The sequence below is a fragment of the Maribacter aquimaris genome, from assembly GCF_014596745.1.
Taxonomy (GTDB): Bacteria; Bacteroidota; Bacteroidia; order Flavobacteriales; family Flavobacteriaceae; genus Maribacter_A; species Maribacter_A aquimaris.
Window position 1 is genome coordinate 173,014 of record NZ_JABTCF010000005.1, and the last position, 57,671, is coordinate 230,684.

General features: G+C 40.6%; 61 protein-coding genes (2 of these 61 only partly in view). 12 read left to right on the top strand and 49 right to left on the bottom strand.

Going from position 1 to position 57,671, the window contains the following annotated elements; all coding sequences use genetic code 11:
- A protein-coding gene (locus tag HPE56_RS09985) for a VOC family protein (protein ID WP_188243634.1) crosses the window boundary here: on the top strand, positions 1-400 show its 3' portion. Its footprint begins 23 nt before the window's first position; only the last 400 of its 423 coding nucleotides appear in the window; its start codon lies beyond the left edge, outside the window; the stop codon is at positions 398-400.
- A 68-nt stretch (positions 401-468) separates the two neighbouring features.
- Here HPE56_RS09985 and HPE56_RS09990 read toward each other — a convergent pair whose 3' ends face one another.
- The 4 genes from HPE56_RS09990 to HPE56_RS10005 form a co-directional block, all read right to left on the bottom strand.
- On the bottom strand, positions 469-657 hold the full coding sequence (locus HPE56_RS09990) for a hypothetical protein (protein WP_188243635.1): 189 nt from the start codon (positions 655-657) through the stop codon (positions 469-471).
- Positions 658-666: 9 nt separating this feature from the next.
- Positions 667-1,536: an alpha/beta hydrolase gene (locus HPE56_RS09995; protein ID WP_223170268.1), complete on the bottom strand. Its 870-nt coding sequence runs from the start codon at positions 1,534-1,536 to the stop codon at positions 667-669.
- 104 nt (positions 1,537-1,640) lie between these two features.
- Entirely contained in the window at positions 1,641-2,264 is a 624-nt protein-coding gene (locus HPE56_RS10000) for a DUF2306 domain-containing protein (protein ID WP_188243636.1), read from the bottom strand.
- Positions 2,265-2,267: 3 nt separating this feature from the next.
- Positions 2,268-3,998: an alpha/beta hydrolase-fold protein gene (locus tag HPE56_RS10005; RefSeq protein ID WP_188243637.1), complete on the bottom strand. Its 1,731-nt coding sequence runs from the start codon at positions 3,996-3,998 to the stop codon at positions 2,268-2,270.
- Positions 3,999-4,140: 142 nt separating this feature from the next.
- Between HPE56_RS10005 and HPE56_RS10010 the strand changes: the two genes are divergently transcribed.
- On the top strand, positions 4,141-4,281 hold the full coding sequence (locus HPE56_RS10010; protein WP_188243638.1) for a hypothetical protein: 141 nt from the start codon (positions 4,141-4,143) through the stop codon (positions 4,279-4,281).
- Between the two features lie 65 nt (positions 4,282-4,346).
- Here HPE56_RS10010 and HPE56_RS10015 read toward each other — a convergent pair whose 3' ends face one another.
- From HPE56_RS10015 to HPE56_RS10030, 4 genes are all read right to left on the bottom strand, one after another.
- Positions 4,347-6,392: a M13 family metallopeptidase gene (locus HPE56_RS10015; protein ID WP_188243639.1), complete on the bottom strand. Its 2,046-nt coding sequence runs from the start codon at positions 6,390-6,392 to the stop codon at positions 4,347-4,349.
- Positions 6,393-6,508: 116 nt separating this feature from the next.
- Positions 6,509-7,393, bottom strand: coding sequence for a bifunctional 5,10-methylenetetrahydrofolate dehydrogenase/5,10-methenyltetrahydrofolate cyclohydrolase (locus tag HPE56_RS10020; protein WP_188243640.1), 885 nt, complete (start codon positions 7,391-7,393; stop codon positions 6,509-6,511).
- Positions 7,394-7,549: 156 nt separating this feature from the next.
- Entirely contained in the window at positions 7,550-8,890 is a 1,341-nt protein-coding gene (gene ffh / locus HPE56_RS10025) for a signal recognition particle protein (protein WP_188243641.1), read from the bottom strand.
- A gap of 333 nt (positions 8,891-9,223) precedes the next feature.
- Positions 9,224-10,987 carry a hypothetical protein gene (locus HPE56_RS10030; protein ID WP_223170269.1) on the bottom strand — a complete coding sequence of 588 codons (1,764 nt, stop codon included), beginning with the start codon at positions 10,985-10,987 and terminating at the stop codon, positions 9,224-9,226.
- A 106-nt stretch (positions 10,988-11,093) separates the two neighbouring features.
- On the opposite strand from HPE56_RS10030, the gene HPE56_RS10035 reads away from it, so the two are divergent.
- The 3 genes from HPE56_RS10035 to HPE56_RS10045 all read left to right on the top strand — a co-directional run bounded on the left by HPE56_RS10035 (position 11,094) and on the right by HPE56_RS10045 (position 15,226).
- Positions 11,094-11,606: an RNA polymerase sigma factor gene (locus tag HPE56_RS10035; protein WP_188243642.1), complete on the top strand. Its 513-nt coding sequence runs from the start codon at positions 11,094-11,096 to the stop codon at positions 11,604-11,606.
- A gap of 157 nt (positions 11,607-11,763) precedes the next feature.
- A complete protein-coding gene (locus HPE56_RS10040) occupies positions 11,764-12,675 on the top strand; it encodes a FecR family protein (RefSeq protein ID WP_188243643.1) in 912 nt (303 codons plus the stop codon).
- Positions 12,656-15,226 (top strand): TonB-dependent receptor, encoded by a 2,571-nt coding sequence (locus HPE56_RS10045; protein ID WP_188243644.1) that lies wholly within the window; start codon positions 12,656-12,658, stop codon positions 15,224-15,226. The genes HPE56_RS10040 and HPE56_RS10045 overlap by 20 nt, the downstream gene beginning before the upstream one ends.
- A 35-nt stretch (positions 15,227-15,261) precedes the next feature.
- On the opposite strand, the gene HPE56_RS10050 is transcribed toward HPE56_RS10045, so the two are convergent.
- Positions 15,262-15,939, bottom strand: coding sequence for a zinc-dependent peptidase (locus HPE56_RS10050; RefSeq protein ID WP_188243645.1), 678 nt, complete (start codon positions 15,937-15,939; stop codon positions 15,262-15,264).
- A gap of 144 nt (positions 15,940-16,083) precedes the next feature.
- Positions 16,084-17,871: an arginine--tRNA ligase gene (gene argS, locus HPE56_RS10055; RefSeq protein ID WP_188243646.1), complete on the bottom strand. Its 1,788-nt coding sequence runs from the start codon at positions 17,869-17,871 to the stop codon at positions 16,084-16,086.
- Positions 17,872-17,985: 114 nt separating this feature from the next.
- On the opposite strand from argS, the gene HPE56_RS10060 reads away from it, so the two are divergent.
- The 3 genes from HPE56_RS10060 (at position 17,986) to HPE56_RS10070 (ending at position 21,336) form a co-directional block, all read left to right on the top strand.
- Complete coding sequence (locus tag HPE56_RS10060; protein WP_188243647.1) at positions 17,986-18,411, top strand: hypothetical protein; 426 nt, start codon at positions 17,986-17,988, stop codon at positions 18,409-18,411.
- The gene (locus tag HPE56_RS10065; RefSeq protein ID WP_188243648.1) at positions 18,408-19,832 is read left to right on the top strand and encodes an SDR family oxidoreductase; all 1,425 of its coding nucleotides are present in this window, start codon (positions 18,408-18,410) and stop codon (positions 19,830-19,832) included. Before HPE56_RS10060 ends, HPE56_RS10065 begins: the two co-directional genes overlap by 4 nt.
- Positions 19,833-19,893: 61 nt before the next feature.
- Positions 19,894-21,336, top strand: coding sequence for a BCCT family transporter (locus tag HPE56_RS10070; RefSeq protein WP_223170270.1), 1,443 nt, complete (start codon positions 19,894-19,896; stop codon positions 21,334-21,336).
- A 16-nt stretch (positions 21,337-21,352) separates the two neighbouring features.
- Here HPE56_RS10070 and ctlX read toward each other — a convergent pair whose 3' ends face one another.
- From ctlX to rpsL, 39 genes are all read right to left on the bottom strand, one after another.
- The gene (gene ctlX, locus HPE56_RS10075) at positions 21,353-22,285 is read right to left on the bottom strand and encodes a citrulline utilization hydrolase CtlX (protein WP_188243649.1); all 933 of its coding nucleotides are present in this window, start codon (positions 22,283-22,285) and stop codon (positions 21,353-21,355) included.
- 89 nt (positions 22,286-22,374) lie between these two features.
- Positions 22,375-23,289, bottom strand: a complete 915-nt coding sequence (locus HPE56_RS10080; protein WP_188243650.1) for a dimethylarginine dimethylaminohydrolase family protein — start codon at positions 23,287-23,289, stop codon at positions 22,375-22,377.
- A 104-nt stretch (positions 23,290-23,393) separates the two neighbouring features.
- Entirely contained in the window at positions 23,394-24,677 is a 1,284-nt protein-coding gene (locus HPE56_RS10085; RefSeq protein ID WP_109649535.1) for a citrate synthase, read from the bottom strand.
- A 131-nt stretch (positions 24,678-24,808) separates the two neighbouring features.
- Complete coding sequence (locus tag HPE56_RS10090; protein ID WP_188243651.1) at positions 24,809-26,350, bottom strand: glycogen synthase; 1,542 nt, start codon at positions 26,348-26,350, stop codon at positions 24,809-24,811.
- Between the two features lie 111 nt (positions 26,351-26,461).
- Complete coding sequence (gene eno, locus HPE56_RS10095) at positions 26,462-27,754, bottom strand: phosphopyruvate hydratase (protein WP_109649537.1); 1,293 nt, start codon at positions 27,752-27,754, stop codon at positions 26,462-26,464.
- Between the two features lie 102 nt (positions 27,755-27,856).
- Positions 27,857-28,984 carry a glutamine-hydrolyzing carbamoyl-phosphate synthase small subunit gene (gene carA, locus HPE56_RS10100; protein WP_188243652.1) on the bottom strand — a complete coding sequence of 376 codons (1,128 nt, stop codon included), beginning with the start codon at positions 28,982-28,984 and terminating at the stop codon, positions 27,857-27,859.
- Positions 28,985-29,076: 92 nt separating this feature from the next.
- Positions 29,077-29,793, bottom strand: a complete 717-nt coding sequence (locus HPE56_RS10105) for a hypothetical protein (protein WP_188243653.1) — start codon at positions 29,791-29,793, stop codon at positions 29,077-29,079.
- A 207-nt stretch (positions 29,794-30,000) separates the two neighbouring features.
- Positions 30,001-30,504: a 50S ribosomal protein L17 gene (gene rplQ / locus HPE56_RS10110; RefSeq protein WP_188243654.1), complete on the bottom strand. Its 504-nt coding sequence runs from the start codon at positions 30,502-30,504 to the stop codon at positions 30,001-30,003.
- A gap of 64 nt (positions 30,505-30,568) precedes the next feature.
- Positions 30,569-31,561: a DNA-directed RNA polymerase subunit alpha gene (locus tag HPE56_RS10115; protein ID WP_188243655.1), complete on the bottom strand. Its 993-nt coding sequence runs from the start codon at positions 31,559-31,561 to the stop codon at positions 30,569-30,571.
- A gap of 18 nt (positions 31,562-31,579) precedes the next feature.
- Positions 31,580-32,185, bottom strand: coding sequence for a 30S ribosomal protein S4 (rpsD, locus tag HPE56_RS10120; RefSeq protein ID WP_109649543.1), 606 nt, complete (start codon positions 32,183-32,185; stop codon positions 31,580-31,582).
- Positions 32,186-32,269: 84 nt separating this feature from the next.
- Positions 32,270-32,662: a 30S ribosomal protein S11 gene (gene rpsK, locus HPE56_RS10125; protein ID WP_109649544.1), complete on the bottom strand. Its 393-nt coding sequence runs from the start codon at positions 32,660-32,662 to the stop codon at positions 32,270-32,272.
- Positions 32,663-32,675: 13 nt separating this feature from the next.
- Positions 32,676-33,050 (bottom strand): 30S ribosomal protein S13, encoded by a 375-nt coding sequence (rpsM, locus tag HPE56_RS10130; RefSeq protein WP_109649545.1) that lies wholly within the window; start codon positions 33,048-33,050, stop codon positions 32,676-32,678.
- 2 nt (positions 33,051-33,052) lie between these two features.
- Positions 33,053-33,169: a type B 50S ribosomal protein L36 gene (gene ykgO / locus HPE56_RS10135; protein WP_013305171.1), complete on the bottom strand. Its 117-nt coding sequence runs from the start codon at positions 33,167-33,169 to the stop codon at positions 33,053-33,055.
- A 9-nt stretch (positions 33,170-33,178) separates the two neighbouring features.
- Entirely contained in the window at positions 33,179-33,394 is a 216-nt protein-coding gene (gene infA, locus HPE56_RS10140; RefSeq protein WP_013305172.1) for a translation initiation factor IF-1, read from the bottom strand.
- A gap of 3 nt (positions 33,395-33,397) precedes the next feature.
- Positions 33,398-34,741, bottom strand: coding sequence for a preprotein translocase subunit SecY (gene secY / locus HPE56_RS10145; RefSeq protein WP_188243656.1), 1,344 nt, complete (start codon positions 34,739-34,741; stop codon positions 33,398-33,400).
- 18 nt (positions 34,742-34,759) lie between these two features.
- Positions 34,760-35,212: a 50S ribosomal protein L15 gene (gene rplO / locus HPE56_RS10150; RefSeq protein ID WP_188243657.1), complete on the bottom strand. Its 453-nt coding sequence runs from the start codon at positions 35,210-35,212 to the stop codon at positions 34,760-34,762.
- A gap of 15 nt (positions 35,213-35,227) precedes the next feature.
- Positions 35,228-35,407, bottom strand: coding sequence for a 50S ribosomal protein L30 (gene rpmD / locus HPE56_RS10155; RefSeq protein ID WP_109649548.1), 180 nt, complete (start codon positions 35,405-35,407; stop codon positions 35,228-35,230).
- Between the two features lie 80 nt (positions 35,408-35,487).
- Complete coding sequence (gene rpsE, locus HPE56_RS10160) at positions 35,488-36,012, bottom strand: 30S ribosomal protein S5 (protein WP_109649549.1); 525 nt, start codon at positions 36,010-36,012, stop codon at positions 35,488-35,490.
- A gap of 8 nt (positions 36,013-36,020) precedes the next feature.
- Positions 36,021-36,377, bottom strand: coding sequence for a 50S ribosomal protein L18 (rplR, locus tag HPE56_RS10165; RefSeq protein WP_188243658.1), 357 nt, complete (start codon positions 36,375-36,377; stop codon positions 36,021-36,023).
- Positions 36,378-36,388: 11 nt separating this feature from the next.
- On the bottom strand, positions 36,389-36,931 hold the full coding sequence (gene rplF / locus HPE56_RS10170) for a 50S ribosomal protein L6 (protein ID WP_188243659.1): 543 nt from the start codon (positions 36,929-36,931) through the stop codon (positions 36,389-36,391).
- 21 nt (positions 36,932-36,952) lie between these two features.
- On the bottom strand, positions 36,953-37,351 hold the full coding sequence (gene rpsH / locus HPE56_RS10175; RefSeq protein WP_188243660.1) for a 30S ribosomal protein S8: 399 nt from the start codon (positions 37,349-37,351) through the stop codon (positions 36,953-36,955).
- A gap of 67 nt (positions 37,352-37,418) precedes the next feature.
- Positions 37,419-37,688, bottom strand: a complete 270-nt coding sequence (gene rpsN, locus HPE56_RS10180; protein ID WP_188243661.1) for a 30S ribosomal protein S14 — start codon at positions 37,686-37,688, stop codon at positions 37,419-37,421.
- A 1-nt stretch (position 37,689) separates the two neighbouring features.
- A complete protein-coding gene (gene rplE / locus HPE56_RS10185) occupies positions 37,690-38,241 on the bottom strand; it encodes a 50S ribosomal protein L5 (RefSeq protein WP_188243662.1) in 552 nt (183 codons plus the stop codon).
- A gap of 2 nt (positions 38,242-38,243) precedes the next feature.
- Positions 38,244-38,558, bottom strand: coding sequence for a 50S ribosomal protein L24 (gene rplX / locus HPE56_RS10190; protein WP_188243663.1), 315 nt, complete (start codon positions 38,556-38,558; stop codon positions 38,244-38,246).
- Positions 38,559-38,572: 14 nt separating this feature from the next.
- Positions 38,573-38,941, bottom strand: a complete 369-nt coding sequence (gene rplN, locus HPE56_RS10195; RefSeq protein ID WP_149274837.1) for a 50S ribosomal protein L14 — start codon at positions 38,939-38,941, stop codon at positions 38,573-38,575.
- A gap of 1 nt (position 38,942) precedes the next feature.
- A complete protein-coding gene (gene rpsQ / locus HPE56_RS10200) occupies positions 38,943-39,200 on the bottom strand; it encodes a 30S ribosomal protein S17 (protein ID WP_079510393.1) in 258 nt (85 codons plus the stop codon).
- A gap of 13 nt (positions 39,201-39,213) precedes the next feature.
- Entirely contained in the window at positions 39,214-39,405 is a 192-nt protein-coding gene (gene rpmC / locus HPE56_RS10205; RefSeq protein ID WP_109649556.1) for a 50S ribosomal protein L29, read from the bottom strand.
- Positions 39,406-39,417: 12 nt separating this feature from the next.
- Positions 39,418-39,843 (bottom strand): 50S ribosomal protein L16, encoded by a 426-nt coding sequence (gene rplP / locus HPE56_RS10210; protein ID WP_188243664.1) that lies wholly within the window; start codon positions 39,841-39,843, stop codon positions 39,418-39,420.
- 20 nt (positions 39,844-39,863) lie between these two features.
- The gene (rpsC, locus tag HPE56_RS10215; protein WP_188243665.1) at positions 39,864-40,583 is read right to left on the bottom strand and encodes a 30S ribosomal protein S3; all 720 of its coding nucleotides are present in this window, start codon (positions 40,581-40,583) and stop codon (positions 39,864-39,866) included.
- Between the two features lies 1 nt (position 40,584).
- Positions 40,585-40,992 (bottom strand): 50S ribosomal protein L22, encoded by a 408-nt coding sequence (gene rplV / locus HPE56_RS10220; RefSeq protein ID WP_109649559.1) that lies wholly within the window; start codon positions 40,990-40,992, stop codon positions 40,585-40,587.
- Positions 40,993-40,995: 3 nt separating this feature from the next.
- Entirely contained in the window at positions 40,996-41,274 is a 279-nt protein-coding gene (gene rpsS, locus HPE56_RS10225; RefSeq protein WP_109649560.1) for a 30S ribosomal protein S19, read from the bottom strand.
- Between the two features lie 12 nt (positions 41,275-41,286).
- The gene (rplB, locus tag HPE56_RS10230) at positions 41,287-42,111 is read right to left on the bottom strand and encodes a 50S ribosomal protein L2 (protein ID WP_188243666.1); all 825 of its coding nucleotides are present in this window, start codon (positions 42,109-42,111) and stop codon (positions 41,287-41,289) included.
- Between the two features lie 9 nt (positions 42,112-42,120).
- Positions 42,121-42,411, bottom strand: a complete 291-nt coding sequence (gene rplW / locus HPE56_RS10235) for a 50S ribosomal protein L23 (protein WP_109649562.1) — start codon at positions 42,409-42,411, stop codon at positions 42,121-42,123.
- Between the two features lie 6 nt (positions 42,412-42,417).
- Entirely contained in the window at positions 42,418-43,047 is a 630-nt protein-coding gene (rplD, locus tag HPE56_RS10240) for a 50S ribosomal protein L4 (RefSeq protein ID WP_188243667.1), read from the bottom strand.
- A complete protein-coding gene (rplC, locus tag HPE56_RS10245; protein WP_188243668.1) occupies positions 43,047-43,670 on the bottom strand; it encodes a 50S ribosomal protein L3 in 624 nt (207 codons plus the stop codon). Before rplC ends, rplD begins: the two co-directional genes overlap by 1 nt.
- 149 nt (positions 43,671-43,819) lie before the next feature.
- Positions 43,820-44,125, bottom strand: a complete 306-nt coding sequence (gene rpsJ, locus HPE56_RS10250) for a 30S ribosomal protein S10 (protein WP_007094989.1) — start codon at positions 44,123-44,125, stop codon at positions 43,820-43,822.
- A 10-nt stretch (positions 44,126-44,135) separates the two neighbouring features.
- A complete protein-coding gene (fusA, locus tag HPE56_RS10255) occupies positions 44,136-46,268 on the bottom strand; it encodes an elongation factor G (RefSeq protein ID WP_188243669.1) in 2,133 nt (710 codons plus the stop codon).
- Positions 46,269-46,274: 6 nt separating this feature from the next.
- Entirely contained in the window at positions 46,275-46,751 is a 477-nt protein-coding gene (gene rpsG / locus HPE56_RS10260; protein WP_188243670.1) for a 30S ribosomal protein S7, read from the bottom strand.
- Positions 46,752-46,776: 25 nt separating this feature from the next.
- Positions 46,777-47,151, bottom strand: a complete 375-nt coding sequence (rpsL, locus tag HPE56_RS10265; RefSeq protein ID WP_013305196.1) for a 30S ribosomal protein S12 — start codon at positions 47,149-47,151, stop codon at positions 46,777-46,779.
- A 429-nt stretch (positions 47,152-47,580) separates the two neighbouring features.
- Here rpsL and HPE56_RS10270 point away from each other — a divergent pair, with 429 nt between their 5' ends.
- From HPE56_RS10270 to HPE56_RS10285, 4 genes are all read left to right on the top strand, one after another.
- A complete protein-coding gene (locus HPE56_RS10270; protein ID WP_188243671.1) occupies positions 47,581-50,802 on the top strand; it encodes a SusC/RagA family TonB-linked outer membrane protein in 3,222 nt (1,073 codons plus the stop codon).
- Between the two features lie 12 nt (positions 50,803-50,814).
- Positions 50,815-52,197, top strand: coding sequence for a SusD/RagB family nutrient-binding outer membrane lipoprotein (locus HPE56_RS10275; protein WP_188243672.1), 1,383 nt, complete (start codon positions 50,815-50,817; stop codon positions 52,195-52,197).
- 18 nt (positions 52,198-52,215) lie between these two features.
- On the top strand, positions 52,216-53,127 hold the full coding sequence (locus HPE56_RS10280; protein WP_188243673.1) for a DUF1735 domain-containing protein: 912 nt from the start codon (positions 52,216-52,218) through the stop codon (positions 53,125-53,127).
- 1,391 nt (positions 53,128-54,518) lie between these two features.
- Positions 54,519-57,671, top strand: partial view of a SusC/RagA family TonB-linked outer membrane protein gene (locus HPE56_RS10285; protein ID WP_188243674.1) — the 5' portion only. The gene runs 3 nt beyond the window's last position; the window shows 3,153 of its 3,156 coding nt (coding positions 1-3,153); its start codon is at positions 54,519-54,521; its stop codon lies beyond the right edge, outside the window.

Below are 57,671 nucleotides of genomic sequence, written 5' to 3' on the forward strand. Positions count from 1 at the left end.
CATTGCCATCCCCGTCCACAATTTGGCCGAATGCCGTAAATTTTACGGTGAAGTATTGAATTGTAAGGAAGGACGCAGCAGTGAACACTGGGTAGATTTCAATCTTTTTGGCCACCAATTGGTCATTCACTATAAACCTAAATCCGAAGCCGTATTACATACGAATGCCGTAGACGGGAAGAATGTCCCTGTCCCCCATTATGGCGTAGTCTTACCTTGGGAAACTTTTGAAAGCTTTGCCAAGGATTTAAAATCCAAAGGGGTGGAATTTGTTATTGAACCCTATATACGGTTTAAGGGACTTCCTGGGGAACAGGCCACCCTATTCTTTTTAGATCCGGCCGGAAATGCATTGGAATTCAAGGCCTTTAAGGATACGGGGCAATTGTTCGCTAAATAACCGAGTCTTATCCAATTACAAATGAGTCATTTACCCCTTATTTATCCCAGTATAAATACCCAAAGAAATCATTGTTTCTTTTTTTTCGATTTCTCCCTAAACCAAATAAATACCCCATATAAGAGACCAAAGACCATGCCCTCCAAGATTTCCCTAATAACAATGGCCTGTGAATAATCCTTTTCAAGGACCAGCGATATAACCACATAAAGCAAGATTGCCGCAAATACCTGTACCAATAATCTTTTCTTGTTCATAGTACCGAATTAATATTGATGGAATGCCTGTGATACAAACTCCAATACCGCGGGTAAGGATTCCCGCCAATACGTCCAACTATGATGCCCTTCCCTTACCCGATACTCATGGGGAATCTCTTTCTTTCGCATAGCGATATGCATCAAACTATTTCCTTCGTAGAGGAAATCATCATCCCCACAATCTATATACCAACGAACGGACTTTATATCCGCAACGGGGACACTTTCCATTAGGTTCAAGGCATTGTGTTTTTTGTAATACGCAACGACTTCCCCATCGGTGTATTCTTCTGAGATGACAGCATACCGTTTTCTTTGCTCCTCCATGGTCAAAGGACCGACATAAGCACTCAAGGGACAAGCCGAGGAAAACAGTTCTGGGTGATGCAGGGCATACATAAAAGAACCACCTCCCCCCATTGAAAGTCCGGCTACGGCCCGATATCTTTTCTCTCCCTTTATCCTATATTTCCCCTCAACGTAAGGCATGAGTTCCTCAAAAAAGAAATCCTCATAACGCCAATCCGCACCTTGGTTAAAATACCCCCTTTTACCGGTATTGGCATCTGGCATAACAATAATCATGGGCGTGGCCGTACCGTCTTTTATGGCGTTATCGGTAATACGCAATAGCTCACCGAACTGCACCCACCCCGTTTGATCGTCCCCTGCACCATGCAATAAGTACAATACCGGATAACTGCGTTCCGAGGTTTGATAGTCCGGAGGTAAATAAACGGCATATTTCCGTTCACTTTTTAAGATTTTACTGTCCATGGTAAGGTTGTCGTATACTTTTCCCGATTGCGCGTTACTACAGAGGATGCCCACCAAAATAAAAAAGGGTGCTATTAGATTTTTTTTGATTCCTAACATGGTATGGTTGTTTAAAATAAGCGCATACAAGATAAGGAAATGCAGTTAAAATGCACCCCTAAAACGCAACCAACAATGCACAAACGGATAAACGCCCCAGTACTTCAACCGATGATCAAACCCCGCCTTCTGATCCAAAGGTAGGCGAATACCATATTGGGCACCCAACACAACCAGGCCACCAACCGGTAGGCTACAACATAATCATCAAAAACGAAATGTAAAAGAGGCAACCAAATACGAAGGGTAACAGCAGCAAAGGTCGCTGCATAGCTATAGATCATAAGCCCTTTGTGTAGCTCCATATCCTTATTTCTAACGGCACGATATGCATTTACAGTCGTTAGCACCCAAATAATTGCCAAACCCATAAAACCCAAGGTACTTATCCACCCTCCCGTCGCATAAAGCGAAATATAACCAGCACATACCCCACTGACCAAAACAGAGACAACATAGAGCTTTCCAATACTCCTGTGCAACCTCATATAGGTGTTCCTGATCTTTTCACTGAATTGTATCCATCCTATCAACAGGGCCACCCCGCCAAAAACAATATGTCCATAGAATCCAATATTCCAAAAAGTATTGTTCAGTAATTGTTCGCCCTTAGCCGGCAAAAGTCCAAAATCCCTTCCTATGACAAAATACAATATGGGATACAACCCAATACTCACGGCCATAACCACGAAAACTCCCCATGCGACGCTATTCGACTTGTTTTTCATATGCTATTGATAACGCCAAGAAGTCAAATCAGCACCTTTGGGCGCACTTTCTGCAATGCGTTTCATGATTTTCGGAACATACATGGTATTATACCGCATACGACTTATGGCATTGGGTTGGCTAGGATCCCCATTCCAGCAATGTTCCGCCTTATCACCATAGGCTACTTCCCCACCATAATAAGGTTCCGTGGTGCTTTCCAGAAAATCTTCCATAAGATATACGGCGTTATTGAGATAGTAGTTATCCATGTCCCCACAATAAATATGGATCTTGCCTTTTAGGTGCTCTCCCAATTTGTCCCAATCGCGTTCCAAAATATGCCGCAGGTCATAATTCTGTTTCCAATATTCCGCTACCTGATGATCAATATCACCGGACATTTTATCCCAAAGGCGCACAGGATAACCATCTTCCCCTTGGGGTGAATAGGTAGCTTCCCAAATATCCCATTGTTGTCCCGATCGGGATTTATCCCCCAAGACCAATTCCAAGTGATTTCCTTGGCGTAATGTGGATTGGATTTGCCCTAGATAGTTCCGATGTGATGGCACCTCCAATTTTTTGTGTTCACTATCATAATAATACGCATTATCATCCTCATAGATATTGGTTAGGCAATAGGCCCTGAAATCAATAGGGTCAGGACAAGCCGCAAAACAACCATTATATTCATCCGGATATTTGACCTGTACGGCCAAGGCTTCCCAACCTCCCGTAGAGCCTCCATATAAAAAACGGGACCAACCTTCCCCCATACCGCGAAATTGCCTTTCGATCTCCGGTATCAACTCATAGGTAATCGCATCGCCATAAGGACCCTGACTTGCCGAATTTACGGCATAGGAATCATCATAATAAGGTGTTGGATGCTGTATCTCTACAATCAAGAAGCGTGGAAAATCAGGTTCGTTCCATCGTTTATAAAAATCATAGGACTCTTGGGCCTGTACAATATTATAACCTTCCATATCAAAGCGTGCTGAATATTCGGGCTTCATATTGGGATCGGGTGGTGTGGTACTGAAACCCCCAAAATCTGAGGGGAAATGCCCATGAAAAACCATTAAAGGATATTTGGCCTCTGGATGCTCATTAAAACCTTTGGGCAACAATACATGGGCGCCCAAATAGACATCCCTGCCCCAAAATTCAGACAGTTTTTCCGATTTCACCTTGATATGCTTCACCCATTCGGTATCCGCGGGTTCTTCAATAGGCGGAATAACCTCATCCATAACCACACGTACATCCTGAATGCCTTTTTCCGTTACCGTAATCTTAAAAGGTTTGCTGTATAGATTCCCGGGGGACTTGTTCCATTGTTGGCCTTCACCATTGTCCATGGGCAATTTTACGGTATGGCCCGTCGAAAGATCAAAGGTTTCATACACATGCAACAGGGCCTGTACATTGTACTCCCCTGGGGGCACCTCAGCCAAACTCGCATAGGGATATCCAAAAACAGCATCGTCAAAAACCATGTTCTCCCCTGCTGACATTCCTTCCACGTTCATTCCAAAAATCAATTGGGTATCGAGTCCGTCATTGATTTGGAAACGGGGTTCCTTTTCATCGTTATTGGAAAGCATCAATAACAAACGGCCATCCAATTTTTGATCATTTAAGGCTTCATCAAAGGAAACGGCAATTTGACAGTTGTTCTTAGGATCGTTTTCACATCCCAATAAACAAAAGAGTAAGAGAAAGGATAAAGGTATCGGGTTTTTCATATTTCAGGTTGATTTTCAACAAAAGGTACTGAATTAAGGTCAATCAATCAAACCTTCCTACAGAAGGCGGGTAACAATTCGCCAATTCTTTCGTTATGCAATAACATAAATCTTGTAATTAAACCTACTAAAATTACTCCTTATGAAAAAGATATTACTCGTGGGACTCATCCTTTCAGGTATCATTGGAATGAGCAGTTGCGACTACGATGACAGCAATGACCTAGATGTGCTGACACCCAATGATAGCACAGCTACGGGAATCATTCAAGAGAATCCATAATACTAAAAAACCCCAATTTCAACAATTGGGGTTTTCTTACACTACGAATTATTTATAGGTATTCCTTACCAAATCTTTACCCGCTCCTCTGGTGCAAGATATAATGAATCGCTTTCCGTTACGTTAAAGGTTGTGTAAAATTCAGGTACATTCCTGACTACACCGTTGACCCTAAATTCGGCCGGTGAATGGGGGTCTGTATTCACTTGTACCCTCAAGGCTTCATCCCTGGCTTTATTCCTCCAGGATTGCGCATATCCGATAAATACCCGTTGTTCTCCGGTAAATCCATCCATTACAGGCGACTCTTCACCGTTCAATGCCATTTTATAGGCTTTCAATGCAATGCTTAAACCACCAAGGTCACCAATGTTCTCCCCGAGGGTAAATTCGCCATTGACATTCAAATCGGGCAAAACCTCAAAACCATTGTACTGCTCTACCAATGCGCCTGTACGCTTCTTAAATTCCTCCCGATCGCTTTCGGTCCACCAATTCCGCATGGCACCGTCCCCATCGAAACTACTACCCGCATCATCAAAACCATGACCGATCTCATGTCCGATAACGGCTCCGATGGAACCGTAATTAACGGCATCCTCGGCATTCATATCAAAGAACGGTGGTTGCAGGATCGCTGCCGGAAAAACAATCTCATTCATTGTGGGATTGTAATAGGCGTTTACCGTTTGTGGTGTCATTCCCCATTCCGATTTATCAATAGGTTGCCCTAATTTTGCCAATTCCCTTTCGTATTCCATAAGAGTAGAACGTCTTAGGTTTCCGTAAAGATCATCTGCCTTAATTTCCAAATCGTAGGATTTCCATGTATCAGGATACCCGATTTTAGGGGTAAACTTACTCAACTTCTCCAAAGCCTCCTTTTTGGTTTCCTCGCTCATCCAGTCCAAATCCTTGATACTGACCTCATACGCCTTCAACAGATTGTCGACCAATGTTTCCATTCGGGCCTTGGCTTCCGGTGGAAAATGTTTTTTCACATAGACCTTACCGACTACTTCACCTAGCGTCGCATTGACGGTAGAAACACCCCTTCTCCAAAGCGGACGTTGTTCTTTCGTGCCACTAAGTTCTTTACTGAAAAATTCCCAGTTTTGTTTATCAAGGGCCTCTGTCAATCGCGTAGAATTAGCATCCAAAACACTCCACTTCAAATAGGTTTTCCAAGTATCCAAGTCCGTATCCTGGATAATTCCATCCAATGCCTTGGTGTAATCCAACATCAAAACCCCTAATTTATCCTGATTCCCAAGTCCAGCTTCCTCTAGGTAATTCGACCAATTAAAATTGGGCATGATATTCGACAAGGTATCAACCGGGAGCATATTGTACAAACTGACCAAATCCCTGGTTTTTTCCTTTTCCAGTTGTTTGCTGGCAATTTTGGTTTCCAAAGCCATCACCGTCTTAGCGGCCGATGCCCCATTGGGCAAATTGGCCAATCCGAACATTTTTTCAATATGTGCGACATATTTGGCCTTTATTTCTTTGGATCGTTCATCGTCCTTTAAATAATAATCCCGATCAGGCAAACCCAAACCGGATTGCCATGTATATACCGTATATATGGTTGGATCTTTAAAGTCTTGGTACACAAAAAGGGACATAGGTACGTTAATTCCGTACTTATTGCCATAGGCAAAATAGGTGGCCAGTTCATCGTAATCTTTGATGCCCTCTATTTTGGAAAACTCATCGGCAAGGGGAGTAACCCCCAATTTATTTCGGGTTTCCATATCCATATACGATTGGTAGAGTCCACCAACTTTCTGCTCGTCAGAGCCCTGTTCGAAATCGCCTGATGCCGATTCCTCGATAATTTTCTTGACATTATCCTCAGACTCTTCGTGAAGGATGTAACCGATTCCGTAGGATGCTTTATCCGCTGGTATTTCGGTGTTCTTTATCCAAGTACCATTTACATAAGCCGTAAAATTATCCCCGGGATTTACGGAGGTATCCATAAACTCTTTATAAACACCGGAAACAAGTTCTTTCTTATCCGTCATTTTTTCTGCTTCACCTTTACATCCTACAGCAAAAATTATAGCCAAGGCAGATGAGTATTTTAGCAAACCCATTTTTCTCATATTGTTCTTTAATTTGATTTAGTTTTACAATAAGTGGTTTAAAGTAATAATTTGTTACAGATATAACTACAAAAAAACAGCAAAAAAAAAGCCTCAAATAAATGAGGCCCAGTTTTTTACTTTCTACTTCTATGCCTTTCGCGGGCCAATAAGGTGTTTTTCATCAGCATGGCTATGGTCATGGGACCTACCCCACCAGGTACCGGTGTTATGTAGGAAGCCTTTTTACTCACATGCTCAAAATCGACATCCCCTGTAATGTAATATCCCTTTTCCTTGGTGTCATCGGGCACACGTGTAATCCCCACATCGATTATCACTACATCGTCCTTAACCATTTCGGCTTTAAGGAATTTGGGTACTCCCAAGGCAGAGATAATGATATCGGCCTGGGAAGTTATCTGGGTGATATTCTTGGTTCTACTATGGGTAAGGGTTACCGTAGAGTTCCCAGGAAACCCTTTACGTCCCATTAAAATACTCATGGGACGCCCAACAATATGGCTTCTGCCGATTACGACGGTATGCTTTCCTTGGGTCTCAACGCCATAACGTTCGAGCAATTCCAATATACCGAAAGGGGTAGCCGGAATGAAGGTGCTCATATCCAATGCCATTTTACCAAAGTTGGTAGGATGGAAACCATCGACATCCTTATCCGGGTCAATGGCCATAATCACCTTTTGGGTATCAATTTGGTCGGGCAATGGTAATTGCACGATAAAACCATCGATATCCGTATTCTTATTCAGCTCCTTTATCTTTTTCAACAACTCGACTTCCGAAGTCGTACTTGGCATTTGAACCAGTGTGGATTCAAAACCGACCCGTTTGCATGAACGCACTTTACTGCCTACATACGTGAGACTCGCCCCATCATTACCGACGATAATGGCAGCCAAATGAGGGACTTTCTCCCCATTTTCCTTCATTTTGGCGACCTCGGCCGCAATTTCATCCTTGATTTGGTTTGAGATTTTCTTCCCGTCTAGAATTTCCATAGTATTTAAGTTGGCAGAGGCAGTTTGCTGTATTTATACTGCAAACTTGCCAGTATTGTTAATCATGTACCCTATTAGTTTGCCAATTTCCTGGCTTTCTTTTTTTTAAAACTCACTCTTTATAAACTTTCACTGCTCACTCTCCACTGCCCACTGTTAAGGCTTCATCCCTTTCATTCCTCCCATCATTTGCATCATTTTCTTACCGCCACCACCTTGCATCATTTTCATCATTTTACTCATTTGGTCGAACTGCTTTAAAAGTTGATTGACTTCCTGAATGGTTCGACCACTGCCTTTGGCAATACGCTTCTTTCTACTCGCGTTTAATTTTGAAGGGGTAGAACGTTCGTCTGGGGTCATCGAATGGATGATCGCCTCTATATGCTTAAAGGCATCATCATCGATATCCAATCCCTTCAAGGCCTTTCCCGCTCCGGGAATCATACCCATAAGGTCTTTGATGTTTCCCATTTTTTTGATCTGTTGGATCTGGTTGAGGAAATCATCGAAACCAAATTTATTCTTGGCGATTTTCTTTTGGATTTTTCGGGCTTCCTCCTCATCAAATTGTTCCTGGGCCCTTTCGACCAAGGAAATAACATCCCCCATACCCAAGATACGATCGGCCATTCGCGAAGGATGGAAAACATCGATTGCTTCCATCTTTTCCCCTGTACCAATAAACTTAATGGGTTTATCCACTACGGATTTAATCGAAATGGCGGCACCACCTCGGGTATCACCATCCAATTTGGTTAAGATCACCCCATCGAAATTCAAGACATCATTAAATGCCTTAGCCGTATTCACGGCATCCTGACCTGTCATGGCATCTACCACGAACAACGTTTCCTGCGGTTTTATCGCATCACGGATGTTCGATATCTCGGCCATCATCTTCTCATCAACAGCCAAACGTCCTGCTGTATCAATTATGACCACATTATGACCATTTGCTTTCGCATGGGCCACACCTGCCTGGGCAATGGCCACAGGATCGTTGTTTTCACGATCCGAATATACCTCGATTCCAATTTGGTCACCCACCACATGCAACTGATCAATCGCTGCAGGACGATAAACATCACAGGCTACCAACAATGGTTTTTTGCCTTTTTTGGTATTAAGGTAATTCGCCAACTTACCGGAGAAAGTGGTTTTACCCGAACCTTGAAGACCTGACATTAATATAATCGATGGTGTCCCTGAAAGATTGATACCTTCCGTTTCACCCCCCATTAGCTGGGTAAGCTCATCCTTGACGATCTTGACCATTAACTGGCCTGGCTGTAAGGTCGTCAGTACATCTTGGCCCAAGGCTTTCTCCTTTACCCTATTGGTAAATTCCTTGGCTATCTTAAAATTGACATCGGCATCCAATAAAGCCCGACGGACTTCCTTGGTGGTCTCTGCAACATTAATTTCGGTAATCTGCCCATGTCCCTTAAGAACGTGGAGGGCCTTATCTAACTTTTCGCTTAAATTATCAAACATATGCTTTCCTTATTAGCGGAGGATTGCAAAGTAAAGAAATATAGCGCCCCTAGGCAAGGGAGTGTTGATAACAATAGTCGATTGTTCAGTATTTCACAAATCGTTGACTACCTGGATCATTGAATATTAAAATAAAAAAGCACCCATATCAAATGAGTGCTTTTCCAAAAAATTGTGGGGCAAAAAAGAGTATGGTTTTATAAAAGTCAAATAATCGGAACCACTATCCCCATTATAATAATCATTATGTCCGATTTCTAAAGCCGAACTTTGTTCGTGACACTTCGTAAAATAGAGACCCCAATGCACAAAGACATCGTGATTTTCTTGAAATTATTTTTTCTCGAAAACCAAATGATCATAGCCCCCATAATCATTCCCATGCTTCAACTCCAATCTGTTTTCCTCTACCTCAACGATGAGATAATCATTCCCTAGCGGATAGAAATTACTTTCAGAACCAAAACGAACGATCATTTCCAATTTACCATCACTGTTTCGGTACACATACCAGTTACCTACACTGATCGCTACCAAATCTTGATCAAGGACCGATATAGTTCCATCCTCATTGAATTCATAGGTAAATCCATCAAAAGCTTCAGTAAGTGGATCTTCATTTTGGGAGAACAATGCCATTTCCCACTGTGAATCATTGAACAATCCCCTAATCCAGGTTACATCCTCATCATCATCATCGTTATCACAGTTTCTTTCGAGAATCAGTTCATAATCGGTTTCCGCTATCTCAAACTTCAACCGGTCATTTCCTAAATGGGATAACGGCCATTCAAAACTTACAGCTTCTTCATCACCCATGGTCACGGCCATTACCAAACGACCTTGTGCATTGGTAGTGATTTCCCATGTTCCTTCAGAAACAACATCGTTATTACTAAGCGTTACAACCCCTTCAGCCTCAAAATTCAATTCAAACCCCAAGAGTCGCTTGATTTCCTGTCCATCATTATAAACCTTCTTAATGATCCAGCTACATTCCCTTAGTGCTCCGCTCAGTGTATCCGGGTCTTCGTTTATTATATCGCATCCACTTTTCAGGACTATCCTATTTCCATCACTTACATATAGCTTAACCATTCCTTCTCCCTGATCATATAAGAACCATTCCATATTAAAATCGACCAGCGTATCAAAATCCAATTTAAGAAGCAATCCAAATTCAGTTTCCCTAGTGCTCCAAGCACCTGTCATGTCGTTCCCTTCCCTGTCCTTAACCGTTACTGAACCATCGTCTTTAAAGTCCATTACATAGTCTAAGTATTGTTCGGTTTGCGATTGATCGTTCCGCTTTACCTCTTTGACCAATAAAGGACATTCGATTAAATATTCCTCTAAACCTTCTTGGTCAAAATCATCATCATTATAGTCATTGTCATCATCCTCATCACATAATTCCTTGGCATTTTCAATGGCATTGGCCAACTCTGCATTGGAGTTCACCTTAATATCAGTCCCATCATAGAGTTTTAGGGTAATGGGAAAATCAATCCCTATCAAATTATCCTTATCCAATCCTGCGAAAAAACGACGAAGCCCCCTATCATCCGCTACAGCGATATTCCCGGTGGTCTCATTGTTAAGATCAAAAGTGTAAAGGGTTATCGGGTAAACAAAATCGATACATTCAATATCGTCATCCTCACCACCTTCCTTGCATTGCTGCGCCATTTCCCGTAGGTCATCGATACCGTTTATGGTAATTTCGGCATAGTCTGCCATGGTAATGGTCACTGGAAAAATGATATCAAGAATATCCTCGTCATCCTCCAAAGCATCAAAAACCTCTTCGATAACCTCAAGATCTTCCTTCCCGTTAACGACCAATTCAACACCATCCAATTTTACCGTATAAGGGAAATTGATATTGAAACAACTGGACTCATCCACGATATTATCAAAAGACCCATCATTGGAACAGGTATCCTCAATTAATTTTGCGGTTGAGGAATTTGCCGTAATCGATTCTGTTTGGGCCCCTTCTTCAGGCAGGGCTTCAAATTCCTCCTGACACGAAGTAAAGCTTAACACCATTACCAGTAGGCCCAAGTATAATGTGTAACTAAAAAACTTTTTCATAACGATTTGGTATTTTTTGTTCGTACCTCTTTGAAACAACCCACTTAAAAAATACCCTACCCCATTTATTCATTTTTTTCAAATATCTTTGATACAAACCCATGTTTTGAAAAAAGAAATCAAGGATAACGTATGTGAGGATGAGGTTTACAGTAACCTCTTCAGGGCAAATTCCAAAACGGTTTTTAATTACATATATTATAAATTCGGCAACGAGGAAAAAGCCTATGATGCTGTGCAGGAAGCTTTTGCACGACTTTGGGAGAACTGTTCCAAGGTTACGCCCACTAAGGCAAGAGCCTATGTATATACGATTGCGAACAACCTTTACCTCAATGTCCTAAAAGCAGAAAAAGTACGATTGAAGTATGCGGATCGGGTGAATACGACTAATCATGAGACCCCTGAATATGTCATGGAGGAAAATGAGTTCAGGAAAAAGTTGGACGCCGCATTGAATGGGTTGCCTGAAAATCAACGCACCACCTTTTTATTGAATAGGATTGACGGAAAAAAGTATGCGGAAATAGCCGAAATGGAGGGGGTCAGTATAAAGGCCATCGAAAAACGGATGCATTTGGCATTGAAATCCTTGAGGGAACAAATCGAAGGGATTTAAGGGGATCGGGTGTTGGCGCTCAATGGCACAAATTGAATTACACCATATAGGAAATAGGTGTTCTGGGAATGTCGATTACCAATCGACGGTTTATGGCCCCCACACAAAGTAGGGTTTTTATACCCTTGATTGTTATACTAAAGTAAAGGAAGAAATCATGCAAGAGAATTACTTGGCTAAATGGCTCAATAACGAACTGACAGAAGAGGAGCTCGCCGCATTCAAAGAATCTGACGAGTACGCCTCTTACCAGCGTATTATTGAGGCTTCGGACACTTTGAAAGGTCCGGATTTCGATATGGAGAACGCCTTAAAGGCTGTTAAGAACAAGAGAACCTTGCATGAATCGAAAGTGGTTCAATTGAAACCGTTCAGAAGGTTCCTGCAAGTTGTCGCCGCGGTAATCATCATCATGATCGGCTCTTATTTCTATTTAAACACCCTGAACGAAAGTTTCTCTACCCAATATGCCCAAAATGAGGAGGTGACACTACCCGATTCCTCCAAAATCATTTTGAATGCCGATTCCGAAATTTCGTTCAACCCAAAAAAATGGGACAAAAATCGAAATGTAACCTTAAAAGGGGAAGCATTTTTCGAAGTGGCCAAGGGCAAACGATTCACGGTTGCCACGGACCACGGGACAGTGGCCGTTTTGGGCACCCAATTCAATGTTGAAAATCGCAACGGCTTTTTCGAGGTAACCTGTTTCGAGGGATTGGTGGGCGTAACTTATAATGGTAAGGAAACCAAATTACCGGCCGGGACCTCTTTTATGGTTGTCGATGGCGATATAATCGCTTCGGAAACCCCTAAATCATCAACCCCTTCTTGGCTAAACAAGGAAAGTACTTTTAAAAGTATACCCCTAAAATATGTCTTGGCCGAATTTCAAAGACAGCACGATATACAGGTGGAAACCCAGAATATTGATTTGGGCAAACTATTCACCGGCACTTTTAGCAACACAAATACGGATTTGGCGTTACAAAGTATAAGTGTACCTTCCCAACTAAAGTTTAAATTAGATGGGAAAAAAGTGTTATTCTATGCTGAAAGCACACCATAAACCACTTTTTATATTTTTCACAGGTCTGCTATTGTTTTTTTCGACCCCGAAGATAATGGCCCAGGACAAGATTGCCGACACCACAAACCTTATCGTCTTATTACAAGATCTTGAAAAAAAATTCGATGTTAAATTCTCCTATATCGATGGGGATATCCAGAATTTATCGGTATCCATCACTTCTTCCAAAGACCTCCAAAGCATTATCGAAAATATTCAGGACCAGGCCCAATTAAAAATCCAAAAACTCAATGAACGGTATTACACCCTTTCAAAAAGTACTACGGTCGATGTATGCGCAACGGTCATGGACAATTACAAAGAGAATACCGTAACGGGTACCTCTGTTGAGGTCCTAGGCACTGACATTGCCACCATTACCGATAGCCAAGGGCAATTTTTACTGGAAAACATACCCCGAAATTCCATTTTGCAGATAAAACATATTGGTTTTAAACCCAAGTTTATCCCTGCCCAGGAATTAGCAAGGCACAATCCGTGCAAGACCCTATTACTGGACCTCAACTACGAGGCGCTTGATGAGGTTATCGTATACCAATTTTTGACCACGGGCCTAAGCAAGGAAATCGATGCCAGTATTCGGTTGACCACAGCTGATTTTGGGATTCTTCCCGGACTCATAGAACCTGATGTATTACAGACCATACAAGCCCTACCAGGCATAAAAAGTATTGATGAAACCGTGTCGAACATCAATATCCGAGGGGGCACGAATGACCAAAACCTTATTCTTTGGGACGGAATAAAGATGTACCAGTCGGGCCACTTTTTCGGACTAATTTCCGCATTCAACCCATACCTTACCGACAAGGTTACGGTAATTAAGAATGGCACAAGTGCCCAATATGGAGATGGCGTAAGTGGCGTCTTGGATATAGAGACCAAGAATGACATTACCGGTGATTTTTATGGCGGGGCCGGTTTTAATCTGATCAATGGCGATGTGTATGGTGAAATCCCCTTATCCCCAAACACTGCGTTCCAGTTTTCGGCCAGGCGATCATTGACCGACTTTTTTGATACACCGACCTACACGAGTTTTTTTGACCGGGCCTTCCAGGACAGTCAAATTAAAAGTGGATCAAGCCAAAATGACGAGATCAAAAGAAACGAGGATTTTTACTTTTACGATTTCACGGCCAAACTTTTATACGACTTGAATCCCCTCCATAAAATCAGGGTAAGCTTTATAAACATCAACAACCACCTGTATTATAACGAACAGAACCTAACCGCCCCAAGTGAGACCCAAAGTCGTTTAAACCAGACCAATCTTTCTTTTGGAGGGAGTTTGGAAAGTGAATGGAGCGATGTTTTCTCCACAAAAATAAATGCATATTACACACGCTACAATTTGGATTCGGAGAATACAACGGTAAATTCACCCCAATTACTTTCCCAAGAAAACGAAGTTATCGAGACAGCCTTGAAACTGAAGACCTCCTATAAACTAAGGGATGCCTTAAATTGGCTCAATGGTTACCAAATAACGGAAACGGGCGTATTGAACTTTTCCGATGTGACCCAACCGCCATACAGCAACAAAATCAAAGGTGTCATGAGAACGCATGCCCTTTTCTCAGAACTGGAGTACAAATCGCCCAATGGAAGGCTCTACGTACGTGGAGGTCCCCGCTTTAGTTATATTGAAAACCTAAATACCTTCAGTGAGTTTCGAATTGAACCGAGACTCAATGTCAATTATGAGTTTATTGACCACTTAAAAATGGAACTGCAAGGCGAATTTAAAAACCAAACCACCCATCAGGTGGTTGACCTGGAACAAAATTTCTTGGGGATTGAAAAACGTCGTTGGTATATCGCGGATCCCGATAACCCCTTGTTACCCCTACCCATTACCAAAAGCAAACAAGGTTCTTTCGGTTTAAATTACGACCACCATAGCCTTTATGTAGGCATTGAAGGATTTTACAAGCAAGTTGATGGTATTAGTGCCCGCACCCAAGGGTTTCAGAGTGAGGGGGAGTTCAATGGGGAAATCGGCAATTACACGGTCAAAGGTTTGGAATTCCTGATCAACAAAAAAACAAAGGATTATAGTGCCTGGTTGAGTTACGGTTTTAATGTGAATGATTATACGTTCCAGGAGATAGTCCCACAAACCTTCCCGAACAATTCGGATATTCGACACACCGTTACCTTTGCGGGCAACTACACCTATAACCGTTTCAAATTCGGAATAGGGTTAAATTACAGAACGGGGAAACCCTATACGAAACCAGACGGCAATAATCCGGTCGACGCATCCTTTGTTCCCAGTAGGATCATCTTCGAAGAACCGAACAGTAGTCGTTTGGACCAATACCTAAGGGCCGATGCCTCGGCTATTTATGATTTTAGCTTATCCCCTAGGATAAAAGCAACCGCTGGTGCCTCTGTCTTGAATTTCACCAATAGGAGAAACATCCTCAATCGGTATTACCGCATTAATGACAATGATGAAATTGAAACTGTGGAAAGTATTTCTTTAGGACTGACCCCCAATATCAGCTTTAGGGTTAAGTTTTAAAAACAGGCCCATGGCAATAACTTAAAAAACCAATGCTAATGGGGCATCCGATAAAACCCGAAATTAAGCATCCGTTTAATGATTCGATATAATCTTGGGAATTGGGCTTCGAATGCAGCAGGGGTTTCCACAAAATTTTCCACCGCCACCGCGAAAAATTCATGGACATTTGTTTTACCATATGCCCTGAAATAACCGGATTGCCCCATTCTTCGATTGAATTCAGGATTTTTGAACAACCATTTGATTTTTTTCATTCCGATAAGAAAGACATAAGAACGAATGTATAGTTTGTTGGCCACATTAAAACTGATCGCATGGGAAAACTCATGTACGGCCAAATTCCTATTATCGTTTGGAATACGAAATCCTTCCAATAAGTGATCCGCGGAAAAAACAATCGTCTTTAATCCTGGATTATACTCCCCATAATGGTCCTGCTTTGTTATTCGGGAATAATATTGGGTGGGGTAAACGATGATTCTTTTTATGGATAGGATGAGAAAATCAGCCATACCCAAAGTCAGCATCACAGCGGTAGCACTTAACAATAAGGTGATTTTATCCCTTTCTTGGACATCCTCATGAAAGTCTATCCGCTTACGTTTCCGAAATCGAACGATCCTTTTTTTGAACTTTCTTTTTTTGGATAGCGATAGGTGATCGTAAAAAGGCAAGTGCGAGGCAATCAATTGTTCTTCCTGTGATGTCAATGCCGGTATTTTTTGAAAGGGATTCAGGAAGAAAAGATCTAGGGTATAATAAACGATGTACAAAAAGTAGCCCAACAACAAAGCTAAACATACCAGTGGAAAGATATCGTCTACTGAAATCATTAAATCAATGACCCCTACCATTTACATGCGTTCAGGAACCTGTATCCCCAATAACAAAAATGCGGATTGAATCACCTCTCCCACTTTTTTGGACAACTGTACCCTACGTATTTTTTTCTGGGCATCGGATTCCCCCAATATCGAAACCTGCTGATAGAACGAATTAAATTCCCTCACCAAATCATAGGTATAATTGGCAATCAAGGCTGGACTATAGTTCTCAGCCGCCAATTGAATGGTCTCTGGAAACAATTGTATCTGCTTCAAAAGTTCCTTTTCTTTTAAATGCAATGGCATGGAAGTATCCACGGTACTAGACCAAACATTATCGATTTCATTCGCCTTTCGTAAGATCGACTGTATCCTTGCATATGTGTATTGGATAAACGGACCCGTATTCCCTTGAAAATCGACAGACTCCTCAGGATTGAACAAAATACGTTTCTTGGGATCTACCTTTAAAATATAATATTTCAAGGCCCCCAATCCGATCATTTGATACAATACCTGTTTTTCGGCATCCGTATATTCCTCCAACTTACCCAATTCCTCAGATATCGTTGCTGCCGTCTGGGACATATCATCCATAAGATCATCGGCATCGACTACCGTACCTTCCCTACTTTTCATTTTACCACTGGGCAAATCGACCATTCCATAACTAAGATGATGCAATCGCCCAGCCCATGAAAAACCTAATTTTTTCAGGATCAAGAACAGTACTTTAAAATGATAGTCTTGCTCATTCCCGACCGTATAAACCATTCCCGTAACATCAGGATAATCCTTGACCCGTTGAATTGCGGTGCCGATATCCTGGGTCATGTAAACCGCTGTACCATCGGAACGCAATACTATTTTTTCATCCAACCCTTCCTCGGTAAGATCGATCCAAACGCTTCCATCCTCTTTTTTATAGAAAACCCCTTTTTCCAATCCGTCGGCAACCACATCCTTCCCTAACAGATAGGTATCACTTTCAAAATACAACTGGTCAAAATCGACCCCAAGATTTTTATAGGTTTCCTCAAAACCTTTGTACACCCAACCGTTCATCCTTTTCCATAGGGTAACTACCTCATCATCCCCAGCCTCCCACTTTCGAAGCATTTCCTGGGCCTCTTTTAAAAGCGGAGCTTCTTTTTCCGCAACTTCCTTTTCAACACCCCCAGCAATCATTTCGGCAACCTCAGCTTTGTAAGCCTTATCGAATGCCACATAATAATTACCTACCAGCTTATCCCCCTTCAATCCAGAACTTGCCGGTGTTTCCCCATTACCAAATCGCTGCCAGGCCAACATACTTTTACAGATATGGATACCCCTGTCATTGATGATTTGGGTCTTATACACCTTTTTCCCAGAGGCCTTAAGGATTTCAGCAACCGAATACCCTAATAAATTGTTCCTGATATGGCCCAAATGCAATGGTTTATTGGTATTGGGGGAAGAATATTCTACCATCACCGCCTCATTACCGGTTTCGGGCACATACCCAAAATCACGTTCCCCTTTTATTTTATTGAAAAACCCAAGATAATAGCTGTCGCTGATCACGATGTTCAAAAAACCCTTGACCACATTAAAACCAGATACCTCTTCTACATTTTCCTGCAGAAATTCCCCCACTTGCTTCCCGATGAGTTCGGGATTCCCCTTTACAAAACGAAGCATGGGAAATACGACAACGGTGACATCCCCTTCAAAATCTTTTCGGGTAGGCTGAAATTCAACAGTAGGCAGTTCCACGTTAAAGATTGTGAAAATGGCTTCTTTGACCTTAGCTGACAGGACTTCTTGAATATTCATTACTTATTGATTTTAAGCTGCAAAACTAAACATTTTTTAGGCTTTAATGATATAGCCATTCCTAAATCATCTGGATTTGGCTAACTTTAGTACAGCTAATGAAAAAGAGACAATATGTTATTGAATGTTTCCTACAGTCGTATTGAGATTACGAGAAAGGTCGATGCGGAAGTCGGAAAGCCCTTTACCTTAAAAGAACGATGGGCCTTGGGTGGTATTGGATCCCCAAAATTATTCATTACGGCCGCCAGTATGCAAATCAGGAATTTACTCATCCTAGATAACAATATTGACTGTTGCAATATCGAATTACGGCCCAAAGGAATCATTGTACGGTTCCGTTCCTTACTGGAGTCCTATGCCTTGGTTATCCCCTTTTATAAATTGGTGATTTACAAAGGTGATATGGCCATGTATACGATATACAGAGACAATTACTTTATAAAAGTACGTTCGGATACCAAGGCCATTCAAAAGTTCTTTAAAAAGATTCTGGATTACAAAACCGATAACAAACCCACTTCAATAGAGGACTTATGAAAATACTGCTCACTGGTGCCAATGGATATATAGGAATGCGATTATTACCCCAACTTCTGGCGTTGGATCATGAAATCATCTGTGCGGTCAGGGATAAAAACCGTTTGTCTATCGATGATTGGACCAAATCCCAAGTACAAGTAATCGAACTGGATTTCTTAAGTGAATTTTCACCCGACATACTTCCCAAAGATATCGATATCGCCTATTATCTCATTCATTCCATGAGCTCATCCACATCGGATTTTGATAAAAAGGAAGCCCAATCGGCCTTAACCTTTAATCAATATATGGCCGGGACCAATGTAAAACAAGTTATTTATTTAAGCGGGATTGTCAATGAAGAGAAGCTGTCGAAGCATTTGAGTTCACGTAAAAACGTAGAGGACATCCTATATAAGGGCCATTTCAACCTAACCGTTCTTAGAGCCGGCATTATTGTGGGATCGGGCAGTTCTTCCTTTGAGATAATACGGGACCTATGCGAGAAATTACCTTTTATGATCACCCCAAAATGGGTATTGACCAAAACCCAACCCATTGCCATTAGGGATGTTATACGTTTTTTAACCGGGGTTATCGGCAATGAGAAGACCTATAACGATTCCTTTGATATTGGCGGACCTGATGTATTCACCTATAAAGAGATGCTGCATCAGTATGCAAAGTCCCGCGGATTTAAAAACTGGATTGTTACCGTACCCATTATGACCCCGAAATTATCTTCTTATTGGTTGTATTTCGTTACATCGACCTCTTACAAATTGGCCATTAATCTTGTAGATAGCATGAAGATGGAAGTCATTGCCAAAGACCAAAGGTTGCAGGATATATTGGGAATCAAAACCCATAGCTATAAAGAAGCGATTGGCATGGCCTTTAAAAAAATCGAACAGAATTTGGTCATCAGCAGCTGGAAGGATAGTATGGTCAGCGGACGTTTTCAAAAAAATCTTGAAAAATACATACAGGTCCCTAAGTATGGTATCCTAAAAGACGAACAAAAAAGGAAGGTCACCGATGTAGAGGCCGTTTTGGACAACATATGGAAAATAGGGGGCGAAAACGGATGGTATTACGGCAACTGGCTGTGGAAGATCAGGGGATTTCTTGACAAGTTGAATGGTGGGGTTGGGCTAAGAAGGGGGCGAACCCATCCTGATAAGATTTTTCCGGGTGATGCCTTGGATTTTTGGAGGGTTCTTTTAGCCGACAAAAAGGCCAAACGGTTATTGCTTTTTGCCGAAATGAAATTACCCGGCGAGGCTTGGCTCGAATTTAAAATCGATGAAAACAATATACTACACCAAACGGCCACCTTTCGACCGCGAGGATTAAAGGGCCGTTTGTACTGGTATAGTATTGTACCCTTTCATTACTTTATCTTTGGCGGAATGATTCGAAATATCACCAAAACATAAAATATCCAAACCTATCGAAATATTCAAACTACTTAAGACAAATCCTTTACTTTCCGTTTCTTTGGCCCTTTTACTCCTGTTTTCGGGGATTGTGCTGTTCGCTACGGAATTCAGCTATAATGCTATCGAATCGGCCTCGCTATGGGTTCGTAACTACTTTGGCTATTTTTATTTGTATTTGGGATTGGGATGTGTCTTATTTCTATTTGCGATAGCACTTTCCCCTATTGGGAGGATAAGGCTCGGCTCAACGGACTCAAGACCGGAATACTCTTCCTGGTCATGGATAGCCATGCTCTATAGTGCCGGAATGGGTGCAGGTATTCTTTTGCGTGCCGTTCAAGAACCCGTATTCATGCAACAACACCCACCCTATTCCTCTACCCTATCACCGGATATCCTGGCCTTGGAATTCACATTTTACCAATGGGGCTTTACGGCCTGGGCGTTTTATGGCCTCTTTGCCATGGTCATCGGGTATGCATTGTTCGTCAAAAAAAAGAAAGTCAGGGTCAGTGCCTCCATTGAGGATTCCATCACCAACCCATTGGCCCGAAATGGGATTGACATTATAACCATTCTCACTACGGTTTTCGGCCTTATTGCAGCAATAGCCTTGGGAACCGCCCAAATAAAAGGAGGCATCAACCATTTAACCGGAAATGATTTTGGTCTGGGAGCCATGTTGCTACTGGCCGTATTCATTTCCTTATTGGCTTTTTACTCTGCATGGCAGGGGGTGAACAAAGGAATCAAAGTTATATCCCAGATCAACATCCTTGTTGCCCTTTCCCTTTTACTGTACATCTTCTTCACCAGTGATATGACCGCGATTTTGGGTGCTTTCTCAAAGGCCACCATACAGTACCTTATTGACTTTTTACCTATGAGCCTCGCCTACGGGCCATACGATCCCGGCATGGCCTTTCTTACGGATTGGACTTTTTATTACTGGGCGTTTTGGTTGGCCTGGGCCCCTTTTACGGGTATTTTCATTGCACGTATCTCAAAAGGCAGAACATTACGCCAAATGGTATTGGGTGTACTACTGGTTCCCAGTATCGGTACTTTTTTCTGGTTTTCGGTATTTGGCACTTCGGCTTTTCAATTGATTGAGGGTTGGGGGGGATACCATAGTGAATTCGATAGTGTGTTTTCTTCCCTGTTTGTCTTTTTCGGAAATTACCCCATGGCCAGCGCACTCAATATCATTACTCTTTTCCTATTGATAGGTTTTTTGGTGACTTCGTTGGATTCCGCGGTTTTTGTACTTAGTATGTTCACTGATCAAGGAAGGAAAACACCCGCAAAAAGCCATAGGCTACTATGGTCGGTTTTTATTCTCTTAGCAATCATGGCCTTATTATGGCTCAGTAGTTCAAAACCTGAAATCGATATTCTTATCGTAGTGCAAAAAGTACTGATAATAACATCCTTACCCTTTGCCTTATTCATGGTAGTGATGACGGGAATTTTCCTAAGGAACGTTTTAAGAAAGCAATGATCAGGCCTTTGCGGTATCACTCCTTTGGCAGGAATACCTCGGCCATCATACAACGGGCACTGCCACCGCCGCACGTCTCAATGGTATCCAAAGGACTATGGATTATTTCACAACGTTTTTCGATTTGTGCCAGTTGATTGGGATCAAGACTGTTATAGGCTGCTGAACTCATCACCAGAAAACGTTTATCATCAGCTCCCCGCACCTCAAGCATATTTCCTGCAAATTGATGCATTTGTGCTTCGGTGATCTTAATCAGTTCCTTTCCATCCTTTTTTAAATGCGCGACAACACTTTTACGCTCCTTCTTATCATCGATCGTATCCACACAAATGACCGCAAAATCCTCACCCATGGCCATCATTACATTGGTATGGTAAATCGGTAAACGCTGGCCATCAACGGTTTGATTGGCCGTAAAGATGACCGGAAAACAATCAAAGTCCTCACAGAATTCAATAATCAAATCCTCATGGGCCCTATCTGACAAGGCACAATACACCTTCTGGTTCATCCTATCCATCAGAATGCTACCGGTACCTTCCAGAAAGACACCTTGCTCCTCTGCGGACGTATAATCCACAACATCCTTAATCTTGAATCCCTTATCCTCTAGGATATCCAAAATATCCTCCCTACGTTCATTCCTTCGGTTTTCGGCGAACATCGGATAGATAACAACGGTTCCATTTTCATGGAAGGATATCCAGTTATTAGGAAAAACAGAATCCGGAGTATCGAACTCCTTAGTATCATCGATTACAATTACCTCTACACCTTTGTTTCGCAGGGCGTTTACAAAAACATCAAATTCCGATTGTGCCTTCACATTGATCGCCTGATTTCTCAAATCCATTTCTTCCATGAAATAGTTGTTCACGGCGGTTTGTTCATTCATCCTGAAGTTGACAGGACGAATCATTAATATGGTATTGGTAATCTGCATCATTTACGTGGGGTATTTCGGCAAAAATAACTTTTTGACCTAGTATTGGCTACTTAAAAACACAAAATCGTATGCAATTGTTAATAAACACACTACTCCCGAACCAATGGTAGGGTACTGCATCGGAGCAACCCCCCTTGTTTTGAGATTTCAGCGTAGGGAATTTCCTCTACAGTAAAGCCCTGATCCCTGAGCCATACATTCAATCGTTTGAAGTTGCGTTCAGAAACCACAACATCGGGAGCGATTGAAAACACATTGCAGTACATGTGGTACATTTCTTCGGGAGAGATTTCAAAGATATTTTCCTTACCAAAATAATCCACCAGCCATTCATACTCTTCTTCGACCAAAAAACCGTTCTTATGAAGGATTGCCTTATCATTGCCTACAGGTTGAAAACAACAGTCCAAATGCAGGGCATTCTCTTTAGGGTTTGTAATCGATTTTCTCAACTCAAAGGATTTTACCTTTTTGTTGGGGAACATTTTCCTGACATACTCCACGCCGGCCTTGTTGGTCCGTGCGGTTATATAATCCGGATAATCCTTTCCGGTATAGGTGCCTATAAAAATATAGTCGTTCCACGGCATCACATCACCTCCTTCAATATGGACCTCCTCAGGAGGATACAAAATATTCTTGGGATCAATTTTATCAACTACATGGAGTATGGCCTCGAATTCCTCTTCACGATCAGGAAGAATATTGGCCTTGATTAATTTATCCCCAATAACAAAGGCAATATCCCTTGAAAATATCTGATTACAATCACGCAGGACTTTTGGGCGAAAAACCTGCACTCCATACTTTTCAAAAACCTTTGCAAATGTTTCCATTTCCAACACCATATCCGCTTCTTTGGGATAAGTTCCGGCAAGGATATGCTCTAAGGATTTAGGATCATACGCCTGTTCCGGTAATGGTATTGGCCCACATTCCAAAGCTGTACCCAAGACGACTGTCTTAAGTTTTGAGGTTTCGTTTTGTATATGAAGATTCAACATGGTTTTATTTTGGGCAAATATAAGAAATCGGAATTTTGGACCATAAAAAAACACCCTTATCCAACCAGAAAAAGGGTGTTTATAATTATATACGTAAGGTACGATTACCTTTGTTCCACAGGAACAAAAGGTCTGTATGTTTTTCCAATATAAACCTGTCTTGGTCTACCAATAGGTTCATGATTCAATCTCATTTCCCTCCATTGTGCAATCCAACCTGGAAGTCGTCCCATGGCGAACATCACGGTGAACATTTCCCTTGGAATACCCAAAGCCCTATAGATGATTCCTGAGTAGAAATCAACATTGGGGTATAGATTCCGTTCCACAAAATAAGGATCTTCCAGGGCTACTTTCTCTAAACTCTTGGCTATATCCAAAATAGGATCTACAATGCCTAAATCCTCAAGGACTTCATCAGCCGCCTTTTTAATGATCCTTGCCCTTGGGTCAAAGTTTTTATACACACGGTGACCAAAGCCCATCAATCTAAATTCATCGTTTTTGTCTTTTGCCTTATCCATATATTTATGGGTATCGCCACCATCGTTCTTAATGGCTTCCAACATTTCTATGACCGCTTGGTTGGCACCTCCATGCAAAGGTCCCCAAAGGGCGGAAATACCAGCTGATAATGACACAAACAAACCTGCATGCGAAGAACCGGTAATCCGAACCGCTGAAGTTGAACAGTTCTGTTCGTGATCCGCATGAAGAATCAACAATTTATCTAGGGCATCAATTATTATTTTGTTGCATTTATATTCTTTACTCGGCTTTTTGAACATCATTTTGTGAAGATTCTCAACATAGCCCAAATTGTCATCACCATAATCAAGGGGTAACCCTTTCTTTTTACGCATGGTCCATGCGACCAAAACGGGGAATTTACCCAAAATCTTAACAATGGAATGGTACATATCCTTTTCAGATGAGATATTCACCGATGTTGGATTAAAAGCGATCAAAGCACTTGTCAAGGATGACAAAACCCCCATTGGATGCGCCGATTTTGGAAAACCATCCAATATCTTCTTCATTTCCTCATCCACTTGGGACTCCGCTTTTATATCCTCATGGAAAGTATTCAATTGTTCTTTGTTCGGTAATTCACCAAATATCAACAAATAGGCAACCTCAAGAAAATCAGCCTTTTCAGCCAGTTCCTCTATCGCATATCCTCTATATCTAAGCATTCCCTTTTCACCATCCAAAAAAGTTATTGCACTCTCACAAGAACCTGTATTCTTAAACCCTGGATCGATGGTTATCATCCCTGTGGATGACCTTAATGTTTTGATATCGATGGCCAATTCATTCTCAGTATCTTTGATTACTGGAAATTCATATCTCTTGCCATCGTATTCAAGAATTGCTTTATCTGACATTTTTATATTTTAATGAATTAATGTTGGCGGTAAATTTAAACAAAACGCATCATTTTAACAATTCCGCAATTGTTAATAATATCCCTAAAGATTACTATAAGGTATTTAAGTAAAAATATATCGAAAATCGACTAAGAACCACATAAATATAACAACTTGTAGTATGCGTCCACGGATTTCTCCCAAGTAAACCTCATTTTTTTAGCATTTTCTTGGATCCGTTTCCATTGGGCCTTGTCATTATTATAGACATCAAAGACCAAATCAAAGGAGGCTACCATATTTTTAATCTTTTCATCATAAGTGTCCCCGTCAAAACTAAAACCTGTTCTTAGGTGCTCAACGGTATCTTTTAAACCACCCGTATGATGCACCAAACATGGGTGGCCATTTCTCATGGCCAACATTTGGCTAATACCACATGGCTCGAACAGACTTGGCATAAAATAGAGGTCTGTTTCCAGATACAAAGAATCAATAACATCCTCTGATTGGGCATTTATAAAAATAAGATTGGAATATTCATAGCTAATTGCCCGCAGCAACTCTTCATATTCGGGAGCACCGGTTCCCAAAATCATTAGGACCCCGTTTTGGCTCTCCAACTTTTTCAATATTTGGATCAACGCTTCCGGTGAGCGTTTAAAAAAATAAAATTTCTGTTCTGTCAATCGTGCCACACTGGAGACGACGAAACTGGGTGGCTCAGTTAAGAACTTAACGACCTTCTCCCCTGTATGGGCCAGAAAGTCCGCCTTATATTTTTTAGATTCCTCCTGCAACCATTGAAAAATGGCCTTTATGATATTCTTATAGATGGTATTTGTTTCAGCCTCACGGATATTGGCGTAATTACTTCCATTCAAAATACCGAACAATCTCCCTTCATTATCGGCCCTCTGCAAATCCACCTCAAGACCTTCCCCTCCAATAAATTCGGGCGGGGCACTAGGCAACAATACATCCTCTTTATACGAGGGGGAAACGGTATGTACGGCATCGGCAAAACGAATACCTACTGCCATAAGGTTAATACAATCCTGATATCTATAATCCTTTAATTGTTCCGTATCATAATCAATATCGCGAAACCAATTTCGTAAGGATGCGTAATTATTCTCAAAAGGACGAATGCCTTGTATGGCTAAATTATGTATACTATATACATATCTAATTTTCTTTAAATCACTGTATGCAGGGTGGAAGGTCTTTAAGAATAATACCAGACTTGAATGCCAATCGTGCATATGCACAATATCCAACTCCCCGAAAGCTCCCTGTTTTATAGCCTCAGCGACTGCAGTACAGAAAATCACATACTTTACAAAATCCGAATAAAAAGGTTCTACGGGATTATTGTGATAGATTTGGGCTATATCCCCTGCTTCTATTTCTGGATGATGGATTACATAATGGCTAATATTCGGAAACTCTTTCTTTGGGACAACCTCATATAATTCTGCAATATAGATCGTTCCCCTTAATTGAAAATGAAGATTGGTTTTGAAAGTCCCTCCTATATGCAATCGCGAATACGCAGGCACCACCACATGTACTTTATCTCCCCTTTGCGCTATCTGTCTGGGTACATCACGGACGACATCGCCCATACCACCAGCTTTACACTTATTTAATCCGTCGTTTTCTGCGGCAACAAAAAGAAAATTCGTCATGTATTGAAGCAATCATTAATTAGTAGTCAATATTCCATTAAGTTAAGTAAAATTAGGCATAGGGCAAAAAAAAAGCCTTTCGAATGAAAGGCTTTTTTAAATCTATTAAGATTACTGATTTACCTTAAATGCTTTTTCCTGCGGAAAATAGGCCGTACTTCCTAATTCTTCCTCAATACGAAGCAATTGATTGTATTTTGCCATCCTGTCTGAACGGGAAGCAGAACCGGTTTTTATTTGACCAGTGTTCAAGGCTACTGCCAAATCGGCAATTGTATTATCCTCAGTCTCACCAGAACGGTGTGACATTACGGAAGTGTACCCAGCATCCTTAGCCATATTTACGGCAGCAATGGTTTCGGTTAAGGAACCAATCTGATTTACCTTGATCAAGATTGAATTGGCAATGCCATTTTCAATACCTTTTGCCAAACGCTCTACGTTTGTAACATAAAGGTCATCCCCAACCAATTGTACTTTATCCCCAATCATTTCCGTCAAGACTTTCCAACCATCCCAGTCGTTCTCATCCATACCGTCTTCTACAGAGATAATGGGATATTTAGCGCAAAGTTCAGCCAAATATTTAGCTTGTTCCTCTGAAGTACGAACAGCTCCTTTGTCGCCTTCGAATTTTGTGTAATCGTATTTTCCGTTTTCATAGAATTCGGCAGACGCGCAATCCAATGCAATCTTAACATCCTCTCCAAATTTATAACCGGCATTTTCAACAGCTTTACCTATAGTTTCAATAGCATCCTCAGTACCATCCAAAGTAGGGGCAAAACCACCTTCATCACCAACAGCGGTACTTAGTCCTCTATCGTGTAATACTTTTTTTAGGTTGTGGAAAATTTCCGTACCCATTTGTAAGGCATGGGAAAAACTTTTTGCCTTAACAGGCATGATCATAAATTCCTGAAATGCAATAGGGGCATCTGAATGCGAACCTCCATTAATGATGTTCATCATAGGAACAGGAAGTGTATTGGCGCTAACACCACCTACATATCTGTATAAAGAAATTCCAAGCTCATTTGCCGCAGCTTTGGCTACAGCCAATGACACACCTAAAATAGCATTTGCACCAAGTTTTGATTTATTGGGGGTTCCGTCCAATTCGATCATTGTTTGATCGATAAGGTTCTGCTCAAAAACAGACATTCCCAAAATTTCCTCTGCAATGACCGTATTGACATTCTCAACAGCCTTACCAACACCTTTACCCATAAAAGCATTACCGCCATCACGCAGCTCAACTGCCTCATGCTCACCGGTGGAAGCTCCCGAAGGAACCGCGGCACGGCCCATAATACCATTTTCTGTAATTACATCTACCTCTACTGTTGGATTGCCCCGAGAATCAAATATCTGTCTCGCATGGACACTAAGAATAATACTCATATGAATTTGTTTTAGTATTGATTTTTTGAAGGTACAAAGATACGAAACAAGCTACTTTTTAGAGGCATTTGAACCCTATTTTTACATGAAAATAACGATAGTTTAAACTTCTATTTTTTTCTTTGCAGATTTTTCGATCAAATCGAAAAATTGATCAAAAAGATACTCTGCATCATGGGGGCCAGGACTTGCTTCGGGATGGTATTGTACGGAGAAAACATCCTTATCCTTCATTCGTAAGCCAGCCACGGTATCATCATTTAAATGTACATGGGTTATCTCTAGCCCAGGATGGGATTCCGTCTCTTCCCGATTGATGGCAAAACCGTGGTTTTGACTCGTGATTTCCCCCTTGCCGGTCAGTAAATTCATTACAGGATGGTTTATACCACGATGTCCATTATGCATCTTATAAGTAGACACCCCATTGGCCAATGCAATTACTTGATGTCCCAGGCAAATACCAAAAAGTGGTTTGCCACATGCAATGATATCCTTAGCTGTTTTAATGGCTTCTTCCAATGGTTCGGGGTCACCGGGGCCATTGGAGATAAAGTAACCGTCAGGGCTCCATGCACTCATTTCCCCAAAGGTTGCGTCGTACGGAAACACCTTAATATAACAGTCCCTTTTCGCAAGGTTCCGAAGAATATTCTTTTTGATACCAATATCCAAGGCAGATACTTTATACGTGGCATTTTCATCACCTACGAAATATGCCTCTTTGGTCGAAACTTTCGAAGCAAGCTCCAGTCCTTCCATACTCGGCATTTTCGCAAGTTCAGCCTTAAGGTTCTCTATTTGATCGACCTCTGTGGATATTACGGCATTCATTGCCCCATTATCACGTATATAGCCAACCAATGCCCTAGTATCCACATCGGATATCGCCAAGGTGTTGTTTTTCTCTAAAAATTCCAACAATCCACCATCAGCAGCAGGACGGGAGTAATCGTAACTGAAATTCTTACAGATCAATCCGGCTATCTTCACAGAATCCGACTCTACTTCTTCCTTATTGGTTCCATAGTTACCGATATGGGCGTTGGTCGTAACCATAAGCTGACCATAATAGGAAGGATCCGTGAATATTTCCTGATAACCCGTCATCCCCGTGTTAAAACAAACTTCACCAAATGATGTTCCTTCTTTTCCCCCTACGGACTTTCCATGGAAGATGGTTCCATCGGCCAATAATAACAGTGCTCTTTTCTTGGATTGATATTTCATTTATCTGTTTTTGGTCTTAAAATTCAATTTTTGATATGCTATCTGTAATGTAATTCCCAATACTTCTTATTCTAAAAAACAATTTCAACCCTCTAGGCCGATAAGGCGATATAATACTTTAAAATAGTTACAATATCATGAAGGTTGTTATATTTTAAATTATTCTTCTTTACATAGGACTGCACCACCTTTTGTTGGTTCTTGGGTATTAGATCCAAAACTGATTTTTTTCTGAACTTAATCTTCTCCAATTTCTCATTGTCAGTTTTAAGCACATAGAAATCCTCATTTTGTAATAACTCCGGCAAACCTTCAGGCACTTTCGTCAATGGATTGATATTAGGTTCTCGAAGTGTCGTATAATATTTTCGCAACAACAGGAAATTGTCAGATTTAAATATCTCTTCAAAATAAGAGTTACGCTGATATTCCGGATCCAAATACCTTTTAAAGGCCCTATTCAAAATCACCACTTTATCAACACCCTTCGGATTTATAATATAAACGGAATCCTCAGAAACTTTTGCCTCAAAACGTTCTGCATAGGCATTATAATTGAACATATTGAAAACATAAACCTTATTATCAAGGTACACTTTGGCATTGTTATCCCATGATTTGAATAAATAAGGGGACCCATCTACTGTTTTTTTACTTTTAGCATTCTTCTTATCCACTAGATTCAAGGTAAAAGACCCTCCTATTCCTGCAATTTCACTTGCCGTTAAAGGTATATTCTGTGAACCAACACCTTGGGCACGTACAAAGCCTGAAAGTCCTAGAAAAAATAATACAAATACTACTCTCATAAATTTTAATTTATATAAAAACATTTAAAAGCGAAAATAAACAATTCTTTATTGATTCCATATCCCAATCCAGCAATCACTTTTTAAGAAAAGGAAACACAAAACCCAGTAAAACCGGCTTACACCCCAAGTAAACCATAAAAAAACCATAAAAAAAAGGATAAACTGTTAAGTTTATCCTTTAATAAATATTCTGGTAATAACATTTTATTCTTCTGAATCGTCAGTTTTGTTATCAGCTACAGGAACCGGCGGAACTTCCGTTTTGGCACCACCACCTCTTCTACTACGTCTTGTAGTTTTCTTGTTAGGCTTATCCGCATTGTAGATTTCATTGAAATCAACAAGCTCAATCATTGCCATATCAGCATTATCACCTAAACGATTTCCTAACTTTATGACTCTCGTATAACCCCCTGGTCTATCACCAACTTTCTCAGAAACCTCACTGAACAACTGGGTAACCGCATCCTTGCTTCTTAAATATCTAAAAACAATACGTCTATTATGGGTTCCTTTATCAGCAGTTAGGTTGTTCTCTGCCTTTGATTTTGTGATCAAAGGTTCAACGAACCGTTTTAAGGCTTTGGCCTTTGCTACAGTTGTGTTGATTCTCTTATGTTCGATCAAAGAACAAGCCATATTGGCTAACATAGCCTTTCTATGCGCTGCTTTTCTTCCTAGGTGATTAACTTTCTTACCGTGTCTCATTTTCTAATTTTATCATCTTGCTACAAATCCTGACAATGACGTCAGAAGAGCAAAATATGATTACTTAATCTTTATCTAATTTATATTTTGAAAGATCCATACCGAAGCTAAGACCCTTGTTGATGACCAACTCTTCCAATTCCGTCAAGGATTTTTTACCAAAATTCCTAAACTTCATTAAATCGTTTTTATTGAATGAAACCAAGTCACCCAATGTATCAACTTCCGCTGCTTTTAAGCAATTCAAGGCACGAACCGAAAGATCCATATCTACCAATTTTGTTTTCAAAAGTTGGCGCATATGCAATGATTCCTCATCATATGTTTCAGTCTGGGCGATTTCATCAGCTTCCAAGGTAATACGCTCATCAGAGAACAACATAAAGTGATGTATCAAAACTTTTGCCCCTTCTGTCAAAGCATCCTTTGGATGGATGGAACCATCGGTAACGATTTCAAAAACCAATTTTTCATAATCGGTCTTTTGCTCGACCCTAAAGTTCTCAATACTATATTTTACATTTTTTATAGGTGTAAAAATAGAATCGATGGCTATGGTACCTAAAGCAGCATTTGATTTTTTATTCTCATCGGCTGGAACATATCCTCTACCCTTATCAATAACTATTTCCATATTGATAGCGACTTTGGAATCCATGTTACAAATAACCAAATCAGGATTCAATACTTGGTACCCTGAAATGAATTTTTGAAAATCACCGGCAGTCAATTGATCTTTTCCACTCACTGAGATTGAAACAACCTCTGCTTCAGAATCCTCGATCTGCTTTTTGAACCGAACTTGTTTCAAGTTCAGGATCATCTCAGTAACATCTTCTACAACACCAGGAATTACCGAAAACTCATGTTCAACTTTATCAATTCTTACCGAAGTAATGGCATGGCCTTCCAAAGATGAAAGCAATACTCTTCTTAATGCATTCCCAATGGTTAATCCGTAGCCAGGTTCCAATGGTCGAAATTCAAATTTCCCTTCGAAATCTGAAGAATCGATCATTATTACTTTATCGGGTTTCTGAAAATTAAATAATGCCATAATTGGATCAGTGTTGTTTTATTTTGAGTATAACTCGACTATTAATTGTTCCTTGATATTTTCAGGAATCTGCATTCTTTCTGGAATCGAAACGAAAGTACCTTCTTTCTTTTCTGTATTCCAGGTAATCCATTCATACACATGATTGCTGGCTGCCAAAGCATCTTGGATAGTCTGTAAAGACTTGGATTTCTCCCTAACTCCAACAACATCACCGGGCTTTAAGGAATACGATGGTATGTTAACCAACTCCCCATTTACGGTAATATGTCTATGTGAAACCAATTGTCTAGCCCCTCTTCTTGATGTAGAGATACCCATTCTATAAACAACATTGTCCAATCTTGATTCACACAATTGTAAAAGTACCTCACCGGTAACCCCTTTACTTCTATTGGCACTGGAGAACAAGTTTCTGAATTGGCGCTCTAATATACCGTAAGTATATTTGGCTTTTTGCTTTTCCATCAACTGGATAGCATATTCTGATTTTTTACCTCTACGACGATTTTGTCCGTGTTGTCCTGGAGGGTAATTTTTCTTTTCAAAAGACTTATCGTCTCCAAAAATCGCTTCACCGAATTTACGGGCGATTTTACTTTTTGGTCCTGTGTATCTTGCCATCTTCTTTTAATTTGGAAATGTGATTATGAATTAAGGCTTAATCCTTCGATAATCGTAACTACACTTCCTATGAATTAATTTTAATTAAACTCTTCTTCTTTTTGGTGGTCTACAGCCGTTATGTGGCATTGGGGTAACATCGATGATCTCTGTCACCTCTATTCCGGAATTATGTATAGAACGAATTGCGGATTCCCTACCATTTCCCGGTCCCTTAACGTAAACCTTTACTTTTCTAAGACCTGCTTCATGGGCCACTTTAGCACAATCCTCAGCAGCTACCTGAGCAGCATAGGGAGTGTTCTTTTTAGACCCTCTGAATCCTTGTTTTCCGGCTGATGACCAAGAAATAACATCTCCTTTTTTATTGGTCAACGATATAATGATATTATTGAAAGATGCCGTAACGTGAGCTTCTCCAACAGCATCTACTATAACTTTACGTTTTTTAGCCGATTTTGCATTTGTCTTTGCCATAATATGCTACTTATTATTTAGTTGCCTTTTTCTTGTTGGCGACTGTTTTTCTTTTTCCTTTTCGGGTTCTGGAGTTGTTCTTAGTCCTTTGCCCTCTCAATGGTAGACCGGCTCTATGACGAATACCCCTATAACAACCAATATCCATTAATCGCTTAATGTTCAATTGGGTTTCTGATCGTAATTCACCTTCAATGGTGAACGAGGCTACCGCCTCACGAATACGACCGATCTCATCATCGTTCCAGTCAGACACCTTCGTATCTTCACTAACCTGGGCCTTTTCTAAAATCTCTTTAGCTCTACTTCTACCGATACCAAAAATATAGGTAAGGGCTATGACCCCTCTTTTCTGTTTTGGTATATCTATACCTGCAATTCTTGCCATAATTATCCTTGTCTTTGTTTAAATCTAGGATTCTTTTTGTTGATTACGTACAACCTGCCTTTTCTGCGTACTATTTTGCAATCGGCACTTCTTTTCTTTACTGAAGCTCTAACTTTCATTTTACTGTCTTAATATCTATATGTAATTCTTGCTTTGGTAAGGTCGTATGGACTCATTTCCAACTTAACCTTATCCCCAGGGAGCAATTTTATATAATGCATCCTCATTTTACCTGAGATATGCGCAGTGACCACATGGCCATTCTCCAATTCTACCCGAAACATTGCATTTGATAGCGCCTCTATAATAGACCCATCTTGTTCTATTGCTGCTTGTTTAGCCATAACCTATGCTACTTTTCTGTTTTTACCAGATTTCATTAAACCATCATAATGTCTGTTCAACAAATAAGCGTTTACCTGCTGTACCGTGTCAATAGCCACACCCACCATAATCAATAAGGAAGTACCTCCATAGAACATGGCCCAACCGGATTGTACATCCAGAACCTTAACAACAATAGCTGGCAACACTGCCAATAAGGCCAAAAAGACCGACCCTGGTAATGTGATCAATGACATGATCTTATCAAGAAAATCACCGGTTTCCTTACCTGGTCTTATACCAGGGATAAATCCGCCACTTCTTTTCAAGTCATCCGCCATTTTATTCGTAGGCACAGTAATAGCCGTATAGAAATAGGTGAATATGATGATTAACAATGCGAACAATATGTTGTAAGCCAATCCAAATATATCCTGGAATTGCACTTCCATCCATTGTCCTATTGCCGTATTATTGAACGTTCTTCCTATTAATCCGGGTGCGAACATTATTGCCTGCGCAAAAATGATAGGCATTACCCCTGATGCATTTAATTTCAATGGAATGTATTGTCTAGACCCCATTACATTCTTCTCATAACCACCAGAAGCAGTTCTCCTAGCATACTGTACTGGTATCTGTCTTGTTGCCATTACCAATAATATACTAGCTAAAATTACAAGGAACCAAAGAATCACTTCAATAAGAATGAACATTAGTCCACCGTTATTATTGGCAGTCCTAGAAATAAATTCCTGTGCGAAGGATTGTGGAAGTCTTGCAATAATACCCACCATAATCAATAAAGAGATACCATTACCAATACCTTTATCGGTAATTTTCTCTCCCAGCCACATCGCAAAGACACAACCTGTTACCAATATGATTACCGAAGGGATGATAAAATCCAATCCTTTACCCAAAACAAATGCACTATCCGGAACACCCAATGCACCAAGGCTATATAAATAAGCCGGTGCTTGAACAATACAGATACCGATGGTCAACCATCGGGTAATTTGATTGATCGTTTTTCTACCACTCTCTCCTTCTTTCTGTAACTTCTGTAGATACGGAATGGCAATACCCATCAACTGTACAACAATCGATGCAGAGATATATGGCATAATCCCCAATGCAAAAACGGAGGCATTCGCAAAAGCACCACCCGTAAAGGCATTTAGAATACCCAATATACCACTGTCGGTACTAGAGGTCAATTCGGCCAATTGTGCCGTATCGATACCAGGAAGAACGATTTGACAACCAAAGCGGTATACCAAAAGAAGACCCAAGGTAATGGTTATTCTATTCCTTAGCTCCTCAATCTTCCAAATATTGGATAGTGTCTCGAAAAATTTCTTCATAGTAATGTATTGTCTGCCTTATAAATCTATTGCTTCACCGCCAGCTGCCTCAATAGCTGCTTTTGCAGTAGCTGTAAACTTATGCACTGATACTTTTAAGGAAGCCTTCAATTCCCCTCCTCCTAAAATTTTCACTAAATCGTTCTTTCTTACCAAGCCCAACTCGACAAGGTTATCAAAAGTAACAACATCCTTGATTGCTTTGTTGTCAACCAGTTCTTGAAGTTTATCAAGATTGATGCCTTTATATTCCTTTCTGTTGATGTTGGTGAAACCGAACTTGGGTACACGCCTTTGCAATGGCATCTGCCCTCCTTCAAAACCGATCTTCTTGGAATATCCAGACCTAGACTTAGCTCCTTTATGTCCTCGAGTTGCAGTTCCTCCCTTACCGGAGCCTTGACCTCTTCCTACCCTTTTGCCATCCCTATTGACGGCACCTTCAGCTGGTTTTAGATTACTTAAATTCATTACACTATATGTATATTAAGCCTCCTCTGTGGAAACTAAGTGTTTAACTTTATCTATCATGCCAATAATATTTGGCGTGGCATCGTGTTCTACTACTTGACCAATCTTACGCAGTCCTAAAGCCTCCAAAGTCCTCTTTTGGTTTTGTGGACGCTTAATACTACTTTTTAACTGTTTTACTTTAATCTTTGCCATTTCTCTTAGTATTTCGAAGTTGATATTCAGTAGACACGAATGGGAAATCCAAATCGTTTTACCTATACCGAAACCTCTTTTTATCCTTTAAAAACCTTATCCAATGAAACCCCTCTTTGTTTGGCTACCGTACTGGCACCTCGCAATTGCAATAGTGCATCAAATGTAGCCTTAACAACATTATGTGGGTTGGATGAACCTTGGGATTTGGACAATACATCATGTACACCTACTGCTTCCAATACCGCTCTCACAGCACCACCAGCAATTACTCCTGTACCATGGGATGCAGGCTGGATATAAACTCTGGCCCCACCAAATTTTCCTTTTTGTTCATGTGGTAAGGTATGCTTGTCCAAAGGAATCCTAATAAGGTTCTTTTTCGCATCTTCGATAGCTTTGGCAATGGCAGTGGCTACTTCCTTGGACTTACCCAAACCATGACCTACGACTCCTGCCTCATCACCTACCACTACGATAGCAGAAAAGCCAAATGCCCTACCACCCTTGGTTACTTTGGTCACCCTTTGCACACCAACCAACCTATCTTTAAGCTCTAAACCTCCTGGTTTAACAGTTTCTACGTTTTTGTATTTCTGGTACATACTCTATATTAAAATTTTAGTCCTGCTTCCCTTGCCGCCTCTGCAAGTGCTTTAACCCTTCCGTGATATAAATTTCCACCTCTATCGAAGGCTACCCTTTCTATACCTGCTTTCTGACATTTTTCAGCTATGGCCTTACCCACTAGTTTAGCAATTTCAGATTTACTTCCTTTAGCCGATGCCAAGTCCTTATCCCTAGAAGAAGCAGCAATCAAGGTGTTTCCACTATTATCATCGATTACTTGGACATAGATTCCTGTATTACTTCTAAACACAGCCAATCTTGGCCTTTCAGCGGTTCCGAAAGAGACCTTTCTAATTCTCCTTCTAATTCTAAATTTTCTCTGAGTCTTTGATAATCCCATGATACTTATTATTAAGCTGATTTACCTGCTTTTCTTCTTAATTGTTCTCCTACGAACTTGATTCCTTTTCCTTTGTAAGGTTCTGGTTTACGGAAAGAACGAATCTTTGCCGCTACCTGCCCTACCAATTGTTTGTCAAAAGAGGTAAGCTTTATGATTGGGTTCTTTCCTTTTTCTGAACTAGTTTCAATTTTCACTTCCGGAGCGATGTCCAAAACTATATTGTGTGAAAAACCAAGCGCCAAATCCAATTTCTGTCCTTGATGGCTGGCCCTATAACCAACACCTACCAATTCAAGCTCCTTGGTCCAACCTTTGGAAACTCCTTCGACCATATTTAAAACAAGTGATCTGTAAAGACCGTGTTTTGATTTGGACTCTATCGAATCCGATGGTCTTGTAACCCAAGCTTGTCCGTCTTCAATCTTTATAGCCACACCAGAAAACTCTTGAGTCAACTCACCCAGTTTACCTTTTACAGTAACCACATTCTCTTTTACATCTATAGTCACTCCTTCTGGAATTGCTATCGGATTATTACCTATTCTTGACATTTTTTTACTCTTTATATAGTATTAATACACATAGCATAAAACCTCGCCACCTACGTTTTCCTTCTTGGCCTGCTTACTGGTCATTACCCCATGGGAAGTAGAGACAATTGCAATTCCCAAACCGTTCAATACCCTGGGCATATCACCGGAATTGGCATATTTACGTAGACCTGGCTTACTAATACGTTGTATTTTCTTAATTACAGGTTCCTTGGTTTCTTTGTCATATTTCAAAGCAATCTTAATTGACCCCTGAACTTTGTCATCTTCAAATTTGTAACTCAGGATATATCCTTGATCGAACAATATCTTAGTTATCTCTTTCTTAACATTGGAAGCAGGAATTTCAACCACCCGATGTCCGGCTGAACTGGCATTTCTAACTCGTGTTAAATAATCTGCTATAGTATCTGTTACCATTTTTATTAAATTCGGTGACGGTTTTTAGCAATATCGCTAAACCTGAAACCAGTTTATTTATTTTTAATTACCAGCTGGCTTTTTTAACTCCGGGAATCAAGCCTTGATTGGCCATTTCCCTGAACGTTACCCTTGAAACACCAAAAGTCCTCATGTACCCTTTAGGTCTTCCCGTAAGCTTACAACGATTGTGCATACGAACAGGAGAAGCGTTTTTTGGCAATTTTTGAAGTGCTTCATAGTCACCTGCCTCTTTTAAGGCTTTACGCTTTTCAGCATATTTAGCAACTGTTCTTGCCCTTTTTCTTTCACGGGCCTTCATTGATTCTTTAGCCATACTAATTCTTTTTAAAAGGTAATCCTAATTCTGTTAATAATGATTTTGCTTCTTTGTCTGTTGGCGCGGAAGTCACAAAGGTAATATCCATCCCATTGATTCTATTGATCTTGTCAATATTTATCTCAGGGAAAATTATTTGTTCGGTTACACCCAAACTATAATTACCACGACCATCAAAGCCCGTTGCTCGAATTCCTTGAAAATCCCGAACCCTAGGCAAAGCAGAAGTCACAAGGCGATCTAAAAATTCGTACATTCTCTCACCACGTAAAGTTACTTTGGCACCTATTGGCATCCCTTTACGTAATTTGAATGCAGCGACATCCTTTTTAGACATGGTTGAAACTGCTTTTTGACCTGTTATCATAGTTAATTCATCAACTGCGTGATCAATCAACTTCTTATCGGCCACGGCAGCACCAACACCTCTACTAACCACGATTTTCTCTAATTTAGGTACTTGCATTACATTTTTGTAACCAAATTCCTCTTTAAGCGCATCTACGATACGCTCTCTATATTCTTTCTTTAATCTTGCAACGTAAGCCATAACTAAATTACTTCATTGGATTTCTTAGCAAACCTGATCTTCTTACCATCCCTAACTTCCAAACCTACTCTAGTAGCTTCGCTTGATTTTGGATCAATCAACGACAAATTGGAAACATGTATAGGAGCTTCTTTCTTAACAATACCACCTTGAGGGTTGTTAGCACTTGGTTTCTCATGTTTGGAAACCATATTGGCTCCTTCTACGATAGCCTTGTTCTTTTCGATAAACACCTTTGTCACTTTACCTTCGGTACCTTTATGGTCTCCGGCAATGATTCTTACGGTATCTCCTGTTCTTATCTTTAACTTTTTCATTGTAGTATTAAATATTAAAGCACCTCTGGGGCCAATGATACAATCTTCATGAATTGCTTATCGCGCAACTCTCTGGCCACTGGTCCAAAAACACGGGTACCTCTCATTTCACCGGTAGGATTCAATAATACGCAAGCATTGTCATCAAAACGAATATATGAACCATCCGGTCTTCTAACTTCTTTTTTTGTTCGTACCACAACTGCGGTAGAAACTGCTCCTTTTTTGATACCCCCATTTGGCGTAGCCTCTTTAACGGAAACAACTATTTTGTCCCCAATAGAAGCATAGCGTCTTTTTGTACCACCGAGAACTCTAATGGTCAAAACCTCTTTTGCTCCGGTATTGTCTGCTACTTTTAGTCTTGATTCTTGCTGTAACATATTATTTAGCTCTTTCTAGGATTTCTACTAACCTCCAACATTTGGTCTTACTCATGGGACGGGTCTCCATAATTTTCACGGTATCACCGATATTACAATCGTTCTTTTCGTCGTGAGCAACATATTTCTTTGTTTTCAAAACGAACTTACCGTACATCGGGTGTTTTACTCTTTTTACTTCTGCCACAACAATGGATTTCTCCATTTTGTCACTAGTAACAACCCCTACTCTCTCTTTTCTTAAGTTTCTTTTTTCCATAAAGCAGAACCAATTATTGGTTTTCCCTATTAGTTATTTCAGTAGCCAATCTTGCAACCGTTCTTCTTACTTTCTTTATCTGAAGCGGATTCTCCAACGGAGTAACAAAATGTGCCATTTTTAAATCAGCATATTGCTTCTTATACTCAGCAAGCTTTCCCGTAAGTTCCTCGACAGATAACTTTTTAATTTCTAAATTTTTCATGATTCCTTACGATTAATTCTCATCTGTATAATCCCTTGCAATGACAAACTTTGTCTTTACAGGCAACTTCTGTGCCGCCAAACGCAAGGCTTCCTTCGCAATTTCCTGGCTAACCCCACCAATTTCGAACATAATCCTACCTGGTTTTACCACGGCAACAAAATATTCAGGAGCACCCTTACCTTTACCCATACGTACTTCCAATGGTTTTTTGGTAATTGGCTTATCTGGGAATATTTTAATCCACAATTGTCCTTCCCTCTTCATAAATCTCGTTGCCGCAATACGGGCTGCCTCAATTTGACGGGAAGTCAAAAATGATGAATCCAAGGATTTAATGCCAAACATACCATTCGAAAGCTGATGACCCCTTCCGGAGTTACCCTTCATACGGCCTTTCTGCATTTTACGAAACTTGGTTCTTTTCGGTTGTAACATTTCTTTACTTCTTTAAAAAATTACTTTCTACGACGTTGCTTTCTCTGACCGTCTTGCTTCCCACCTTTTCCACCTTGGCCTTTTTGCATTCCAACCAATGGGGAAAGTTCTCTCTTACCATAAACCTCACCTTTCATGATCCACACTTTAATACCTAATCTTCCATAGGTGGTGTGTGCTTCATGCAAAGCATAATCTATGTCAGCCCTGAAAGTGGACAATGGGATACGACCATCTTTATATGACTCGGATCTAGCCATTTCAGCACCATTCAAACGTCCTGAAATCTGAACCTTTATTCCTTCTGCATTCATTCGCATTGCAGCAGCGATGGACATTTTAATAGCCCTTCTAAAGGAAATTCTACTTTCAATCTGTCTCGCTATACTCGCGGCAACCAAATTCGCATCGACCTCTGGTCTTTTGATCTCAAAAATATTGATCTGAACTTCTTTATCGGTAATCTTCTTGAGCTCTTCTTTCAACTTGTCGACCTCTTGACCTCCTTTACCAATAATGATACCTGGTCTAGCCGTTGTAACCGTAACAGTTATCAACTTCAACGTACGTTCGATAATTATCCTAGAGACACTTGCTTTAGAAAGACGTGCGTGAATATACTTTCTTATTTTATCGTCCTCAGCCAGCTTATCACCATAATCATTTCCACCGTACCAGTTAGATTCCCATCCTCTGATAATTCCAAGACGATTTCCTATCGGATTTGTTTTCTGTCCCATTCTAGCTTGCTGTATTATTATTAGATCCCAATACCAATGTTACATGGTTTGAACGTTTTCTTATTCTATGCGCTCTACCTTGTGGTGCCGGACGCAATCTTTTCAACATGGTTCCACTATCTACCCTTATCTCTTTTACGATAAGTTCAGCTTCTTCCATATTGGCATCTTCATTCTTAGCTTGCCAGTTTGCCAAAGCTGATAAAAGCAATTTCTCCAATTTCCGAGAAGCTTCCTTCGAATTGAACTTTAAGATAGCCAAAGCTTTCTCAACTTCAACACCCCTGATCAAATCAGCTACCAACCTCATCTTTCTTGGCGATGTCGGGCAGTTATTCAATTTAGCGAAAGCCAATTGTTTTTTTTCAGCCTTGATTCTTTCGGCCATTTGTCTTTTTCGAACTCCCATAGCTTACTTTTTACCTTTATTCTTAGCCCCTGCATGACCTCTAAAAGATCGTGTTGGAGAAAATTCGCCTAATTTGTGACCTACCATATTCTCAGTAACATATACCGGAACAAATTGTCTACCATTATGAACCGCAACTGTCAATCCTACAAAATCAGGAGTAATCATTGAAGCCCTTGACCACGTCTTTATGACGCTTTTCTTACCGGAGGTTACAGTTTGTTGGATTTTCTTTTCCAAGCTATAATGAACGTAAGGTCCTTTTTTTAATGAACGTGCCATTTCTTTTTCTTTTTATTTCTTTCTACGTTCTAATATATATCTATTCGTGCTCTTGGTTTTAGAACGAGTTCTAAATCCTTTTGCAGGAATTCCGTTTTTAGATCTTGGATGACCACCGGAAGCCCTACCTTCACCACCACCCATTGGGTGATCCACAGGGTTCATCGCTACAGGTCGTGTTCTTGGTCTTCTTCCCAACCATCTACTTCTACCAGCCTTACCGGAAACCAACAATTGGTGATCCGAATTGGATACAGCCCCAATAGTGGCCAAGCATTCAGACAAAATAAGTCTTGTCTCCCCTGATGGTAATTTTACGGTAACAAACTTACCTTCTTTCGCCATCAACTGGGCAAATGTACCGGCACTACGTGCCATAACAGCTCCTTGTCCAGGCCTTAACTCTATACAAGAGATAATCGTACCCAAAGGAATACTTTTCAAAGGCAAAGCATTTCCAATCTCTGGAACAGCAGTCTCACCAGACGATACTGTCTGACCAACTTCCAAACCATTTTGTGCGATTACATAACGCTTCTCTCCATCAACATACTCCAACAACGCTATAAAAGCAGTTCTGTTCGGATCATACTGAATTGATTTTACAGTTGAAACAACACCTTGTTTGTCTCTCTTGAAATCAATGACACGATACCTTCTCTTGTGACCCCCACCTCTATGGCGTATGGTCATCTTTCCTTGACTGTTTCTACCTCCGGACTTTTTTAACGGAGCGAGTAAGCTCTTCTCCGGCTTATCAGTAGTAATGGCGTCAAACCCATTTACTACTCTAAAACGCTGTCCTGGAGTGATTGGTTTTAATTTTCTAACTGACATTTTTTGTCTTTATAGATTACTGTAAAAATCAATTATATCACCTTCTACAACATCAACGATCGCTTTTTTAATAGCATTCGTCTTACCATGCTGAATACCGGTTTTGGTATATCTTGTCTTTCTGCTAGGACCATAATTCATGGTTCTTACCTTTTTCACAGAAACACCGTAAGTTGCCTCTACAGCATCCTTGATTTGAATTTTGTTCGCCTTAGGATCCACAACGAAACCATAACGATTATGCAACTCGCTATCCGCAGTCATTTTTTCCGTTATAATTGGCTTTATCAACACACTCATGGTTTCCTATTTATTTAAGTTCGTTTCAATTCCTTCCAAAGAACCTTCCAACAATACTATATTATTTGCGTTTAATATCTTGTAAGTGCTTAATTCTGTGTTAGTTATAACTTCAGAATCTGCCAAATTACGCGAAGACAAATATACACCATTATTTGAATCACCCAACACAAATAAAGATTTTTTGTCTTGAAGCCCTAAAGACTTCAAAATCTGAACAAAATCCTTGGTTTTGGGAGCGTCAAAATCAAAATCCTCAACAACCATGATAGATTGCTCTTTTGCCTTAAGACTTAAAGCGGATTTTCTGGCCAAACGCTTAACGTTCTTATTCAATTTCTGGGTATAATCCTTAGGTCTTGGGCCAAAAATTCGACCACCACCCCTAAAAATAGGCGATTTAATACTACCTGCCCTTGCTGTACCCGTACCCTTTTGCTTTTTGATCTTACGTGTACTACCAGAAATCTCACCACGTTCCTTAGCCTTGTGCGTTCCTTGTCTCTGATGAGCCAAATACTGCTTCACATCAAGGTAAATCGCGTGATTGTTCGGTTCTATAGCGAAAACATTATCCAAAAGGTCTACCTTTCTTCCTGTTTCTTTTCCTTTAATATCTAAAACTGCTACTTTCATTACTGCCACCTTTTAATGGTTACATAAGCGTTCTTATGACCAGGAACACAACCTTTTACCACTAAAAGATTTTTCTCTGGAACTATTTTTAAAACTTTAAGGTTTTGAACTGTTACCTTATCACCACCCATTCTACCGGCCATTTTCATTCCCTTGAACACTCTCGCAGGATATGAAGCGGCACCAATGGAACCTGGAGCTCTAAGCCTGTTGTGCTGACCGTGGGTCGCTTGGCCTACACCAGCAAAACCGTGTCTTTTCACAACACCTTGAAAACCTTTACCTTTTGACGTTCCAATTACGTCAACAAATTCACCTTCCAAAAACACATCAACTCCTACTGTGTCTCCCAATTTGTACCCATCTGCAAAACCTTGGAACTCAACGACTTTTTTCTTGGGAGAAGCACCTGCTTTTTTAAAGTGACCGACTTCGGCCTTATTAGCACGTTTTTCTGCCTTGTCATCGAAACCAAGTTGAAGGGCGTTATACCCATCAACCTCTTCGGTTCTGACTTGGGTAACTACGCATGGTCCTGCTTCTATGACCGTACAGGGAACATTCTTCCCATTCTCGTCAAAGATGCTGGTCATACCTACTTTTCTTCCTATTAACCCAGACATATTATTACTATTTATTAATTACTATTGATTATTTTCAAAAAAACAGGGCCAAAAATAATTCAGCCCTGAATTTATCTTTGTTACCGTTTTTCCCTCGCACGCAGCTTGGGACATGTTAGCCCCACTTCTATCTGAAGCGGAACATTTACTTAGACCTTGATCTCGACCTCCACACCACTAGGAAGCTCTAACTTCATAAGGGCATCGATGGTTTTTGATGAAGAACTGTATATATCCAACAATCGCTTATAAGAACTCAATTGAAATTGCTCCCTTGATTTCTTATTTACGTGTGGAGAACGCAACACAGTAAATATCTTTTTATGTGTTGGCAAAGGAATAGGTCCTGTAACCACCGCACCTGTAGTCTTTACCGTTTTAACGATTTTCTCAGCAGACTTATCCACCAAGTTATGATCGTAAGATTTTAATTTTATTCTAATTTTTTGACTCATCTTCTAAAAATTAAGCGGTTATCCCTCTTGCTGCTTTAATTACTTCTTCTGCGATATTCGATGGTGTCTCAGCGTAATGTGAGAATTCCATAGTAGAGGTTGCCCTACCTGACGAAAGTGTTCTTAATGAAGTAACATATCCAAACATTTCCGAAAGAGGAACCGTACCTTTTACAACTTTAGAACCTGCCCTATCTCCCATATCGGAAATCGTACCCCTTCTACGGTTAAGATCCCCAACAATATCACCCATGTTTTCTTCTGGAGTCAATACCTCCAATTTCATTATAGGCTCCATGATTACAGCACCTGCAGCTTTTCCTGCGGATTTGTAACCCATTTTGGCAGCTAATTCAAAAGACAATGCATCAGAATCCACAGGGTGGAAAGAACCATCCGTAAGAACAACCTTCATTGTATCCATTTCATAACCGGCAAGTGGTCCATTCTTCATGGCAGCTTGGAAACCTTTTTCTACAGAAGGAATAAATTCCTTTGGAATTCGACCCCCTTTGATTTTATCTACAAACTGTAAACCTGTACCTTCGAAATCATCATCCGCTGGACCCATTTCGAAAACAATATCACCGAACTTACCACGACCACCTGATTGCTTCTTATAAGTCTCCCTATGTGCAGCGGTTTTCGTTAAAGCTTCTTTATATTCAACCTGAGGCTCACCTTGGTTTACCTCCACTTTGAATTCGCGTCTTAATCGATCTACAATAATATCCAAGTGAAGCTCACCCATACCGGATATGATTGTTTGACCTGAAGACTCATCTGTTTTAACCTGGAATGTTGGATCTTCCTCAGCCAATTTAGCCAAAGCCATACCTAATTTATCCACATCAACCTTCGTCTTAGGCTCAACAGCAATACCAATAACCGGATCAGGAAAGTCCATACTCTCCAAGACTATCGGATGCTTTTCAGCCGACATGGTATCACCGGTCTTAATATCCTTAAAACCAACAGCGGCACCTATATCACCTGCTTCAATATAATCGATAGCATTCTGTTTATTGGAATGCATTTGATAAATACGTGAAATACGTTCTTTCTTACCTGAACGGTTGTTCAAGATATAAGAACCGGCATCCAAACGACCTGAATACGTTCTAAAGAAAGCCAAACGACCCACAAAAGGATCCGTAGCAATCTTAAATGCCAAGGCAGCAAACGGCTCCTTAACATCTGGCTTACGAGTTTCCTCTTCACCGGTATCAGGATTTACACCTATGATAGCCTCCTTATCCATAGGGGATGGCAAATACCTACATACGGCATCCAATAAAAACTGAACACCTTTATTCTTGAATGAAGAACCACAGATCATAGGAATGATGGCCCTATCCATTACAGCAGCCCTTAGCGCAGCATGCACCTCGTCCTCTGTAATCGAATCCTCATCCTCGAAAAATTTCTCCATCAAATTTTCATCGTACTCCGCAACAGCCTCAATAAGGGCTGCCCGATACTCATGAACCTCTTCCTTCATTTCCTCAGGAATATCCACGACATCAAAAGTAGAACCGAAATTATCCTCATGCCAAACTATAGCCCTATTCTTGGCCAAGTCAACAACACCCCTAAAATCCGCTTCATCACCAATTGGCAATACGATAGGAACCGCATTGGAACCCAACATCTCTTTTACTTGCTTACAAACCATAAGGAAGTTAGAGCCTTGGCGATCCATTTTGTTCACAAAACCGATACGAGGCACTTTATAATTATCAGCCAATCTCCAGTTAGTCTCTGATTGTGGCTCAACACCATCCACAGCACTAAAAAGAAAAACCAGACCATCCAAAACCCTTAACGAACGGTTTACCTCAACGGTAAAATCAACGTGTCCGGGAGTATCTATAATGTTAAAGTGAAAAGGTTTGGTCTCATCGGTAACCTTTCCGTTTTTCATGGGAAAGTTCCATTCACAGGTTGTAGCCGCAGAGGTAATGGTAATACCACGCTCTTGCTCCTGCTCCATCCAATCCATGGTAGCCGCACCATCGTGCACCTCACCTATTTTATGACTAACACCCGTATAAAATAATATACGCTCTGTAGTCGTGGTCTTACCCGCATCAATATGCGCCGCAATACCTATATTTCTTGTATATCTTAAATCTCTTGCCATTCCTGATTAAAATCTAAAGTGAGAGAATGCTTTGTTCGCTTCGGCCATTTTATGGGTATCAACCCTTTTCTTAACCGCTGCGCCTTCTTCTTTTGAAGCTGCCAAAATCTCAGCCGCCAACTTTAGAGCCATACCCTTTTCATTACGCTTACGCGCAAAACTGATCAGCCATTTCATAGCTGTGGATATTTTTCTGTCGGGTCTGATCTGCATAGGTATCTGGAAGGTAGCACCACCAACTCTCCTACTTCTTACTTCAACATGGGGCATCACATTGGAAAGTGCATCTTTCCACAACTCCAACGCTGTCTTTTCTTCATCAGTATTCTTTTCCTCAACTATATCTATAGCATCATAAAACACGTTAAACGCCACTGATTTCTTACCATCCCACATCATCATATTCACAAAACGTGTCACCAACTGGTCGTTAAACCTTGGATCGGGTAAAATTGGTCTTTTCTTTGCCTGTCTTTTTCTCATTGCTGTCTTTTAAAAAAAGTTTTGATTACTTCTTAGGTCTTTTTGCTCCATACTTAGACCTACGTTGGGTCCTACCAGCAACACCGGCAGTATCCAGAGCACCTCTGACAATATGATACCTAACACCTGGCAAATCTTTTACTCTTCCGCCCCTTACCAATACTATCGAGTGCTCTTGCAAGTTGTGTCCTTCACCTGGAATATAAGCGTTAACTTCCTTTCCATTGGTTAACCTTACCCTAGCCACTTTTCTCATGGCAGAGTTTGGTTTCTTAGGAGTTGTTGTATATACCCTTGTACATACACCTCTCCTTTGAGGACACGAATCCAAAGCAGCCGATTTACTCTTCTTGGTAATCGTGGCCCTTCCTTTTCGTACTAATTGTGAAATTGTTGGCATACTATATATAAATGTATAAATATTTTACCCTTCGTTTAAGGGCTGGCAAATGTAGCAATATTTCATTATAATTCAAATACATATAGATTAATTTTAAAGTTTTTTTGAATGCATGCAAAAAAACAAGAATATTTTTCCTCAACACACCCCCACTTCAAATCTTCAAAATCCCCACCTTATATATAAGGATTAACGCCTAACAAAAATGCATCCCAAAACCCATTTTTTTGAATTTTCAATTTCAAAAAATTAATAATATTATCATATTTTCATTATGATTGAGTTTCCTTGAACTATCCATATTTTATAACAAAAACAATTAGGAAAGTTGCATTATTTGCAACAGATCTTAAAATATTATTAAAATAAACTTGCTTTATTAACTTAATATTAAGATTTTAGCCCTCAACTAATTCAAATATTATAAAAATGAAAACAAATTTGAGTGGAATCTTAACGCTGCTATTGGCGTTTGTTGTGCACATATCGTTTGCACAGGAGAAAACGATTTCCGGTATGGTCTCAGACCAAAGTGGCCTGCCACTACCGGGAGTAAATATCGTTGTGGTAGGTACAACCAATGGTACCCAGACCGATTTTGATGGTAATTATACTATTAAGGCATCAGAAGGTCAAACACTATTGTTTACCTATATTGGTCAAAAGGAAACGCGCAAAAAAGTGGGTGCAGGGAACAGCATCAACGTTCAAATGGAAGATGACGCACAAGCCCTTGACGAAGTAGTAGTAACAGCGGTAGGTATAACTAGAAGTCAAAAAGGCCTAGGTTATAACGTACAGACCGTAGAGGCCGAGGCCATTAGCGTAAAACCTAATGCTGACCTTGTAAACTCCCTTTCAGGCGCCACATCAGGTGTCCAAATTGTAAGTGCCTCAGGTGAAGCCGGTGCTTCTACCTTTATTACCATTAGGGGGTCGTCTTCAATTACAGGAAACAACCAACCTTTATTTATTGTCAATGGCCAGCCCATTGATACAGGTGGTGGAGACAGTGGAACCGGCGGAGTGAATACTTCCAATCGTACCATTGACATCAACCCTGATGATATCGCCAGCCTTTCCGTATTGAAAGGTGGTGCTGCAACAGCCCTTTACGGGGTACGTGCTGCCAACGGAGCGATTATCATCACTACAAAATCAGGTAAGAACCTGACTGAAAGAAGAATTGAATTCCATACCTCGATTGGTGTTGATGTAGTATCCCATCTTCCTGCAAGGCAAAAGAAATATGCCCAAGGACAGAATGGCGCATGGATAGGAGGTAATGCAGATTCTTGGGGACCTGAAATCTCCAGTTTGGAATATGATGGTGACACTTCCTACCGATGGGATCCCAACGGCAGTTTAGTACCTAAGGGCACAGGAAATGGCACCCCTGCCCAATACTATGACCCCTATGATTTTTTCGAAAATGGATATCAATTGAACAATCGCTTCAGCATCAGTAACGGTACGGAACAGGGCGATTATTACTTTTCAATGTCCAATTTGGAGCAGACAGGGATCATACCAAACAACACCTATGGAAGAACGACAGTTCGCTTGAACGGTTCTACCAAAATTTCTGACAAGATCACGTTTGGAGCAAATATGGCCTATACCAATTCCAGGTCCGTACAAATCCAAAAAGGATCCAACGTATCCGGTATTATGCTCGGACTTTTAAGAACAGCAGCTAGTTTTGACAATAGTGCAGGCTATGAATTCGCTGATGGCACACAACGTAATTATAGAAACGGTGGTGGGTATGACAACCCATACTGGACAGCGAACAACATCGCCTATGAGGAAGATGTAAACCGTTTTACAGGTAATATCAACCTTAACGTTCAGTTTACCGATGAATTAAGTTTGGTTTATAATACCGGTATCGATTGGTACAACACCAAATATACAGATAAGTTCAAAATCGGTTCTAGAGCTCAAACCGGAGGATATCTTGGTGAATACATGGATTTCAACAGCGTCTTCAACTCGGATATTTTATTAACCTATAGAAAGGATATTTCGGATAAATTCAACATGAGTGCTACCATCGGTAACAACTTCTTTTCCGATTACAACAAGTATCTATTCGGTGATGCCACAGGTTTGGAAATTCCTGATTTTTATCAGTTGAACAACTCCAGTGCCAATACCACATCGACCGCAACAGCGAATTACAGGACTTCTGCAGTTTTTGCAGACTTACAATTCTCGTATGACGATATGATCTTTTTAGGATTTACCGGCAGGAACGATTGGGCTACGACAATGCCACAACAGAACAAATCAGCGTTCTACCCTTCGGCCAGTTTAGGTTTTGTCTTTAGTGAAATAGGAGACTTAAAAAGTGACTTCTTTAGTTTTGGTAAATTAAGGGCTTCAGCCGCGCGTACCGCGAACATCGCACCTGCATACAGTACGAGTAACTACTACGAGGCAGCTGACGGCGGTGATGGTTGGACCGGTGATGACAATGGTATTTCATACAGATTTCCATATCAAGGTCAAACCGCCTTTTTCGTTGATGACGATTTAGGTAATGCCGATTTGAAGCACGAGACCCAGGATACTTGGGAAGTTGGTGCTGACCTTCGCTTTTTCAAAAGTAGGTTAGGAGTTGATTTTACATATTTCAAAAACGTCAATACAGACCTATTAATGCCAGTACCTATCGCTGCAACATCAGGGTTTAATTCAGTTTTCTTGAATGCTGCCTCTATGGAAGCCAAGGGTATTGAAATCAGCGTGAATGCCACTCCAATAAGAACAGAGAATTTTACTTGGGATCTTGTTGCCAACTACACTCAATTCACCAATATCGTTACAGCTTTAGCGGATGGTGTTGACAATGTCTTCCTAGGAGGATTTACTGTACCTCAAGTACGTGCCGTTGTTGGCGAGGAATACCGAAGTATCTTTGGGGAAGATTGGTATAGGGATGCCAACGGAAACGTTTTGATTAATGATGACCCCACGGATAGCTTTAGGGATGGGTACCCCATGAACAATACCGCCCAAGGTTTGGTGCCAATCGGGAACTTTAACCCGGACTGGACAGCAAACATCACCAACTCCATTTCCTATAAGAATCTATCCTTGTCTTTCTTGATAGACATTAAAAAAGGAGGGGTAATGTACAACGGTACTGCTTTTGCCATGAATAAATTCGGGGTAAGTAAGCGAACCGAAAAAAGAGAAGTTTATTATAACACCGATGGAAGTATCAATTTTGACACAACGCCTGCTGAAAATCTAGTTGTGATGGATGGAGTTTACGGTCACGTAGGCGCTGATGGCGAGGTGGTTTCCAGTGGTGTTGCCAACGTAACGCCCGTAGTCCAAGACCAAGAGTGGTTCCAAGGACAGGGAAGTAACTTTGGCGGTGGACCCTCTATTGCGGCTATGGAGCCAGCAGATTGGGTACGACTAAGGGATTTGACCTTTGCTTACAACCTACCCGAAATTGGTGACGTCATTAAAGGTGGACAAATATATTTCTCAGGTAGAAACCTTTGGATAGACACCCCTTATTCCGGTATCGACCCAGAAACCAATCTAGGTGGAGCTACCAACGCCCAGGGTATGGATTATTTCAATAGTCCTGGTACCAGGAGCTATACCTTAGGCCTTAAATTGACATTCTAAAAAAAATAGATCATGAAAAAAAATAGAAATATAACTTATAAAGGGCTGGTACTTATTCTGTCAGTATTTGTCCTAACCATATCTTGCGAGAAGTGGAATGATTCCGACATCAATATTGATCCGGACAAACCATCTGATGTATCGATGAGCTTAATCCTTCCTGGAGTTCAACAATCCATGGGATTCAACCTTGTTGGGAACAACACGGTTAGAACCAATAATATTTGGATGCAGATTTTCGAGGGGGTTGACCGTCAGTCCTTTACCGAAGGAAGATACCAAATAACGGCTGCCGATACTGGCAACGGTTTCGAACCTATGTATACCGAAATGATGATGAATCTAGGTATTATCATTGATAAAGCAAATGATGAAGGCGTTGAGTCTCCTCATTTTGAGGGTGTTGCTGAAGTCCTTATGGCTACTACCTTAGGTATTGGCACCGATTTATTCGGGGACATGCCCTATACAGAAGCCTTTAAAGGAGGGGAACTTATTTATAGCCCTGTATACGACACGCAGGAATCCCTATACGGAACGGTCAATACGCTTCTAAATCAAGCGATCGTTAATTTAAATAACGCCACCAACGTCATCGATGTTGAAGGAGATGTGATTTACGACGGTGATATTGACAAATGGATAAAAGCAGCCAATTCCATCAAAGCCAGACACGCAATCCAATTATCTGCCAAAAATGGCAACGCTGCCTATACGGCTGCTTTGGCCGCTGTTGCCAATGGATTCACTTCCAATGATGATGATATGTTGGTTCCATGGGAAGAAGCAAACAAAAACCCTATCTACCAATTTATGGATGAAAGGACGGATATTAGAATGGGAGCCTATTTAATCGACTTGTTATTGGCTACTGACGATCCAAGATTACCCTTTTATGCAGAAAAAGACGATGACGGCAATTATATAGGAAGCGCCCTTAGAGCACAGAACGCAAAGGCTTCCCACCCAGGTTCTAATCTTGCGGGCTCTGATGCCCCAACCAAGTTGATGACCTTCTCCGAATTGAAATTCATCGAAGCAGAGGCTAGATTGGGTCTTGGCCAAGCAGGTGCCCAAGAAGCATATGAAGAAGCCGTAGCCGCATCAGTATTGCGAGTGACTGGTGATGCCAACACAGCTTGGTTGGATGCCAATATCAATGGCGATCCTGTTACCTTGGCAAAATTAATGATCCAGAAATATATTGATGGCGCTGCCACCAACCAACCCTATGCAGATTACAGAAGAACAGGTCTTCCAACCCTAACTTTGGCATCGGATGCAGTTCTTAGCGAAATCCCGTTAAGATTTCCTTACCCACAATCCGAATTGGACTATAACTCCCAAAATGTACCTTCTGTTACACTATTAACCAAAGTTTGGTGGGATCAATAATCTTTAAAAACTAAAAAAATGATGAAAAAAATAATAAAACGTTTTGCTTTTGTAGCAGTTTCAGCGGTTCTCCTCGTATCATGTGATTGGGATACCGATAATTTCGAAGCGCTATCAAATAGTCCAGATCCAGATGCCACTTATTATGTTCAATTTAAGGATGCTTCCAAAAGTTTAGAATCAGGCGTTTCTGAATCAGGGGATTTAGTAGACATAGAAACCACTGTAATTGTTGGTTTATTGGGATTACCACAGGCTCAGGATATTACTATTAACGTAACCCTTGACCCTGCGTCAACAATCGATGAAAGCATGTATGATTTATCCGCTACATCGATTACCATTCCTGCGGGTTCTGCAGCTGGGTCTGTTATACTAACCACCAATACGGAATTAATGCCGGTTGGTGAACCTTTGGATTTGATTATGAACGTGGACGCAGGCGCCAATACGGCAACTGCTGGGACCCAATTGAATTACACCCTGTCACGAATAGCTTTTTGTCCTTTGGAAAACGGAGCTGCTGATTTGGAAGGCACCTACACTGCCACCAGTGACCTTAACGGCTATGGTGATGGCATTACCGCTGTTGCAGATGGGGAGACCCTTATGATTTCCGGACTGGGAGTTTCATTCATCGAAGGCTTCTGGGGTGAACCCGTAATTGCCAGTGAAGCAATCTCTGCTGAAGTTGCTGGAAACGGTGGCATAACAATTCCGAGACAATACATCTACACCACAACCTATGATGGCGCTCCGTATGACTACGAAATTGCCGGCACTGGAAAGTGGACGAATTGTGATGCCAAACCAACATTAATAATTGATTACGATATTTATTATGTTGGTGATACTGCTGGTCTTGGAAAACAATATTATCCTACCTATTTAGCATCAGAGACCTTAGGAGGTACTTTTACAATGAACTAAGTTTATTTTACATTCTTAATAAAGACCAAGGGGCATTAATTAAATTTAATGCCCCTTTTTCTATACCCTACTACCAGATTAAGGAAACTCAAATCATATACTGTTTTACATCGTACACCAAAAAAAGTAACCATAACCCATAATACTTTCCCAAAACTTAAACCATTTACAAGGCATATAAAATCAATCAAAAATCCATTACAGGTTTTTGTATTAAAAATTTGATTTAACATCCTTTTTTTTCCGTTATCGACAAACAGAATAACCCCAAGCTCCCTTCAATGTCAAAACAACAACTAAAAAAACGCCTACAAGGCCCCAAGAGGGACGACCTATACAAAAGACGAGCGTTCCCGCCATTCACACACAAAAACCCCTAAAAAGTTTCCAGGGCAGCAAACAAAGCTTAATCTTTAGAAAGCTTTATACACACTTATTAAGACAAACAGTCCCATAATAAATTTAAAAGTACTTCTAAAGGAAAAGAAGCCATGTTCCTTTATTCACCTGAACTAGAATTCGAGAATCCTATTCCAGCCTAAACGACTGCTCAAACCGACATACACACAGTCCTCTTACAACTTTCAGCAAATACACTTTGACAAACAAAGGGAGATTGGTGAACGTAACACACCTATGGGGCCTTCACGTGAAATTATAAGTATAATCCAAAGATTCCAATCCATACCTTACTTCCAAGAGCTGAAAACAGCCAGAAAACAACCTAAACCAACGAAAAACCATTGTATCGAAATTTTTTCCTACAAAATACAACAACCTAGATTCCAATTAAACTTACTTGCAAAACCCAACAGTTATTATTCAAACTAACAAAAAACAGTCCTTTGTAAACAACCCAGCACACCAATAATGCTAGACCAAAAAAAACAACACTTATAAATTCCAAAAAGAGTCCATTTCCTTAGTATTCGAGACCCCCAAAATTATAACCTTTCTTGGTTGGAAATCCCCAAAAAGAACCTTAAAAGAAGAAATCGATTATTGACACCTTACGATTTATCAGAAAAATTCGAAATTTTAACAATAACCATGCCTTAATTGGACATTATATTCATTAACAAGTCCTTTTCCTTAAGTTTTATTTGTGTTTTTCCTTAATTTATTGGATTATTCCTCGTTGTAAATTTTCATATCCTTATTTGAACAGCTTTTTGAAATAATTTATTTTCCATATTCTTATTTTTTTCACCTTTTTATTACGTTTATCATATTTTGTAATGTTTCTACACTTTTTATAACTTTTTATAACTTTTTTATTGGTTTTTGTTATTTTTTTAAGTCTATTTTCTTAAAAAACCCTTAACATTAATTGGATGGCCAACATGAAATAGTGAATTTTGCACCTACTAAATCAAATAATCACCCGAGCAATGAAAACAAATCTTAGTGGAATCCTTACGCTTTTATTAGCGTTTATTGTGCACATATCATTTGCACAAGAAAAAATGATTTCCGGTACTGTAACAGATCAATCCGGTATTCCGTTACCAGGCGTCAACATTCTAATCCAAAACACCACACAAGGTACCCAAACCGACTTTGACGGCAATTACACCCTACAGGCTGATGTAGGACAGACAGTTTTATTCTCCTACCTCGGTTTTAAAAACACTTCTATAGTAGTTGGAACCTCAAGTACAATCAACATACAAATGGAGGAAGACGCACAAGCACTGGATGAAGTTGTCGTAACGGCTTTAGGTATTAAAAGAAACCCGAGATCACTAGGTTATTCGGTGAAGTCGGTCGAAGCAGATGCCATCACAAAAAACTCTGAACCGGATTTAATAAAATCACTTAACGGCAAAGTGCCTGGGGTTAACGTCAATGTATCCACTGGTGTTGCCGGTGCCTCCAACAAAATAAGCATAAGGGGTACTACTTCGTTCCAAGGAGGCAACCAACCTCTCTTTGTTGTTGACGGAACCCCCTACAGTAACGACCAAATAACTACTTCCAGTCAAGTCACTGGCGGCGGCGGTTATGAAACCGGTATTTCATCCTTAGACCCCAATGACATCGCCAATATAGAGGTCCTAAAAGGAGCGGTAGCCGCGGCACTCTACGGTTCAAGGGCCGTAAACGGTGTCATTGTCGTTACCACCAAATCTGGAAAATCAGGTGGATTGTCAAATAAAAAAATGGAAGTATCACTGAACACTGGTGTATATTTCGAACAAATTGCCAATCTTCCAGATTACCAAAATACCTATGGAAACGGTTCCAATTTCAACTATAGTAATGCGAATGGTTCTTGGGGGGCAAGATTCGATTCCATGGAAACCATACCGACATGGCCAAATTTACTTAAGGCGTTTCCCGATCAATTTGGACCTACCGTGCCCTATATTGCACAACCAAATAACGTAAGGGACCTATTTAAAACCGGGTTTGTAGCAGATAATTCAATAAATATTAGTTCTGCCAACGAAAATTCCAATTTCAACCTTACTTTTTCCAATTTGGACCAGCAGGGATATATTCCGTATAACTCCTATAAAAGGACCAATATTTCCACTGGGGGTAATTTCAAATTGGAGAATGGCCTACAGGTGGGGGCCAACATAAGTTATTCAGACAGCTACCAGGTAGGCCCTTTCCTTGGGGAAAACCAATACTCCGGTGCCGCTTCCTCTTTCGCCAGAACACTGGTACTCGGTAGAACATGGGACCTAAGCCTTCCTTACGAAGATGCCAATGGAGCACCGGTAGCCCCGAATGATGGTTGGGACCACCCCCTATGGTCTTGGAAACATAACCAAATTAGGACCAGTGTAAACAGGACCGTTGCCAATATAAATTTCGCATACGACTTTAACGAACATATCAATGCCAGATACCAACTCGGTATCAACAAATACGATTTAGCCCGTATAGAAATAACCGATAAAGGCTCTAGAGCCGCTTCAGGTACAGGTAGGGTCATAACTGACGACTATGGCAGTGAAGAAATTGAATCGACCTTCGTAGTTACCTTCAATTATGATTTGACCGAAGACCTGAACATGAACTTTTTGGTAGGAAATAACGTAAACCAAATTTCAAGCCATCGCGTAGGATACACAGGAACGAACCTCATTGCAGATGATATCTTTACCATCAATAACACAGCTAATGTGGTATCCGATTACGATTTGACCAAAAGAAAAAGAATTGTGGGTGTATTTGGTGATTTGGGATTATCCTACAAAAAATATCTTTTCCTAAATACTACCGCAAGGAACGACTGGTCTTCCACACTTCCTAAGTCCAACAACAGCTTCCTATACCCATCTGTTTCTTCCTCCTTTATATTCACAGAGGCTTTTGGAATAGAGAATGACATTCTTAGTTACGGTAAGATCAGAGGTGGCTGGGCCAATGTGAGCAGGGACGCAGACCCCTACCAAATAAACAAAATATTTAGTGTTGGAACAGTGTATGCCGAACAACCCTCCGTATACGTACCGTATACACTGGGTAACCCTGATTTAAAACCAGAGAATACTGAAGAATTCGAAGTAGGTTTTGACTTGGAATTGTTTAAGAAAAGAGCCATTGTCGATTTTACGTGGTACAAGAAAACCACAACAGACCTTATTTCCGAAGTAAATGTTCCAACCTCTTCAGGCTATTCCTCCCTTCTGACGAATATCGGTGAAATGGAAAATACGGGTATTGAAATTGGTCTAAAACTGATTCCCATTCGAACCGAGAACTTCAAATGGTCGACTTTCACATCATTTACCAAAAACAAGAACATGGTAAACAAATTGATTGAAGGCCTTGATCGATTTCCAATCAACGTAAACGAGATTGCCTTTGTTGACGAAGGCCAACCCTTTGGTGTATTTTACGGTTCCGCTTTCGCAAGGGATGATGAAGGGAATTATTTGATCGAAGAAGGGGCTGGTGGTATCCTTCAGGCTTTGGAAAATCAAGTAATAGGTGACCCCAATCCTGATTTCAAAGTAGGCTTCACCAACACATTGAAGTACAAAACAGTAAGCCTACAGGCTCAGTTTGACTGGAAAGAAGGAGGGGACATTTCCTCTACAACAATCGGTTCCCTTTTAGGAAGAGGTGTCACTAAGGACACCGAGGACCGGGAAGGCACCTTTATCATTCCAGGAGTTTACGGAAACCCCACTACAGGGGAAGCCATTCTTGACGGGTCGGGAAATAAAATTCCGAATACTACCCAATTAACAATGAACAACCTGTATTTCTCCCCTACAACCAATAGTAACACTTTCGCAATCAACTCCGTTGATGAAGCCTCTATTTATGATGGCACCGTATTTAGGTTAAGGGAAATTTCATTGACCTATGACATTCCAAAAGCGTATTTAGAAAACACCTTTATTGGATCCATGACTTTTTCATTGGTAGGGAACAACCTTTGGTTTTATGCCCCCAACATACCCAAGTACACTAATTTTGACCCTGATGTAAATGCATATGGGTCTGGCAACCTACAGGGTATTGAAGTCCAATCCGCACCAAGTTCAAAAAGATATGGATTTAAACTAAATATAAAATTC

Bases quoted from the DNA above. Each gene is read 5' to 3' on its own strand.
- rplN (WP_149274837.1), bottom strand. From the start codon at position 38,941: ATGTTACAGCAAGAATCAAGACTAAAAGTAGCAGACAATACCGGAGCA.
- argS (WP_188243646.1), bottom strand. From the start codon at position 17,871: ATGAATATTCAAGAAGTCCTGTCAGCTAAGGTCAAAGAAGCCATTTTC.
- HPE56_RS09995 (WP_223170268.1), bottom strand. From the start codon at position 1,536: ATGTTAGGAATCAAAAAAAATCTAATAGCACCCTTTTTTATTTTGGTG.
- HPE56_RS10040 (WP_188243643.1), top strand. From the start codon at position 11,764: ATGCAAGAGAATTACTTGGCTAAATGGCTCAATAACGAACTGACAGAA.
- HPE56_RS10085 (WP_109649535.1), bottom strand. From the start codon at position 24,677: ATGTCAGATAAAGCAATTCTTGAATACGATGGCAAGAGATATGAATTT.
- infA (WP_013305172.1), bottom strand. From the start codon at position 33,394: ATGGCTAAACAAGCAGCAATAGAACAAGATGGGTCTATTATAGAGGCG.
- HPE56_RS10030 (WP_223170269.1), bottom strand. From the start codon at position 10,987: ATGAAAAAGTTTTTTAGTTACACATTATACTTGGGCCTACTGGTAATG.
- HPE56_RS10280 (WP_188243673.1), top strand. From the start codon at position 52,216: ATGATGAAAAAAATAATAAAACGTTTTGCTTTTGTAGCAGTTTCAGCG.
- HPE56_RS10090 (WP_188243651.1), bottom strand. From the start codon at position 26,350: ATGACGAATTTTCTTTTTGTTGCCGCAGAAAACGACGGATTAAATAAG.
- ctlX (WP_188243649.1), bottom strand. From the start codon at position 22,285: ATGATGCAGATTACCAATACCATATTAATGATTCGTCCTGTCAACTTC.
- HPE56_RS10010 (WP_188243638.1), top strand. From the start codon at position 4,141: ATGAAAAAGATATTACTCGTGGGACTCATCCTTTCAGGTATCATTGGA.
- ffh (WP_188243641.1), bottom strand. From the start codon at position 8,890: ATGTTTGATAATTTAAGCGAAAAGTTAGATAAGGCCCTCCACGTTCTT.
- rplO (WP_188243657.1), bottom strand. From the start codon at position 35,212: ATGAATTTAAGTAATCTAAAACCAGCTGAAGGTGCCGTCAATAGGGAT.
- rpsJ (WP_007094989.1), bottom strand. From the start codon at position 44,125: ATGAGTCAAAAAATTAGAATAAAATTAAAATCTTACGATCATAACTTG.
- rpsD (WP_109649543.1), bottom strand. From the start codon at position 32,185: ATGGCAAGATACACAGGACCAAAAAGTAAAATCGCCCGTAAATTCGGT.
- rplR (WP_188243658.1), bottom strand. From the start codon at position 36,377: ATGGGATTATCAAAGACTCAGAGAAAATTTAGAATTAGAAGGAGAATT.
- carA (WP_188243652.1), bottom strand. From the start codon at position 28,984: ATGAAATATCAATCCAAGAAAAGAGCACTGTTATTATTGGCCGATGGA.
- secY (WP_188243656.1), bottom strand. From the start codon at position 34,741: ATGAAGAAATTTTTCGAGACACTATCCAATATTTGGAAGATTGAGGAG.
- rpsQ (WP_079510393.1), bottom strand. From the start codon at position 39,200: ATGGAAAAAAGAAACTTAAGAAAAGAGAGAGTAGGGGTTGTTACTAGT.
- HPE56_RS10015 (WP_188243639.1), bottom strand. From the start codon at position 6,392: ATGAGAAAAATGGGTTTGCTAAAATACTCATCTGCCTTGGCTATAATT.
- HPE56_RS10020 (WP_188243640.1), bottom strand. From the start codon at position 7,393: ATGGAAATTCTAGACGGGAAGAAAATCTCAAACCAAATCAAGGATGAA.
- rplX (WP_188243663.1), bottom strand. From the start codon at position 38,558: ATGAAAAAGTTAAAGATAAGAACAGGAGATACCGTAAGAATCATTGCC.
- rpsC (WP_188243665.1), bottom strand. From the start codon at position 40,583: ATGGGACAGAAAACAAATCCGATAGGAAATCGTCTTGGAATTATCAGA.
- rpmC (WP_109649556.1), bottom strand. From the start codon at position 39,405: ATGAAAAATTTAGAAATTAAAAAGTTATCTGTCGAGGAACTTACGGGA.
- rpsG (WP_188243670.1), bottom strand. From the start codon at position 46,751: ATGAGAAAAAGACAGGCAAAGAAAAGACCAATTTTACCCGATCCAAGG.
- HPE56_RS10105 (WP_188243653.1), bottom strand. From the start codon at position 29,793: ATGAGAGTAGTATTTGTATTATTTTTTCTAGGACTTTCAGGCTTTGTA.
- HPE56_RS10275 (WP_188243672.1), top strand. From the start codon at position 50,815: ATGAAAAAAAATAGAAATATAACTTATAAAGGGCTGGTACTTATTCTG.
- rplW (WP_109649562.1), bottom strand. From the start codon at position 42,411: ATGAGTGTGTTGATAAAGCCAATTATAACGGAAAAAATGACTGCGGAT.
- HPE56_RS09990 (WP_188243635.1), bottom strand. From the start codon at position 657: ATGAACAAGAAAAGATTATTGGTACAGGTATTTGCGGCAATCTTGCTT.
- ykgO (WP_013305171.1), bottom strand. From the start codon at position 33,169: ATGAAAGTTAGAGCTTCAGTAAAGAAAAGAAGTGCCGATTGCAAAATA.
- rpsE (WP_109649549.1), bottom strand. From the start codon at position 36,012: ATGTACCAGAAATACAAAAACGTAGAAACTGTTAAACCAGGAGGTTTA.
- rplE (WP_188243662.1), bottom strand. From the start codon at position 38,241: ATGGCTTACGTTGCAAGATTAAAGAAAGAATATAGAGAGCGTATCGTA.
- rpsS (WP_109649560.1), bottom strand. From the start codon at position 41,274: ATGGCACGTTCATTAAAAAAAGGACCTTACGTTCATTATAGCTTGGAA.
- HPE56_RS10000 (WP_188243636.1), bottom strand. From the start codon at position 2,264: ATGAAAAACAAGTCGAATAGCGTCGCATGGGGAGTTTTCGTGGTTATG.
- HPE56_RS10080 (WP_188243650.1), bottom strand. From the start codon at position 23,289: ATGTTGAATCTTCATATACAAAACGAAACCTCAAAACTTAAGACAGTC.
- HPE56_RS10045 (WP_188243644.1), top strand. From the start codon at position 12,656: ATGCTGAAAGCACACCATAAACCACTTTTTATATTTTTCACAGGTCTG.
- rpsH (WP_188243660.1), bottom strand. From the start codon at position 37,351: ATGGTAACAGATACTATAGCAGATTATTTAACACGAGTTAGAAATGCC.
- rplV (WP_109649559.1), bottom strand. From the start codon at position 40,992: ATGGGAGTTCGAAAAAGACAAATGGCCGAAAGAATCAAGGCTGAAAAA.
- rpsK (WP_109649544.1), bottom strand. From the start codon at position 32,662: ATGGCAAAGACAAATGCAAAATCGGCTAAAAAACGTAAAGTTATAGTA.
- rplP (WP_188243664.1), bottom strand. From the start codon at position 39,843: ATGTTACAACCGAAAAGAACCAAGTTTCGTAAAATGCAGAAAGGCCGT.
- HPE56_RS10060 (WP_188243647.1), top strand. From the start codon at position 17,986: ATGTTATTGAATGTTTCCTACAGTCGTATTGAGATTACGAGAAAGGTC.
- HPE56_RS10115 (WP_188243655.1), bottom strand. From the start codon at position 31,561: ATGGCATTATTTAATTTTCAGAAACCCGATAAAGTAATAATGATCGAT.
- rpmD (WP_109649548.1), bottom strand. From the start codon at position 35,407: ATGGCAAAGATTAAAGTAAAACAGTTAAAAAGTAGTATTAAGCGTCCA.
- rplQ (WP_188243654.1), bottom strand. From the start codon at position 30,504: ATGAGACACGGTAAGAAAGTTAATCACCTAGGAAGAAAAGCAGCGCAT.
- HPE56_RS10065 (WP_188243648.1), top strand. From the start codon at position 18,408: ATGAAAATACTGCTCACTGGTGCCAATGGATATATAGGAATGCGATTA.
- HPE56_RS10270 (WP_188243671.1), top strand. From the start codon at position 47,581: ATGAAAACAAATTTGAGTGGAATCTTAACGCTGCTATTGGCGTTTGTT.
- rpsM (WP_109649545.1), bottom strand. From the start codon at position 33,050: ATGGCAAGAATTGCAGGTATAGATATACCAAAACAGAAAAGAGGGGTC.
- rplB (WP_188243666.1), bottom strand. From the start codon at position 42,111: ATGTCAGTTAGAAAATTAAAACCAATCACTCCAGGACAGCGTTTTAGA.
- rpsL (WP_013305196.1), bottom strand. From the start codon at position 47,151: ATGCCAACAATTTCACAATTAGTACGAAAAGGAAGGGCCACGATTACC.
- fusA (WP_188243669.1), bottom strand. From the start codon at position 46,268: ATGGCAAGAGATTTAAGATATACAAGAAATATAGGTATTGCGGCGCAT.
- rpsN (WP_188243661.1), bottom strand. From the start codon at position 37,688: ATGGCTAAAGAATCAATGAAGGCCCGTGAAAGAAAAAGGGCAAGAACA.
- eno (WP_109649537.1), bottom strand. From the start codon at position 27,754: ATGAGTATTATTCTTAGTGTCCATGCGAGACAGATATTTGATTCTCGG.
- rplC (WP_188243668.1), bottom strand. From the start codon at position 43,670: ATGTCTGGGTTAATAGGAAGAAAAGTAGGTATGACCAGCATCTTTGAC.
- HPE56_RS10005 (WP_188243637.1), bottom strand. From the start codon at position 3,998: ATGAAAAACCCGATACCTTTATCCTTTCTCTTACTCTTTTGTTTATTG.
- rplD (WP_188243667.1), bottom strand. From the start codon at position 43,047: ATGAAAGTAGCAGTTTTAGATATTAAAGGAAAAGAAACAGGAAGAAAG.
- rplF (WP_188243659.1), bottom strand. From the start codon at position 36,931: ATGTCAAGAATAGGTAATAATCCGATAGCAATTCCAGAAGGAGTGACT.